A 52,792-nucleotide genomic window follows, 5' to 3' on the forward strand; every position below is an offset into this window, starting at 1 on the left:
GGAAGAGTTACCATCCTTCCCTTTTCCATTATTTTGGATCCTGTATAAATTCGACAAACTAACATCAACTAAAAAATTATTTTCTAATGTCTACAAGCATTCTTACCTTACAGTGATGGAGGACTATCAGGAAGTGTCACTGAAAGAATCACATTAGCTGGAAGAAGTAATCGTTACAGAGGATACGACCGCCTTTTTTAAAGATAATGATTATTACACGACCGTAATCAATCGGATTACAAAGAATAGCCATGTTCCGACAGTAGTTAAAATGGAGGAGACAAAGATAAGTTGGCAAATGAAAAAGGCATTACCATTATCGGTGTCTTTATTATATATGACTATTCCATTAATATCTCAATCTCATCTAGATTATCCTCATACAAATCATCCAGCAGCTGATTTCCAAGCTCCGTATATGCTTCCGGGTTATCCTCAAGTTCCCCAATCATTTCACTGATATATGCCATAACATAATGACTCATTTCCTGCGTCCGCTCAAAATATTTCTCTGGCTCCATGTTGAATTTCTTTGCCTGTGCTTCCGCAAAATCACGCGTTCCATTGGCAATTTCCGTATCACTATCTTCTGCCGGATATACATCCTGCACATGAACAGTAGGCTCTTCTGATATATCTAACTGCATGGCTTTTGCTTCTTGCATTGCCAATTTTCCTTTGATTGTTCCCTCTAAATTATCGAGGATTTGGTCATCAGGATATAAAAAGCGCAACTCGCCAACTGTCAGCTCCTCTCCTCTGATAATCGCCGCTACATCTTTATCATCATATTTAGTAGCTTCCTGGCATCCTGCTAGCAAAATAAAACAACAAAGTAGTGTGAAACTGATTATTCTTCTCATGGTTTAGCTCCCTTTGCTCCATACTTCATTCATTTTGTATATTGTGCGTACAGTTTATTCGACTTATAACCGAAGAATAAATATAAGATGATTGTTATCGGGATGAAGCACCAAGCGAAACCGCGCATGAGTGCAAAGGGTGTTTCAAAAAGAAAAGCAAACCAAAATGCCGTTCCCGTTTTATCCCATAAACCTGGCGTGAAATAGAGCGCTTTCGGGTTAATAAACGCCTCAAAGTCGATAATATCCGTCACATAAAATATGGCTAACAAGGGGAAAAAACTATAAGCTGATTCGAGACTGACCCTCGCATATCTTTTATATCGTACAGCCTTTGATGCTTGATCGGAAAAAATATCATCTTCAGCGGTATCATCCATCTTTTGAAAGTATTGGAATCCAGAGCTCCTGGTACCAGCGAGATGTTTCCAGCCGCTGTCTTCAAACATGGTGCAATAATCAATATAGTCCTCTTTGTTCTTGAATACCCTGTAATCAATCTTAATCGTTGTCTTTTCAGGCTCCCCTCGCCTAAATTGATACCCGAAAGATACACGCTGTAAATGGTATCCATCACTTGCCATTTGCGCTAGCCACTTTTCTTCCTTTTCAAAATCGATGAAAAGCTTAAACCTATACATTTTCCATCCCTCGATTCTCATACTCTCGCAAAGCTAATGATTGTTCCGTAATATGGACAAGATGCTTCATACGTTCGCAATCCAATCGCAATACTTCAATCCCTTTTTCCGTAATGACATATGTTTTTCTTCGTTTGTCTGTACTTTTCACTGATTTAATTAATTCCTGTTTTAACAAATTTTCAATTGCCCCATACATTGTCCCCGCAGCAATTTTTACCGTCTGATTACTCAACTCCTCGACCTTTTGCATCATAATGTATCCATGAGCAGGTTCAAGTAACGATAATAAAATATAATACGTTGTTTCCGTTAAAGGTAAATACTTATTTAAATCCATTTCTTTTATCGCTCCAATATTTCGACTTAAACTATACAGCTTGATTATATAGTTTAAGTTTATACAGTTGGACTGTATAAGTCAATAAAAAGTAAACAATTGGTTTATATTTTTAACCAAACTAAAAGAGAGCTTCTTAATAAGATAAGCTCTCTATTAACCAAAAAACAGTGGGAAAACTCATCAACAGATGATGTTACCCACTGTTTTCCATACGTATTTATTCTCCCTGTTTTTGCAACGCATCTTGCTCCCTCTTCTTCACTAAATAATACGAATTAATCCAGGAAGCAATCGGAATGATCATCGCTATCCCAATACCAGCACTCAAGATAATGAGGAGCTCCGAGTTGAAGATTTTCGAATTGGCAATTTCACCAATCGAGTATTCCATGTCTTTCACCCATAATAACAACGCCAAATATCCACCAAAGAAGGCGAAAAACAATGTATTTGTATTCGATCCTAAAATATCCCTGCCAATCCGTATACCAGAAATGAATAAATCTTTCTTCGTAATGCCTGGATTTTGATCAAATATTTCCTGCATCGGTGAAGTAATGGAAATAGCGACATCCGTAATCGCACCGATTGTACTCACAATAATCATCGCTGCTGCTATCTTCACGAAATCCAGTCCGATATAGAGAGAGAATAACGTACTCAACTCCTCTACCTGCTCTTCACTAAACCCTTGGATCATTAATTTATCCGTCATGATATAAATAAGCAGAACTAGGAAAACAATCGTTATTACCGTAGACAAGAAAGCTGTCTTTGTCTTGCTATTTACTTCATTGATGTAAAACAGATTGATACAACTGATGATTGCACAGGCGATTAAAATCAAGATAATTGGGTTCATCGCAGGATCCAACAGGAAAAATACGGTAAGGATCAGAACCGCAAAGTTTAGAAACAACGAAATAAATGACCGTAACCCTTTTCTCCCGCCAATGAGCACCATTAGGATAAACAAAATGGCGGATAGTACCACTAATACATTCATACGCGTCCCCTCTTCCGGTTAACAAAAAAGATAGAGATATACAGACCGATTGGAATCGCCAAAACGATCCCTATACCGCCTGCGAGTGCCCTAGCTAATTCAAGCGACAGGTTCATTGAAAGGGTAAATCCCCACAAGGAAGCATTTTTCAAAAATAAGAGAAGCATAGGAATGGAGCCACTTATATAGGCGAAAAATAAAATATTGGTCATCGTCCCCATGATATCTCTCCCAATATGCAGACCAGATTTTTTCAATGTCTTATTATCGATCGCATGATTATTCTCATACATTTCAAAAACAGACGACGACATCGTAATCGCAACATCCATAACAGCCCCAAGCGATCCGATTAATAATCCTGCCAAGAAAACTGGCTTGTACGGACGGCTGAGAAAATCAATTTCTTCATACCTCAGACCATTCTCACCTGTCAACCAAAGGACAGCGTACGTAATGAAAAATGAAATAAACGTTCCTAACAGTGTTGCAATAATCGCGGCATACGTCTTTTCATTAAAGCCATTAATCAACAATAAAGACGTAATCGTAAATAAAACAACAGTGACGCCACAAATAATCAGTAAGCCAATATTGGAATTCTCTACATAAATATCCAGTGCGTAAGATAAAATTGCTGCATTAAGTATCAGGCTAATAATGGAGAAGAATCCCTGCCTCTTTCCAATGAGGAGCAAGATAAAGATAAAAATCCAGACAATCGGGAGTATATGCTTATCCCGCTTTACATCTTGAATCGTACCTGTTAGTTCTCCACCTTTTCCAGTATCTGCATCTATCCAGACAAATAATTCGTCGCCTTCTTTATACGCTTGATCAAAGGCTCCGGACGCCGAATATTCATTGATTAAATGGATGGAACGGTTCTTTTCTGCGCCATTTTTCACTTCTGCTTCAATGGATTGTGTAAATAAGCGATCCTCGTTTCCATAAGCATCAACTACGTCGTTAGATTCTTCCAAATGTGCTTCCATTACTTTAGCTATTGGTCTGTCGTAAAAGGAATAATTATTGTTCACAAATAGAAGCGATCCGATTAAAAGAACCGCCAGACTTATATAAAAAATAACTTGTTTATAGGTTATATTTTTCAGATTCAATTTTAAACCCCTCCAGAATAAGACCCAGTATATCAAATTCGGTTTGTGTGTGGCAATTCTCTTTTTTGTAAAGGGTACTTGACGTCAAGCACCCTTTACATTAAACTGATATTGAAAGCAGGTGGTTCTAATTTGAAAAATAAATTAGTTGAATATAGACAAGAGTTCGGGTACTCACAGGAAAAGCTTGCAGAGGCTCTCGAGGTCTCCAGGCAGACCATCATCTCCATTGAGAAAGGGAAATACAATCCCTCCTTGCCACTTGCTTTAAAGATGGCAAAAATATTTAAGACGAATGTGGAAAGTATTTTTAGCTTGGAAGAAGATGACTAATACAGAAAATTTAAAGGAGGAATCAAGATGGAGAATAAAGATTATATGCCAAGGACTTATTTCATACTGGGGGTTTTAAACTTACTCTTATTTGGCTTCACTGCATTCATAGCATTCATGGCAAAAGCCGCTCCGCCTCATATAACGTATTTATTGTTTGCTTTTACGGTTATGTCTTTTTCACTCAGCTATTTGTATAATCATTTAAAAGAGAATGATGAACGTGCTAAAATGATCAGGCAAAAAGGGATGTTTTACAGTTATTTTGCTCTCTTGTTTTATTATTTTATCCTTATATTGATTATAGAGTTCGACATTTTTCCTTTAACTGCTATCGATGTTCTTTATGTCTTGATCATGCTAACAATAAGTACGATATTTATTTCTCAGGTTATTTTAGCAAAAAGAAATTAGATTAATAGTGAGGGGTGAGTATGATTATACAATGGGAGATTATCACAGGATTTCTTGCCATTTGGGGAATATCTTATCTTTTATTTCGTAAGTATTATGATAAGAAAAAAGGATTATCCAAGAAAGGATTTATTCTATTTTTCACTGCTATGTTTGTGTTATTCGTGATTATGGGTATAGTAGGATTTCTAGCTGGCAGGAATAGCTGAGAAATAAATAACCCGCTTAAGAACTGTTTTTCTCATCTTAAGCGGATTTATTCTGTTTTCATTACCTAATTGTTCAATTATAGCCTCTAAGCTTATTAGTTATGGAAGATTAATTTGCCAAGAAACTCCAAACCGGTCATTAACCCAGCCAAATTTCCTGCTGAAGCCATAATTATCAAGTGGCATCAACGCTTGTCCACCTTCCAGTAGCTCTTCATATAGGCTGGTAAGCTCCTCTTCCGTGTCACAATCAACAAAAATGGAGAACGATGGAGTAAAGGTAAACTGATGCTTGATATTGCTGTCAATGCACATGAACGTTTGCCCTTTTAAAGTGAAGGTTGCCTGCATGACCGTTCCTTCATCACCACCAGGTTCATTTGCCCCGTATCGGGTAATACTTGTAATTTCAGAATCCTTGATTAGTGATGTATAGAAATTCATCGCTTCTTCCGCCTTACCATCTTGAAACATGAGAAATGGTGTAACTTTCGTCATTCATAATCAACCCCTTGAAATTTTTCGTTGGCTTGGTCTAATTATTCCAAGAACACGTTCGGATATTCAACGGTTCCCGAAAACCGTTGGAGTGCCTTCTCCTTTAGTTCAATAACCATAAACGCTTCATCTGGAACGTCAAAAGGGGCGTTTATTTCCAATTCAGATGCCTTCCTAAATCCGAATTTCGGATAGTATTTCGGATGACCCAAGACAATAACCGACTGATATTCAAGCTCTTTCGCTCGCTTCAAAGCTTCAAAAATTAATTGTCTTCCTATCCCTCTATTTTGATAATCGGGTAAGACAGAGACCGGCGCGAGAGCAAGGGATTCTATATTTTGTTCGCTATTTTTAATTTTTATTTTGGATAACAAAATATGCCCTACGATTTTTTCATTTGCATCTACGGCAACTAGCGATAACTCAGGAATAAATGCATTGCTTTTTCTAATTCTTGAGACTAGCTTATGTTCCCTTTTATCACTATATTCTGCATCAACAAATGCACGCTGCACAACTTTCTCAGTTAATTCGTAATCCTCGGCATCTTCCTGCCTTATAGTAAAATTCATCATGTAACACTCCAATTTTCCAGCGTCAATTTAATTGAAAGCGATCAAGCAATACCCGCACTTCATCTGTTGTTTCCGTACTCATCAATTCATGCCTTAATTCACTCGAGCCACGGAACTCCCGAACATAAATTTTAAAGAAACGACGGAGCGGTTTGAAGGAACGCGGCTCGATTTCCGAATACTTATCAAAGAGATCGAGATGCAACCTTAGCAGATTGAGCAATTCCTCCGGGCTGTGATCTTTCTTTTCTTTTTCAAAAGCAAACGGATTCTTAAAAATTCCGCGCCCAATCATGACCCCATCCACACCATACCGTTCTACAAGCTCCAAGCCAGTTTGACGATCGGGAATATCACCATTGATGGTAAGCAGTGTATTTGGAGCAACTTCATCACGAAGTTTTTTAATCTCTGGAATCATCTCCCAGTGTGCATCCACCTTACTCATTTCTTTTCTAGTACGTAAGTGAATGGACAAGTTCACGATATCCTGCTCAAAGATATGTGTCAGCCAGTCACGCCACTCTTCAACTCTCGTATAACCAAGCCGTGTCTTCACACTAACGGGAAGGCCCCCTGCTTTCGCTGCTTGTATTACTTCGGCAGCAACTTCCGGATGACGAATCAAGCCCGCTCCCTTTCCATTTGCTGCCACGTTCGGTACCGGACAACCCATGTTGATATCAATTCCGCGGAAGCCTGCTTCAGCCATGCCAATACTCATTTCGCGGAAGTGTTCCGGTTTATTCCCCCATATATGAGCGACAATCGGCTGTTCATCTTCCGTAAATGTCAAACGACCACGAACACTTTGCTTCCCCTCTGGGTGACAATAGCTTTCTGTGTTCGTAAACTCCGTGAAAAACACGTCAGGCCGTGCTGCTTCACTCACCACATGACGGAATACAACATCCGTCACATCTTCCATCGGTGCCAATATAAAAAACGGCTTCGGTAGTTCATGCCAAAAATTATCCATTGTATTAAAGTCCTTTCATCATCGGATTCGAGAAAATAATTCCCTTGTCCGTAAAAAATCAAAAAATATCTTCATTACCTTTACACTTATACCACGTTTAAGCCTCTATTTTCAACTAGAGTAAACCGAGTTGTTTTAGACATTATTTGACTCTTGAATTAAACTATATATTAAGACTAAAATATTTTTGACGATCTGTTCATTGAACTGCAAACTATTTTCGGATCCTAAATGAAAAGGAGGCTGGGACATAACTTCTTAGTATGGTTATAAATCCGAACAAATGATAAGAAAGAGCATCAACAACCGCTCCGGGAATATACTACGCTTTCCGCAGGCGGCTGGTGAGCCTCCTCGGGCTGCCGCCCTGCGGGGTCTCACCAATGCCTTTCCTCCTGCTGGAGTCTCCGTATATTCCCGGAGCTAGTTAGCAGTTTTGTCCGGATTTAATTCATATTAGAATAGTTATGTCCCAGCCTCTTTCATGTCTTAAAAGCTCTCACACTTCCTAATATGATAAAGTGAAACTCATTCAGTGGGGTTTCCTTACCACCCCCACTGAATGTTAGTTGAACAGAATCAGGTATTACGGACTGCATATCCCCCACCTTAACATTTTGGCTCTCCCTCTTGTTTAGAGGTGGGGGTATTACAGACCGTTAATACGTGATAAACTAATAGAAATATATTTAAAATGGATGGAGTCAAAACAATGAATCCAATTCCTCATCAAACTAAACAAAATCGGCTAAGGATCCGGTTTAATTTGAAAGCAAAGATGATTATGCTAATCAGCATTTTGATTATCAGTATCTTTATTGTCTTTGCCTTCTTTCTTCATGACTTTATTTCAAATACGACTGAGGATCAGGTCGGTAAGCGGGCACTCAGTGTTGCGAAGACGGTCGCAACTATTCCCGAACTAAGAGAGGCTTTTCAATCGGATAATCCTGCAGCGGTTATTCAAGAAATTGTGATGCCAATTCAAGACGTTACAGAAGCAGAATTTATTGTTATTGGCAACACAGAAAGCGTCCGCTACTTCCACCCCGATTCCGCGAAGATTGGCAAAAAAATGGTCGGTGAAGATAATGACCGGGCTTTATTACATGGAGAATCATACATATCGGAAGCAGAAGGATCACTAGGCGAATCCATTCGAGGAAAAACCCCTGTCTACTCCGAGGACGGTGAGATTATTGGAATTGTTTCGGTCGGATTTATGATTGATGACATTCGGGAAATTATCAAAAAGCAAAATTACGAGTTATGGCTTACGATTTCAATTATTATTTTACTCGGAGTCATTGGAGCAATTCTGATTGCGACCTATATTAAAAAACTATTATTCAATCTGGAACCGGAAGAAATCTCAAACTTAATGATTGAAAAGGAAGCCATTTTACAATCGACACATGAAGGAATTATTGCTATCGATAATAAGGCTCGCATTACGATGATGAATACTTCCGCACTACATTTATTACAAGAACCGTTTATCGAGGATCATTATATCGGTAAATCTCTTCAAGCCATTCTCCCCGAGTTCAATGTGCCAAGCTTGCTTAGAGACAACAAGTGCATGCACGACATCGAGGTCGTAATGGGTAAAAATGTGTTTCTCGTGAACCAAACACCAATGTATCAAAAAGACGCGAAAATCGGGACAGTACTAACATTCCGTGACAAGACGGAACTCGAAGGAGTTATTCATGAGTTATCAAGGGTGAAGCAATATGCCGATGCGCAACGGGCACAAAACCATGAATTCTCCAATAAATTATATACGATTCTCGGCATGCTGCAGCTGAAGCAGTATGACGAAGCGATTGACTTTATAAAAAGAAATCGGGAGACATGGGATAAATGGGATCAATTTTTAACCGATCACTTCACCGATCCGATTATCCATGCGATTTTACAAGGGAAATGGAATCAGGCGAATGAGCTTGGGGTGAAGTTGAGCGTTCATCCCGATAGTGAGTTATCCTATCGTTTTTCTGAAATAGAAAAGGATGTATTGTTAACCGTACTTGGTAATTTGATAGAGAACGCGATTGAAGCGGTAAAAAATGAGGCCCCAGAGAAGCGAAAGGTATCAGTATTTTTTACAGATATAGGTGAGGACATCTTAATAGAGGTGGAAGATTCTGGTCCAGGTATTAAAGCCTCACATATTCCAAAAGTTTTTGACCAGGGCTTCTCTACAAAAAATGGAACGAATCGCGGGATTGGTCTTGCTTTGTCCAATCAAGCAATCCAGCGGATCAACGGTGAAATCATCCTGGAAGATGGTGACATGGGTGGGGCTTGCTTCGTCATCATGATACCGAAAAGAGAGGGGTGACAAGGTGAAAGAGAACTATCAGGTTTTAATTGTTAAAGATGACTTTCGGATTGCAAATATTCACAAGCAGTTTATCGAAAACACGGAAGGATTTATCGTTCGTGCTTCCGTCAAGACCGGCGAGGAAGCATTAAACTTTCTTAAAGAGAGCAGCAATGTTCCCGATATTGTGCTTCTAGATATCTACATTCCTGACGTAGAAGGTCTTGATTTGTTCTGGGAGATTCGTAGTACATATAGAGATACGGATATTATCATTGTCACCGCAGCTGATGAAGTGAACACGATCCAAGAAACGGTGCGGGGCGGGGTGTTTGACTACATTATAAAACCGGTAGATATGGATAGATTCGAGCGGACATTAAACAGATTTAAAGAAAGAAGAGGTTTTCTTGAATCTAAAGAAGTGCTAGGCCAGGATGAGATTGACACTTATATTTTGCCTAAGTCCCTTCCTAAGCATAATAGCGAGAACTTACCTAAAGGGATTGATGCTATTACGTTAAATGAAATTACAACCTTACTAGAAACAGAACTTACAAGGGGAATTACTGCCGTCGAACTTAGTAAGCAAATCGGCATGAGCCGCTCCACCGCTCGCCGTTACTTAGAATACCTCGTTAGTATCAAGCAAATAGAAATGAGGTTGAAATATGGAACGGTCGGCCGCCCAGAGCGAAAATACTTCCTCCGTGAAACTTATGAACAAAATGAGTAATATATAAATTATTCTTTTTATGCAAGAAATATTTCTTTCCCTCTTTCCGTATGGTAAATTTTTAAAAAGCTAATCTTACGGAAAGCTACATTAATATGCGAGCGCTTACAGCATATAAGGACAGCTTGTATATGGTCAGGGGGAGAAAAATATGAGTTTGAGTATCATTGGATTTTTAACTATTTTGATTATCGTATTATTATTAATTACCAACAAGGTAACACCTGTCGTAGCGATGGTACTTGTCCCATTAATCGCTGCTGTGATTGCAGGATTTGGCTTTGCTGAAATTGGTGACTTTTTCTCTAAGGGAATTCTAACCGTCATGAATGTTGCCATTATGTTTATTTTTGCGATTCTATTCTTTGGTGTGATGCAAGACGCGGGTTTATTCGATCCATTAATCCGTACCTTGATTAAATGGACAAAAGGAAACGTTATTACCGTGAGTGTCGGTACGGTCATTATCGCGGCAATCGCTCATCTCGATGGTGCTGGGGCATCCACATTTCTCATTACAATTCCTGCCCTGCTCCCATTGTATAAACATTTGAAGATGAATCCATATTTACTACTGCTGTTGATTGGCGGTAGCGCGAGTATTATGAACATGGTGCCCTGGGCAGGACCATTAGGACGAACCGCTTCGGTATTAAACGTTGATGTAACTGAATTGTGGCGTCCCTTAATTTTAATTCAGGCAATTGGAATCGTTTTAATGGTTATTCTAGCAGTATTTCTCGGTATAAGGGAACAACGAAGAATCAGTAAAAAGTATGGCTTGGTAAGCGCAGAAGAAGCAGCGGCTGCAGTAGACAAAGTGAATGGGGATTCGGATCAGTCAAAAGTGGAAGGATCACTCGCACGACCAAAGTTAATCTGGGTTAATGCGATTCTTTTTCTATCTGTTATCGGTGTTCTTGTCTGGGGAATTATTCCAGCAGGATTCGCATTCATGATTGGGCTTAGTATTGCACTTCCGCTGAACTATCCAGATGTAAAACAGCAATCAGACCGGATAAAGGAACATGCACCTAGCGCCCTCACTATGGCAACGATTATCCTTGCTGCCGGGTCATTTCTTGGTATTTTAACGGAAACGGGAATGCTTAACTCGATTGCAGCTGATCTTGTAACAATCATTCCGGCATTTATTGCGCCATATTTACATTTAATCATTGGTTTCTTCGGGGTGCCATTCGATTTATTATTAAGTACAGACGCCTATTATTTTGCGTTACTCCCTGTTGTTGACCAAATGGCTGTCGGGTTTGGCATTGATTCATTGTCTACCGCCTACGCCATGATAATTGGAAATATTGTCGGTACATTCGTCAGTCCCTTCTCGCCCGCACTTTGGCTTGCACTTGGACTCGCTGGACTCGAGATGGGGAAACACATCCGTTATTCTTTGTTCTGGATGTGGGGAATTAGTATTGTGTTGTTAATTATTGCTGTGTTGGTTGGAGTTGTTGCTATATAATACAGGTAAAGTTTAAAAACGAAGTCTCGCTTTAGGCAGACTTCGTTTTTTTAATCCGTATCCTTATATATTCTTGTTAATCAGATATGCTGTACTTCATAATCTTTAGTTCGCATACTTCACTAATTTTTTCAGTAACTAAATCACAACAAGCCTGTCATCTTCAGACCATGATAGATACCGTCATCATCAACGGAGTGCGTAACATACTTTGCAGCTAATTTTATCACTTCTTCTGCATTTCCCATTGCAACACTATTTTCAATTGAACTTAACATTTCCAAATCGTTCAATCCATCTCCAAAGGCATATTGTCTTTCGCGCGGAATCTCAAGTTTTTCAACCATTTTTTCAATCCCTATAGCCTTCGATCCGCCCTTTGGAACGACATCCACTGATACAGGATGCCATCTTACAAAATCAAAATCTTTAAATTCCCTTTCATACTGTTTTTCCTCTCCTTCTGCACAAAATAGCAGCGTTTGGTACAGCGCACGATCTTGATAATAATAAGGGTCATGCGTTGGGAATTGATTAATTTTTAAACTGGCAATACTTTCGTTAATATACGGATGTTCCGGGACATTTGCCCGCATATCTTCGTGATCCATATACACAACGGGATGATTATTGTGTAGGGCTTTCTCTGTAAAGTTTAACAGAGAAGACTTATTTAAAGGATTCGTATAGATCACTTCCCCCTCTAAAACGACGTATTGTCCGTTATAGCTCACATAAGAATGAATCCCCAACTCTTCCCGCAAATCAGCATACATAAATGGAGCCCTTCCTGTAGCAATCGCGACTACATGACCTTTTTCTTTTAATTGAAATATTGCTTCTTTTGCTGTGGCTGGCAACTCTTTGTGATGGTCAAGCAATGTCCCATCTATATCAAAGAAAATTACGCTTTGTTCAGTCACTCTCTCGTCCTCCTTTCACCTGTATTTAGAAATAAGAACACTCGTGACTTCAGTCATAAGAGGTTCAAACTGTCCCTCTTTCAATCAACTTCTTCTTAAACGACCACCTGCTAAAGCTGGTGGTCGTTTAAGCGTAAATTCAAAAGGTTTTCTAATCCCTGCTCATGGGATCTGTTCCCCATTCCGTATGGAAAACTCCTGCTTTATCAACACGTTTATACGTATGGGCACCAAAGTAATCCCGTTGTGCCTGAATCAATTCAGCTCCGTTCCTTGGAGAACGATAACCATCATAAAATGATAAAGAAGAACTTAGACACGGAATGGACAAGCCGTTTTCCATCGCTTTCATGACAACCTTTCTTAATGCCCCCTCATAATCATTCGCCTTTTCCTGAAAATAAGGCGCCCGCAATATATTTTTCAATTCCGGATCTGCTTGAAATGCCTGACTTACTGACTCGAGGAATTCAGCCTGGATAATGCAGCCTCCCCTGAAAATGAGTGCGATTTCGTCCAACTGCAAGTCCCATCCATAATGTTCAGCGGCTTGCTTGTATTGCATAAATCCTTGAGCATACGTACAGATTTTCCCCATGAATAATGCTTCTTTGACAAGATTGATCCAATAATCTTTATCCGAAATCTCCAATTCCATTTTCGGTCCTGCTAAATAGTTTGCCGCTTCCACACGTTCATCTTTTAAAGAAGAGAGATATCTCGCAAAAACCGACTCCGTAATAATCGAAGCAGGAACACCAATATCTAACGCATCTTTACTTGTCCACTTCCCAGTGCCTTTCTGTCCAGCCTTATCTAGTATAACATCGATAATTGGCTGAGATGTTTCCGGATCATCATAATTCAATATATCGCTCGTAATTTCTATTAGATAACTCTTCAATTCCCATTCATTCCACTCAGCAAAAATATCTGCTATCTCTTTGACATCAAGACCGATGATTTTCCGCAGAATTTGGTAAGCTTCCGATATTAGCTGCATGTCGGCATATTCGATGCCATTATGGACCATTTTCACGTAATGGCCTGACCCTTCTGTCCCGATATAGGAGCAGCAAGGTTTACCATTGACCTTTGCAGCTATCTTTTCAAGGATCGGCGCCACTTTATCATATACATCTTTTTCACCGCTCGGCATCAGAGCAGGTCCATTCAATGCACCGGTCTCTCCGCCAGATACTCCAACACTCAGGAAATTGATACCTAATTTCTTCAATGAATGGAACCGTCTTGTTGAATCTTGAAAGTTGGCATTCCCACCATCCATAATAATATCTCCCTTATCAAGTAAAGGGACAATCGAGTTGATGACTGAATCTGTAATACTTCCTGCTGTCACCATAAGAAATATTTTCCTTGGTTTCTCTAATGAATCAATAAATTGTTCCAAATCTTCATATGCCGCCGCATTCTGATGAGGGAAATCCTCAATAAATCGCTTCGTCAAATCAGGAGTATAGTTGTAAAGCGCAACACGTTCACCATTATTCAGCATGTTTTTTGCGAGGCTTGATCCCATAACTCCTAGACCAAATATACCGATTGAATGACGCAATATTTACAAGTCCTTTCATTATTTAAGTATTTTACACAAAGATACTTAATAGTAAAATGAAACCTAACCCGACTACCGAAATGATTGTTTCAAGCAAGGTCCAAGTTGAAAATGTCTCTTTCATCGTCAAACCAAAGAACTCCTTAAACATCCAGAATCCCGCATCGTTTACATGGGAAGCGATGACACTACCCGCTCCAGTTGCGAGAACCATCAGCGCAAGGTTGACATCAGACCCTTGCATCAAGGGGATGACCAATCCAGCTGTCGTCAATGCCGCGACTGTAGCTGAACCAAGTGCAATTCTTAAGATGGCTGCAATAAGCCAAGCTAATATGAGCGGAGATAAATTGCTGCCTGCAAAGATATCTGCTACTGCATCACCAACTCCGCCGTCAATCAATACTTGCTTAAATACTCCGCCACCCCCAATGATTAAGAGCATCATTCCAATGGAACGGATCGATTCTTCCGCAGAGGCCATAACCTGCTTCATCGGAATTTGCCGGGCAACCCCCATCGTATAAACTGCAATCAGAACTGAAATCAACAGTGCTGTCGTCGGTTCACCAATCAAGTGGATAATATCGATAAACACGTTGCCTGGTATATTCCAAATGTCCTCTAATAACTGGACAATTGTGGCTAATGCCATTAAAATAACCGGGAATAAAGCTGTCATAACACTTACACCGAAACCTGGAGTATCTTCCAGTTTGAATTCCTTAACCTCACCGACAGCCTTGATGTCGCCTGTTTTTTCAAAAGCTTCCGGGACTAACTTTCTTGCTACTCTAGTGAATAATGGACCTGCTATAATCGCAGTAGGAACCGCAATAATGAACCCATACACCAGCACCATACCAATATTTGCATCATACTGCTGAGCAATCACCGTCGGTCCTGGATGTGGCGGCAAGAACCCGTGAGTAACCGACAAGGCAGTGGCCATCGGTATTCCCAAATAAAGAATGGAAACTCTTAACTGCTTTGCAATCTGATAGACAATAGGAATAAGTAACACAAGACCTACTTCAAAGAATAAAGCAATACCAATGATGAATGATGCAATCACTACAGCCCACTGGATATTCTTTTCGCCAAACCGATTGATCAAAGTCATCGCGATCCGCTGAGCACCCCCGGCATCTGCAACAAGCTTACCAAGAATAGCACCGAATCCAAAGATTAACGCGATGCTGCCAAGTGTTCCGCCCATCCCACTCTCAATCGAATCAACGATATCGCCGAGTGGCATACCTAAAGCAAGAGCCACCAAGAAGGAGACGATAACTAAAGAAATAAATGTGTTCAAGTTCAGTTTCATGATAAGGATCAGTAGGACAATAACTCCCAAAGCAACAACGAGCAACGGATACATATTTCCAGCTAAAGACATGTGATTCACTCCTAATATTTTTTATTTAAATGACCTTCGTCATTTTTTTGTGTATTCTTCTGATACTCCGAAAGATTCTTGTATTCTTGTTCGAGAACTCTCGATATATTGATGAATATCGGAATAAGTTTACGATATACTTCTTCGTTAGCTGCGTTTGGTGTATGTTTATAAGTTGCACCAATCAGATCTTGGACAACATCAAAAGAGTTTATTTTCTTTTCAGCGTAAAGCCCCAATAAACATGCTCCAAGACAGGATGATTCATAACTTTCCGGAATGATTACCTCTTGATCAAATATGTCGGCCATCATCTGCCGCCATACTTTTGAACGGGAAAACCCGCCAGTTGCCTTAATGGAAGTGACCGGTGTATCCATAACTTCCGTCAAAGCTAAAAATACAGTGTATAGATTGAAAATAACTCCTTCCAAAGCAGCACGTATCATGTGTTCTTTCTTATGATTCAATGTCAGGCCAATAAAGGACCCCTTAACATCTGCACTCCATAGTGGCGCTCGTTCACCAGCTAAGAATGGATGGAACAGGAGCCCATTTGCACCTGGTTCAACACCATCAGCAATCCGAGTCAAGACATCGTATGCATCAATCCCCAATCGGTTGGCAGTCTCCACTTCACTTGCGGCAAGCTCATCGCGAATCCAGCGCAACACCATCCCGCCATTGTTGACTGGACCACCGATAACCCAATGATCCTCTGTCAAGGCATAACAGAAAATACGTCCTTTTGCATCTGTTTTCGGTTCTGGAATGACCGTTCTGATTGCTCCACTCGTGCCAATCGTGACAGCAACCTCTCCCTCACCGATAGCATTCACACCAATGTTTGACAGGACACCATCACTTGCACCGATGACAAAGCGAGTTGACTCCGAAATTCCCATCTCTTTCGCTAATACCGGATGACAACCTGTAAAAATCTCTTGAGTCGAAACGAGACGCGATAGCTTGGATTCGTCTATACCAGCAACTGAAAGGGCACGTTCTTCCCATGTCAACGTTTTCAGGTTCATCATTCCCATAGCTGAGGCTATTGAATAGTCAACTACATATTCATCGAAGAATTTATGGAAAATGTATTCTTTGATTCCGATATATTTCTTCGTTTTACGTGCTATCTCTATTTTTTCATGTTCTATCCAGGCAATTTTACTGAGAGGAGACATTGGATGGATCGGTGTCCCTGTTTTCAAATAGATATCATGCCCATCATGTTCTTCCTTTATCTTCTCTGCCCATTCAGAACTTCTATTGTCTGCCCAAGTGATACAAGGTGTCAGCGGTCGATCATTTTCATCCATAGCAATAACGCTGTGCATCGCACTGCTGAACGAAATAAATGATAGTTTTTCCGGGTCTATCTTCGAGCGGCGCATGACATTTGCAATTGACAATACAACGGCTTGGAATATTTCCTCGGGATCTTGTTCTGCCGTTAAAATATCAGGGGTATGCAGTTTGTAACCATTATTTTCCTCAGCAATAATTTCTCCAGTCTCTCGAAATAAAACTGCTTTCGTGCTCGTTGTTCCAATATCAACACCAAGCATAAATCTATTTTCATCCATCATAATCTCTCGCTTTCTTCATCATTTCCGCATTCGTCCACAGTTCTTCCACCCGGTTCTGTACATCACCGAAATTACTGTAAAATGCTTTGTCCATCAGTTTGCTATCTTTCGTGGACAGCGCTTCAATAATAAGTTCATGATTTTCCAGTATCCGGTCGAAATCCTCATAATTAACCTTGCTCCTATACCTCATCGATAATAGGATGAGACATTCCATAACTGGTCTCAATTGATTCCAAACCATTAAAATTTGCTGGTGGTTAATTGATTTTATAATGATTTCATGAAACTCGATATCCTTAAAGGAAAATTCATCAACATCCCCGTATTTGATGGCAATCTTCATCATTTCCAGGACTTTCCTCAATTCATTCAACAACGCGTCATTATGCGACACGAGCAACCGCCCTGTGACAAACGTTTCAATCAAAAGTCTAATATCATATATTTCCTCAATATCTTTTTCAGAGATGCCAATAACAATTGCTCCCATCCTTCCCAAACGAACGAGACCTTCCCTTTCCAATACTTTCAAAGCTTCTCTGACTGGGGAGCGACTTACCTGATATTCCTTTGCTATCTGATTTTCCGATAGAACGCTTTCTTTTGGGATATCTTGGGAAATAATCCGTATTCTCAATTCGGAAACAAGTCTTTCTCCCATCGAATTAGTCGATGATAATAAACGATCAGGATAAAGCCTTTTCATAGACATATATTTATCAGCTCCTTATTGGAAATCAACATACAAAATACATGAATACTTGTATACAAGTATAATCCTATCCTATCATATCATATATTGTTATGCAAAGAAAACGGATTCAACCTTTGTAAATGATGACGTGAACTTGCAAAAAAACGCCGCTATGGATCGTAAAATAGTGCCGGGAGAGAGAATGGTCACAAAAAAAGTTCCAAGCATATTGCTTAGAACCTTCTTACTTACCGCTTTGACTAGTTATGCCCCGGCTTCTTTTTCTTCAAATAATATTCTTTTTTACGAGATAAGCTGCGCCAATAATACCGGCATCATTCCCTAGTTCAGCTATCTTTATTTCACATACTTCGCTAATTCTTGGTAAACTATGTTTTCTGAATGCATTGGTTACAGGCTCAAGCAATTGTTCCCTTGCGTTTGATACTCCTCCACCGATGATAATTTTTGAGGGGTTAATTAGTGTAGCTGCACTCGCTAGCGCGTAACCTAATACGTCTGCCGTTCGGTCTATAATCTGTTTACAGCTCTTATCCCCCGTCTTTGCCATATAAAAAATAGCTTCCGTATCTATGTTTCCATTCCGATTATAATAAGAAGCCAAGTTGCTTTCGGGAAATTCCGCCATTAATTCCATCGCTTGACGAACGATTCCAGTAGCTGATGCAATTGTTTCTAAACAACCGGTACGTCCACAATTATAAAATCTTGTTAAATGAATGAATTTCATCTTTGATATTTTATAGTCACTATGATAAGCTTTTCATCAATATAGAGTTAACTCGAGGTGTAATATAAAGATAAAGAGGAAACGGAAATGACTTATTCGATCAGTGAAGGGGCAACTAAATTGAATCTCACTGTATATAACTACAAAATAACGGAATTATTCGATGTGGCGAATCTCAAATAAAGAATCCCTATATAACTTTGGTAACACATTATGGGAATAATGATTTAAAAAAGTTATAAGTATTGTAAAAGTAAGGGGGGATAGGGTATCGCTGTAAAGAAAGAAGAAAGTGCTTTAACCTATAGCGAGTATCTGCAAATGAATGATGATATTAGGTATGAAGTGATAGATGGTTACATTTTTTACATGTCACCTTTTCCAAGTGTGAAACATCAAAGGATCAGTGTAAAGATCTCAACAGAATTTGATAACTATTTAAGAAAAAAAGATTGTGATGTTATTCCGGAAATCGATGTTTCTCTCGAAGGGGCAGATGATACAACAAAAATGAAAGAGTGGTTCCGGCCTGATATCTCGATTATATGCGACCAGGATAAAATAAAGGAGAACCACATTGCTGGTGCACCCGATTTAATCGTTGAAATTTTATCAAAGTCTACGGCAAAGGCTGACAAAATGATTAAATTTAATCGTTATCAAGCTGCAGGTGTGAAAGAATATTGGATTGTTGATCCAGCTCACGAAACTGTTGATATCTATTTGCTGCAAGATGGCTATTTTGTTCACAACGGGACATATATAAGCGAAGAGACGATTAGGGTCAGTATTTTCGACGATTTTTCTATTGATCTGAAGAATATTTTTGTTTGAAAAAAGCAACTTTGGCTTGAAGTTGCTTTTTTAATATGAGTCCTGTTTAATAATTTACTTTATAACGTAACCAAACGGCATTATCCTCTAATTTTTGCACATCAAGTATTGCGGACGAAAACGGCTGAATCGTTGACAAAGGCTCTGAAGCTGTTCGGATTTATAACCATACCAAGAAGTTATGTCTCAGTATCCCTAACTCTTCATTCACAACAAACCTGTCATCTTCAGACCATGATAGATACCGTCATCATCAACGGAGTGCGTAACATACTTTGCAGCTAACTTTATCACTTCTTCTGCATTTCCCATTGCAACACTGTTCTCAATAGAGGTTAACATTTCCAAATCGTTCAAGCCATCACCAAAGGCATATTGTCTTTCGCGCGGAATCTCAAGTTTTTCAACCATTTTTTCAATCCCTATAGCCTTCGATCCGCCCTTTGGAACGACATCCACTGATACAGGATGCCATCTTACAAAATCAAAATCTTTAAATTCCCTTTCATACTGTTTTTCCTCTCCTTCTGCACAAAATAGCAGCGTTTGGTACAGCGCACGATCTTGATAATAATAAGGGTCATGCGTTGGGAATTGGTTAATTTTTAAACTGGCAATACTTTCGTTAATATACGGATGTTCCGGGACATTTGCCCGCATATCTTCGTGATCCATATACACAACGGGATGATTATTGTGTAGGGCTTTCTCTGTAAAGTTTAGCAGAGAAGACTTATTTAAAGGATTCGTATAGATCACTTCCCCCTCTAAAACGACGTATTGTCCGTTATAGCTCACATAAGAATGAATCCCCAACTCTTCCCGCAAATCAGCATACATAAATGGAGCCCTTCCTGTAGCAATCGCGACTACATGACCTTTTTCTTTTAATTGAAATATTGCTTCTTTTGCTGTGGCTGGCAACTCTTTGTGATGGTCAAGCAATGTCCCATCTATATCAAAGAAAATTACGCTTTGTTCAGTCACTCTCTTCTCTTCCTTTCACCTGGCAGATTTATCAAGAAATAAGTTCAGTTATTATACTGTCCCTCTTTCAATCAACTTCTCCTTAAACTCATGATGGGATACCTTTTCACCTAAGGCTTGACGAAAAAGGTTTTTCCCCATTTCCGTTAATGGAATTTCAATGGTCGTTATATCCATTATCCCAGCAATCGCTTCGTTATTAAAGCCAATAATAGCTAAATCCCCTGGGATGGATAGTTCATTCCGCTGACTACTTATAATCATACCTGCTGCAACTTGGTCACTTGTTACCAACATGGCAGTCGGCGTTTTTTCTATTCTTTGTATTTGATCGATAACTCTTTCCCCATCTTCAACATACAGGCATTGATCAATAATGTATGCTGGATTGTAGGGTAAATGATATTTTTCATGAAAATCCTTATATGCATGCTGCCTCACCGAACTACTCGTTCCCGACCTCCTGCCAATACAATATCCAATTCTACGATGCCCCTTCTCGTATAAATATTCTAGTGCATATTGGAAAACTTTATAATGGCTGATATAGGTTGTCGATAATGACTTGCTCTGAACATCTTCGCATAAAATAATTGGACCATACTGTGTATGCCTTTCTATCATGGACAAATCACTTGCTCTTGAACAAATAATCAATGCATCAATTTGCTTTTGTTTTAACAATTGCAGTGCTTCTATCTCTCTTTCCTTTTTATACCCAGTTTGGAACAATACGATTTTATAATTCTCTCTCATTGCCTGATTTGCTATTCCTTTTAATATTAGAGAGAAATAGGAATGGTCGGTAAAGGGCAGAACCACACCAATCAACATTGTTTTTCCTCTACTTAAATGAACTGCATTTATATTCTTTTGATAGTTCAGTGCTCTAACTGCTTCTTCAACAGCTTTTCTTTTCTCATCGCTCACATAGGGATGATTGTTTAACACCCGGGAAACAGTAGTGACGGACACCCCTGCCATCTCGGCCAAATCTTTAATATTTGCCATTTACTCACCCTACTTCATCAGTACTTACAACGAAAGATTAATTCTAGTATAAGTTATGAAATGCATTTCATGTCAATCTGTTACTACTATTTTGAACCTCTTATGACTGTAATCACGAGTTTTCTTAGTTTAATTAAAAATAACCCTTGCTCTGAAAAGCGTTTCATAAGATAAGGTTTAATCAGAAGGAGATCTTTTAAGCTCCTTTGACAAAAGCTGATAGAATATCGGCGTGACATTCTTTTAGGCGTAACGGTGTATATCAGCTTTTATCCTATATACACATTTGCTGGCTGCCAATAATAATAACTAAAAACCCCAGCATCTATAGCGAAGTCTTTGAAGAGACTTCGCTTTTTATTCTTTCAATATTTATTTACATATGCGCTATAATAGATTATAAGACAACTGTATTAATCTACATAAGGAAGTGCATAAATATGGTTTTAAAAAAATACACCACGCAAGATATCTCTTTCTGGCGGATTACAATCAGCCTCGCACTTGCTTCATTCTTTGTCTTCGCGAGCCTTTATGCGGTTCAGCCGCTCCTGCCTCTATTCGTTAGGGAGTTTAATGTGACGGTATCCGAGGCCACATTAACATTATCTTTGCCTGTTATCGGACTGATTATTGGACTGATTGTAATCGGATTTTTATCTGACAGATTAGGCAGGGTCGCTTTTATCAAGTATTCCTTAATCATAGCTGTCATCCCTTTTTTCTTCATCCCGCTGTTGGATGCCTTTTCACTTATCGTCATCCTACGATTCCTCCAAGGGTTTACGTTAGCCGGACTCCCAGCAGCTGCTTTAGCGTATATTAATGAGGAAATTGACCGGCCCCACATTGGAGTTGCCACAGCGTTATATATAGCAAGTAATGCACTCGGTGGGATGGTTGGAAGAGTGATGGCTGGTTATTTATCCGATCGCTTTTCCTGGGAAGTTGCTTTTTACAGTTTTGCTGGGTTAGGTCTGATTGTCGTGATACTAGTTTTCTTATTCTTACCTAAATCACGCTTTTTTCAACCTAGTGATCTCTCTTTCCGTAGAGATATTGAAGGAATGCTCGTACATTTTAAAAATCCGAAGCTGCTAACCGTTATTGGGATGGGGCTCATTTTGCAGCTTGCTTTCACTTCTGTGTGGACATTTTTACCATTCCACTTGGAAGCTGAGCCTTATTCTTTATCTGTAAAAACGATCTCCTATACATTTTTCGCCTACGGATTTGGTGTCTTCGGGGCACCGTTTGCTGGTTGGTTGGCTGGAATATTTGGTCTGAAGCGTGTACGGATAGCAGGAATATTGGTACTGTCCGCTGGAATATTCATTACGCTCAGTCCCCCACTACCACTCATCATTATCGGGTTATGTGTGATGTGTTTAGGTTTCTTCACCGCGCATTCGTTAACAGCAAGTACGGTTGCAGAACAGGCTACACACCATAAGGGAAGTGCTGCAAGTCTTTATTTAGTTGCTTATTATATTGGAGTCAGCATGGGGAGTACTGTAGTTGGACCGCTTTGGAACCTTGCTGGCTGGAATGCAGTTATCATTTTCGCTGGAATCTTGCCAACTGCATACTTAGGATTGGTTATGATCTATCAGAAGCGGGCTGAAAATAGAAGTATGGAAGGTTGATTGCAAAAAAAGAGATGGATTCGTATCCATCTCTTTTTTATTATTTAAAACTATCCGGGAAAACGGTAATATCAATTCCAAGTGCTGCCGGAAGCACATAATAGCAAGTCAAGGTTATTAAAATAATCGATGCAATATTCAAGAAGAATCCTGCTTTTGCCATATCGACAATCCGCATATAACCCGTTCCAAAGACAACTGCGTTCGGTGGTGTAGCAACCGGCAGCATGAACGCACAAGATGCAGATAGTCCCGCCGCAACCATTAACACGAGGGGATGAACATCAACCGCAAGAGCAAGTGCCGCCATAATTGGATACATCATCGTAGCAGTTGCTGTATTTGATGTAACTTCAGTCAGTGCATTAACAAGGGCTGTTACAGCTAGAATAATTAATATAATATGAACGCCTTGCAAACCGATTAACTGTGATCCAATCCATTCTGATAATCCAGACGTTGTGAAGCCTGCTGCAATCGATAGACCACCACCGAAAAGAAGTAGGACACCCCAAGGTAGTTTCACCGCACTCGACCAATCCATAATATGGCTTGCTTTTGTACTCTTCGTCGGAATGAGGAAAAGGACAATAGCAGCAAGAATTGCAATCACCGTATCATCAATATTCGGATTGATTTTTTCTAAAACAAAAGTACGTGTAATCCAGGAAAGCGCTGTCAGAACAAAAACAATGAAAACAGCTTTCTCCTCATATGACGCTTTTCCAAGCTTTTCTTTTTCTTGATCAAATATTGCTTTCCCACCCGGTAAGTCCTTTAACTCGGTAGGGAATGCCATTTTCGTTAAATAGAACCAAGCGAAAAATAATAAAATCCAAGCAAACGGGACCCCAAACAGCATCCAGCCCGCAAAGGAAATTTCATAACCGAACAGTTCACGGAGCGTACCGGCTAAAATAGCATTAGGCGGTGTTCCAATAAGAGTCGCCATTCCGCCAATTGAGGCAGAATAACCAATCCCAAGCATGATTGCTTTACCAAAGGAGAAATTCCCTTTTGACGTATCGACTTTCGGGTTATCTTTCAAGGCATCTTGTACTTGATATGTAATCGCAAGTCCAATCGGAATCATCATCATCGCTGTTGCCGTATTGGAAATCCACATAGAAAGAAAACCGGTTGCTACCATAAATCCTAGCACAATCCGGTCTGGCCTCGTTCCCATAACGGATATGATATTAATCGCGATCCTTCTGTGTAAATCCCATCTTTCCATCGCTAAAGCCAAGACAAACCCACCAAGAAACAAGAAGATTGTATCATTTCCGTAGGCTGACGTCGTGGCTTTCATATCTAAGCCGCCTGCTAGCGGGAATAAGATAATTGGCAGCAAGGATGTCGCCGGAATCGGAATTGCTTCGGTAACCCACCATGTTGCAATCCAAGCAGTACTTGCAAGAATCGCTTGTCCCTCGCTTGATAATCCGTCAAACGTTAAGATGAACTTAAGAAGAATGAATAATAGCGGTCCGAGAATAAGACCTGTTATCTGGGCATTAGTGTACGGCCGCTTTCCGCCATTTCCTTTACCACCGTAGCCACTCTTTGTTACATCTGGTTTCTTTACTTTATTTTTCTCTATTGCGTCTCCCGGCTTTACGAAAAAGCGAAACATGTCCTTCACTTGATCATGTTTTTCCCAAAGCCAACCCCAAGTTGCTGAAATCATGATGCTCCCCCTTTTATATAAAAATATAAGTCTAGTTTAAATGTATTTTTGATAAAAAGCAAGTTGTTGTATATCAGTCGTGAGTAAGTCCTGTGTACGTATCGACGCTTATTTTTATAGATTCCCCCATGATGTATAACAAGTTGGAAATGCTGAAAAATCTGTGTTTGGTAGTATTCTAATCGATTGAAATACAGAGATTAACATAAGCGCGAGGGAAAGAGATTGGTCATAAATGACCGAAGAGAGCAATCCGCTTCATTCGAGTGATTAGACAGCTTAAGTGAAACTTCATTCAGTGGGTTTTCTTACCTCCCCTCTGAATGTTAGTTGAGCAGAATCAGGGATTTACGAACTGTATATCCCCCACGTTTAAATGTTGGGCTTCCCTCCTGTTTAGAGGTGGGGGTATTACAGACCGTTAATACGTGATAAAACCATAAACGCCATTTCTCTTCACCAATGCAGGCGTAAAAAAAGAGCACGAAACTGCATCCATGCTCTTTTCTCCCAATCTGCTATTCTATTTCAACATCTCAAATACTTGCTCCACGTCTTTATCGCCCCGGCCAGAAAGATTCACGATAATCACATCATCCTGCCCTAGCTCTTTCGCAAGCTGAATCGCATGACTTACTGCATGGGAGCTTTCAAGTGCAGGGATGATTCCTTCCGTTTTCGATAACTCTTGAAAAGCTTCCAATGCTTCTTCGCCAGTCACACTCACATACTCCCCGCGACCGGTGGCATGCAGATGACTATGCTCTGGACCGACACCTTGGTAATCGAGCCCAGCTGCAATCGAGTCGGTTGGTAATGCTTCACCATCCTCATCTAATAACGTTAAGGAACGATAACCATGGAATATTGCCGGCTTCCCTTTCGAAATGGAAGCTGCCTCGGCAGGTTCAACACCAATCAGTCGTACAGAGTCTTCATCAATGTAATGAGCGAAAGCACCGATTGCATTACTTCCGCCACCAACACAAGCGACGACAGCTGCAGGGAGTTTCCCTTCCTTCGCCAGAATCTGACGTTTCGATTCTTCGCTGATGACAGATTGGAAGTATTTTACCATCTCGGGGTATGGATACGGGCCTACTGCCGAACCGATTAAATAAAAGGTCGTTTCGTGATTAGCGACAAGATCAGCAAATGCTTCATCCACCGCTTCCTTCAGACGTCCCCACCCTTTATCGACAGCTACGACTTCAGCCCCGAGGAGTTCCATCCGGAATACATTCAAGCGTTGTCTTTCAGTATCTTTTTTACCCATATAAATCGTGCACGGCAGTCCGACCATCGCACAAGCAGTCGCTGTCGCAACACCATGCTGACCTGCTCCAGTTTCCGCTATAATCCGCTCTGCACCGGTTCTCTTCGCTAAAAGAATCTGTCCGAGCACATTATTAATTTTATGGGCCCCTGTATGATTCAAGTCTTCACGCTTCAAATAAATTTTAGCCCCACCGACTTTTTCAGTCAGATTTTTCGCAAGGGTTAGTGGATTCTCACGTCCAACATACTCTTTCAAATAATACCGATATTCCTCAAGAAATTCGGGATTATCCTTATATTTCTCAAAAGCTGCACCAATTTCGTCTAAAATATCCTTCAAATCTTCCGGGACAAAGCTTCCTCCGAAATCACCAAAGTAACCTTTCTCTGCTACATTCTCTTTACTCAACTCTACTCATCTCCTACATGAAATTTCAAGATTCTCTTCATTATAAATAAAAAATGAAATAATTCAAGATTGTATTATAACTTTACTTTTTTCACTTTTTCCTATTACTGCCACGAAAAACCCTTGCACTGCGGGCATACTCCACATCCGCAACTTGCAGGCGAGAATTAACTACACGGGCTGCTGCAAAGAAATAATCAGATAATCGATTCATATACTTTAACGGAATTGGATCTAAATCTTCTTCCCGCTGATAAAGTTTTACAATCTGTCTTTCCGCTCTTCTTGCCACTGTTCTCGCAACGTGTAAATATGCAGCGGCCTCCGTTCCGCCTGGGAGAATAAATCGTTCAAGCTCTGGTGCCTCGTCTATTAAGACATCCATTCTCTCTTCCAAATACGTAATCATATCTTCAGAAAGCTCGTGAGGACGTTCTTTTTTCGATACATTAGAAAGCTCAGTTCCGCAGTCAAATAATTCATGCTGAATTTTTTCCAAATCAGCAATGAGGTCTTTGAACGGTTCTTTATTCTTATTGAGCCCAGCTACCGCAAGACCTACAAAAGAATTCGTTTCATCAATTGATCCGTAAGCTTCCACCCGAATATCATCCTTCGTCGTCATTCCACCTATTAACGCGGTCTTTCCTTTGTCACCAGCCCTTGTATACAGTCTCAAATGAATCGCTCCTTTTTTTGTTTTTATACTCTCAAGCAAACGTTTGATTTACCCCTGCTCAGCTGTTTTTTTCCTCTTTAACGTTTTGGAAATGGCCCTCTTCATTTCTTGATAAACAGCATTTCCTATTAGAGCACCTAACTCCGTCGCGGTTCCAGCATAATCCAATTCCTTCCCTTGTTGGGTTGCGGCAATTAAAATACTGTCTGTAGGAGTTCCTGTTGCGACCGTACCTGTCTTCCGGTCTTGAATAGCGAGGTCTCTTAACACTTGAGCCTTCGCCTCCGTTGCCGTGATCGTTGCCTGAATAAAGGCTTCTTCCGTTAAACTGCCATTTACAAAAACCCATGTATTAATCGTTCCCGGAGCAACTGGACCAACAAGCGGCTTTGCTCGTGAGCTGTCCACCGCATTTCCAACACTCGCTGTCACAACAACTAAGATTGAAAAACCATTACCCTCATAAATACCAAAACTGTAATCTTCCAAGACAATTGCCGTCATCATTCCAACCGTCTGAGCCGGCGGGAAACCTCGCCCTTTTAAATAAGCTCGCATTTCCTTCCGGTGATCATTACAATAATAATTCTCATCGACATGCCGATTGACAAAGTATTTATACCAGCCAATCCCTGCGCCAACGATACCAGAGGATATCGTTTTCAGCGGGAGATCTGAATGGAGTACGATTTGCTCTGTACTAAAAGAAAGGTTTGTTTCATCAATTGACCACAGTTTTTTTCCCTGCCACGTCTTCTTGCTTGGCATTAAATGCAGCTGTGGCTTGGCTATTTTAGAGTGGGCCTGCTTAATGACCTCTGTATCGAACACCGAGTTAATCAGTTCCTCAGAAAGCACTTCATCTGGATTTTCCAACGCTTTTGCTTCGCCCTCATCCATTAAAAGCAGGCGATCACAATAAAGGCTCGCAAGGTTTAAGTCATGCAAAATCGCCACGACTGTGAGGCCCTTTTCTTTTGCACTTTTTCTGAGCAAATCAAGCAATTCTTTTTGATAGGCTAAATCAAGATGGTTAGTTGGTTCGTCCAAAAGAAGAACTTTCGGTTGCTGCACGAGAGCTTGGGCCAGGAATATTCTCTGCTGTTCTCCTCCAGAATGTTCCATCACCGAGGTGTCCGCAAATTCAAGGATGTTCGTTTGCCGCATGACACGCTGAACGATTTCCTCATCTTCTTTTGTCCATGATCGGAACAAGCCGCTATGGTGCGCATAACGACCAAGTGACACCATTTCTTTTACTGTATAAGGAAAAACTTGGGGAGTGAGTTGGGGTAAGACGGCGATTTTCTTAGCTAATTCTTTCTTAGAGTAATCGGCAATGTTTCTCCCCGCTACTTCAATTTTTCCCTGTTGCAGATCGAGCAGTCCACTAATCATATTGATTAAAGTTGTCTTCCCACTGCCATTTGGTCCTAGAATTCCAAAAAACTCTCCTTCATTTACGGAAAAACTAATGTTTTTTACAATCTCTTCACCATCATAGCCACCCGAGGCATTTTTAATTAAAAGCATGGTTCACCTCTCAACTTCTTCTCCGTTGTTTAATTAATATTATCGCAAATACCGGTGCACCTACTAAAGCTGTAATCACTCCGACAGGCAATACTTGAGGTGAGATAATTGTCCGCGATAATAAATCGGTCAATATAAGAAAGCTCGCTCCAATAATCATCGACAACGGCAACAAATGGACATGATCAGAACCCCATAGCTTTCTAGTTAAATGCGGGATAACTAAACCGACAAAGCCAATTGTCCCGGATACGGCAACCGCTGCACCTGTGAGGATGGAACCAGCAATAAGAATAAGCATTTTCCTTTTGCCAACGTCAACGCCTAAATGCTGGGCCCGTTCTTCGCCAAGCGACATCGCATTCAGTTCTTTTGTATTCATTAATAAAATGAGTGAGCCAAGAATAAAGAAAGGGAGAATGATTCCAACATAGCGCCAGCCTCGCATCGATACACTGCCAAGCAGCCAACCGATAATCTGCTGCAACTCATCCCCTGTTAAAGCGATAATTAATGAAATAACCGACCCTAAGAACGCGCTGAAAATGATTCCCGTAAGAATAATCGTTTCTACGCGCATCGTCCGGTCAATTTTTCGTGCAAAGTAAAGCACAATTATAATGGTCGCTAACGCTGTTACAATGCTTAAAAACGGCAAAGTAAACATCCCGATAACCGGTAGTGATATTCCGAAAAACAATGTTGCAACAGCACCAACGGAGGCCCCAGAAGATACTCCAAGAATATATGGTTCCGCGAGCGGATTCCTTAGCAGTCCTTGGAAGGCCGCTCCCGCAATTGCGAGTGAGGCCCCGACAAGTCCTGCCAACAGTACTCGTGGCAAACGAATCTCGTATACAATACTTACATACATTGGATCGACATCAGCACCAACGGGTAAGCGAAAGGCTTCGCTGCCAATCACTTTAACAATATCAAGAATCGGGACGGATACACTGCCAATCGAGATGGCAAAAAGCATCGCTCCAATAAGAAGCGTAAAAGAAATTCCATATTTTGTTACATTACTCTTCATCAAACAGCTCCGGATAAACCGCTTCAGCTAATTCTTTTGCCCCTTCTGTGAGTCTCGGACCGGAACGAGTAATCAAATCAGCATCAATATCATAAACTCTTTCATTCGTAACTGCTTCAACTACATCAAAACCATTTCGCGAAAGAACCTCTTCTTCTGGATTTTCAATATATGCACCGTAGGAAGTGATGATGACATCCGGATTCAGTTCAATGATTTCCTCTGGATCAAGCGCGAGCCATCCTTCATGCTCACCAGCGGCATTTTCAGCATGAATCATTTCCAACAGCTCATGAATAAACGTATGCTGACCTGCTGTATAAATATCCGGTGCAGGGGAATTTTCAAAGAAAACTGTCCGTATATCTTCCTCAGCTATCTCGGATGTAAGCTCACGAATCTCTTCAAATTCTGCTTCCATTTCCGCAATCAGTTCTTCTGCCTCTTCTTTAGAACCGATAACTTGTCCAATGGTTTCAATCGTCTCGTAAGTGCTCGCAATATCCTGCGCATCTTGAACGACGAATACTGGTATACCTGCAGTTTCAAGTTGTTCGAATGCTTCCTGTGCACTGCTCACCCCTAATTCATGGGCGAGGACAATATCCGGGTCAAGGCTAAGGATCAGTTCCACATTCAATTCCATGCCGCCAATTTTTTCAATTTCCTGTACTTCTTCCGGATAATTATCATGATCCGACACACCGACTACCTTATCCCCTTGTCCTAAAGCAAATGTAATTTCCGTATTGCTCGGGATCAATGAAACAATCCGCTCCGGTTCTTCCTCAAGCGTTATTTCATTATCTATTGCATCTGTGAGTGTCAGTGGATAATGATCACCGTTCGTTGACTCTTCTTCAGTTGTTTCATCTTTACCTGTATTTCCAGTTGCATCTTCATTGTCTGTCGCGCCTTGTCCGCAAGCAACTAGCAGACTAAGTAAGAACGCGAGCAGCAAACCCTGCCATAATCTTTTCATTTCCATTCCTCCAATAATAAATTCATTAAAAAAAGCATCCCACACAGTGTGAAGATGCTTCAGTAAATAGGTATACATCCATATAGACCCATCACCTGACTATCCTCGTAGTGCTGGCGTTACAGAATAGGCAGGTCTCCTGGCTCATGCTCATCACTCCGCTGCACCTTCCCATGCATTTAACGCACAGTGGTATTTACAGCTCGTTCGCACATACAGTGGCGGGACCGCGTTGGACTTACACCAACTTCCCTTTTAAGAATTCAACAATCGAATCCACCTATTTCTATTGCATTTCATTTTATCAAATGAATCTATATCATATCGTACACCTTTTTCATGTGAAAGTCATCTTTTTATTCTTGCCCGGGCAAGAAGGCAAATCAATATCTTATTTAACTTTTTCTATCGAGGATATTGAATGAATGGAAGAAGGATTCTACCATTCCTCAGCAAACTGCATTCTGGGTGTTTTCCCATTCGAAGGAGCGGAATGCGATGTAGGGAAAATAAACTGCGGTTGCTTTCCCTTGTGAGGAGATAGAGAGCTGGATTGGGAAAATAAACGGCGATTACTTTCCCTTGAGAGGAGATGGAGCGCTGGATTGGGAAAATAAACGGCAGTTACTTTCCCTTGGGAGGAGGTGGTGCTCTGGGATGGGAAAATAAACGGCGGTTACTTTCCCTTGGGAGGAGATGGAGCGCTGAAATGGGAAAATAAACGGCGGTTACTTTCCCTTGAGAGGAGATGGAACGCTGGGATGGGAAAATAAACGGCAATTACTTTCCCTTGAGATGAGACGGAGCGCTGGATTGGGAAAATAAACGGCAGTTACTTTCCCTTGGGAGGAGATGGAGCGCTGGATTGGGAAAATAAACGGCGATTATTTTCCCTTTAGATGAGATAGAGCGCTGGATTGGGAAAATAAACGGCGATTACTTTCCCTTGGGAAGAGATGGAACGCTGGAATGAGAAAATAAACTCCGATTAGTTTCCCTTGAGATGAGATGGAGCGCTGGAATGGGAAAATAAACGACGATTACTTTCCCTTGAGAATAGATGGAGCGCTGGAATGGGAAAATAAACTCCGATTAGTTTCCCTTAAGATGAGATGGAGCGCTGAATTGGGAAAGTAAACTGCGATTACTTTCCCTTGAAAAGAGATGGAGCACGGAATAGGGAAATTAACAGCGATTAACATTCCTCATAAGCGCGGATATAGCAATAGTAAAATAAACACAAAAAAACTGCTCCCTTGTCCCTTGACAGAAAGCAGTTTTCAATCAATTACTCTAACCCAAGTAAATTTTCAATCACGGAAACCACACGGTCGGCATATTTATTACATGCTTCTTTCGTTTCCGCTTCGACCATCACACGGACAAGTGGCTCGGTTCCGGATGGACGGACGAGCACACGGCCATTTTCACCGAGTTCTTTTTCCACCGCATCAATTTCTTCCAAAATAAGCGGGTTGGTCAATGCTTCATTCTTATCCGTTACTTTAACGTTTTTCAGAACTTGTGGGAATACTTGCATCTCTCCAGCTAATTCCGATAAAGGTTTCCCTGTATCTTTCATAACATTTACAAGCTGTAATGCAGTTAGCATACCGTCACCTGTCGTAATAAAATCGAGGAAAATGATATGACCGGATTGTTCTCCGCCAAGGTTGAATCCGCCCCTACGCATTTCCTCCATAACATAGCGGTCGCCTACATCGGTTTTATCACTATGCATGCCATTCTCTTCAAGCGCTTTATAAAAACCGATATTACTCATGACAGTTGAGACGATTGTATCTTCACGAAGTACGCCTTTTGACTTCATATATTTTCCACAAATATACATGATTTGGTCACCATCAACGATATTACCTTTCTCATCGACTGCAATTAAACGGTCACCATCTCCGTCAAATGCAAGACCAATATCTGCGCCCTTTTCCAATACAAGCTCTCTTACCGCTTCTGGATGAGTGGAACCTACACCGTCGTTAATATTCAAGCCATTCGGTGATGTGCCAATCGTGTAAATGTCTGCCTCGAGGTCCGCAAACAGATGAGTTGCAAGACTGGATGTTGCACCGTGTGCACAGTCGATAGCAATTGCAAGGCCGTCAAAGTCGTTATCAATCGTATCTTTTAAGAAAGAAATATACTTTTGTCCGCCTTCAAAATAAGCATTCACTGTACCGATGTTTGCTCCGACCGGTCGCGGAAGTTCGTCATCCTCATCGATAAGCTTTTCAATCTCTGCCTCCTGCTCATCCGTCAACTTAAAACCATCCGGACCGAAGAATTTAATTCCGTTATCTTCCACCGGATTGTGCGAAGCGGAAATCATAATACCTGCATCAGCACTCATTGATTTCGTTAAATAAGCCACTCCTGGAGTAGAGATGACGCCGAGACGCATGACTTCTGCACCGATAGAAAGTAAGCCTGCGAGCAAAGCTCCTTCAAGCATATGACCTGAGATACGTGTATCTCTTCCGATGATCACTTTCGGATTTTCCCTTTCCTTCGTTAGTACATATCCGCCGATTCGACCTAATTTATAGGCAAGTTCCGGTGTTAAATCTTTATTCGCCACACCTCGGACACCATCGGTCCCAAAATACTTCTTCATTCATACCTCTCCTTTTAATAAACCATCTAAAAGTCACTTACTTAAGTCTATTCGATTTCAACTGTGATTTCCTCAAACTCGGGAGTAACTGTCACATCTTCTACCTCATCCCATTCCACTTCAACTGGCACAAGATGTTCACCCGGTTCAAGCCCTGCCAAATTAACAAAGACGCGGAAATCATCAGGACTCAGCTCTCGAAGGAATGTTTCATTTCCTGTTACGGTAATATCCATTTCGGCTTTACTTGGCTCGACATACGTTACAGCTAGTCCGTCCTCAAGTTCTTCCTCTTCAATCGCCATGGCTTCTAGAACCCGTGCTTCTTCCACTTCAACCGTTACTTCAATTGTTTCCAATTTTCCTGTATATACACCATCCGGGAGATCGAAACCAACATCAATCGTTCCAGATTCCGTAATTTCCGAGAGATCGATTTCTTCCGTTGAGATGGAATCAATTTGTTCAAGAATGTCACTGACTGCAAAAATCTCAACCTCATCCAGATTAGCAGAAATGGACAACAAGGAAAAGTCCTCTGGTAATTCACCGGTTGTTTCAATATCAATTGGAACAACTTTGCTTGGACTCACGAAATCAACAGATATAACAACCGTCTCCCGGTCCAAGCGAACTTGCAGTTCATTTCCTTGCGTATCATACACATTCACCGGTACTTCTCGGTTCGAAATCGAAGTCTCCTGTCCGGCCACATCGACATAAATTTTAACGACACCGATTTGTTCCATAATTCTTCTGGATGTTGTAATTTGGACACTGGACTGATCTAATTCATAGCCCCCGACCTCTACTCCCGGCGGCAATTGATCGGTATTTAAAAATTCCACCGTTATCGGGTATTCCTGACTTGCCCTTTCCTCGATGGATACCTCGATTGTTTTCGGCTCTATATAAACGCTAATATCATCAGAAACCGTATGCTGCAATTCTACCGTATGATTTCCCTCTCCAAGTCCCTGTAGGTCTACGTAGACGGTAAAATTACGATTGAAAATAGCAGGCATAATCGTTGCGGGAGAACCTTCTAATGTCACAGTTGCATATTCCGGAACCCCACTTACGACATAATCATCCGAATTAATATCGATTTCCACTGGAACATCATCAAGTGTTTGGGTTTGTAAATTCCTTCCCGGAATAGAAGATTCAGAGCTGGATGAATTGGATTCTACATTCACGAAAATAAATAAAGTAATGGCAAAGCCAAGCGCTAATACACGAATAAACCATTTACTTTGAAACCAATTATCCATTTTCATTCCCCCTCCGTTTTTTCGTCTTCTCAGAGGTCATTGGAAGCAAGGATAAATGTTCTTTTAATAATTCTGTTAAAGCTTCTTCCGTTAAATCACGATGCAGCTTGCCATTTATCGTGCAAGATATCGCACCTGTTTCCTCTGAAACGACAATAGTAAGGGCATCTGTTACTTCACTGATCCCCATTGCAGCTCTGTGTCTCGTTCCCAGTTCCTTAGAAATGAATGGACTCTCTGACAGCGGTAAATAACAAGCAGCTGCAATAATTTTATCTCTTTTAATAATAACAGCCCCATCATGGAGCGGTGTGTTCGGTGTGAAAATATTTGTCAACAGCTGGTGGGTCAATTCTCCGTCAATCGGAATCCCCGTCTCCGCATATTCGCCAATTCCAGTCTCCTTTTCAATAGAGATGAGCGCGCCAATTCGCCGCTTCGCCATATAAGTTGTGGACTGGACGATTGCCTCAATTTGTATTTCCATATCTTCTCTCGATTTATTACTCCTCGTAAGGAAGCTTCCTCTTCCAAGCTGCTCCAAGGCTCTTCTCAGCTCAGGCTGGAATAAAATAATTATAACTATAATCCCCCATTGGATAAACTGGTTCGAGAAATAACGAACCGTCTGGAGGTTAAATGCAATACTGAGTAGCCAAATTGCCAAGATGACGGCAATTCCTTTAAGTAATTGCACAGCTTTCGTGCCGCGGACTAGCATCATCAGTTTATATAGCACATACCAGATGAGAGCTATGTCTACGGTTATTCTAAGTATCGTTAGCAGGTCGAATCCCCCATCGAGCATGGTCACACGTCCTTTAGTTATGAATTAACAATTGTATAATTAATTTTCAAAAAATACATCTACAATGAATTACATGTTCCTTATTATATCATAAATACCGGGATTCATGTGAACATAATAGCGAAGCAACCACCTTAAGATTTAGAGCCTTTAACAAAGGAGGAAGCGCCCTTGCAGGTTAAAAATACGATTCGTTCCGCAACACCTGGGACTGCGATTACTCGTCCCACCGAAGAGCGTTTGCACTAGCACATCCAGTAGTCGCAGCAACGTATAAACTGTGCCTCCCAGGACGAGAGGTAGTTCGATGTTGCCCCATACGTGAGCGTACTTAATCGAACTTCCCTTTTACCGTAATGAGATAAAGGAAACATGCCTCTTTAGGGGTAGACGTGAGTTGGGCTTTAGCCCGAATTTAAACGGTCCTCCTTTCGTTTTGAGTTGATGCCCGCTTTCACCACAAGGGCATAAGGACGACTAAGCCTCACAAAGACCGCCCGGCAAATCTTCTTTATCGATTGGAGGAGTGTGAAGTTTGGGACTGCGCACTGCTCGTCCCACCAAAAGTTCTGTTAGTTGCTGGGCGCAGATCGGACGTGGCTAGCCCTGGATATCTATGTTATCCATAGCATTTATATTTTATAGCTTCTTATGCAATAAAGAAAAAAGACTGAGGCATAACCCTCCATTTATGGCGTAAATCCATATTAGAATAGTTATTTCTCAGTCTTAATTCACAAATTATGCTATTCAAATGAAAACACTTTTTTAGCAAATCCTTTAAGTTTGTACAATATCCAGTCGAATGTTTGGTCGACGGATTCGAATTCTCCATTTATTTCACCGACCGAGGCCATTAAACCTCTGTTGTCTAGTGGATCATCATCAATCAGCTTCCCGTTCACCAATGTGACATTCCCATCAACCGTACCATTAATAATTAAATTTCCATTTTTAACGAGTAAGTCACCTTCGACTACTTCTCCTTCAGGAACAATTACTGTATCCCCTTCAATAATTAAATTTTCCTGTTTCGAGACGACGAGTTGATTGTCTTGTTCCCATGTAAAAAAGACGCCGGTAAACATAAGAATAAAGAAAACAGCTGCAGCCGTAAGCATTGGATGCATCTTAAACCAGCGTAAATATTTAACCTGTCTTTTCTCAGTCGGGAGGTTTTTCATAACATTTGCTGTGAAGTTCGCCGGCGCTTCGAAACGTTCGGCACTTTGGATAAGTGTAAGTGTCCGCTTTAACTCGCGGAAATGCTCCTGACAAGCTTCACAGTCTTCCAGATGATATTTTAGTTGTTGCTCTTCTTCCGTCGTTATATCTCCATCCAAATATTTATGCATCAGCCCAATGGTTTCTGCATTACATTTCAATGGGACCACACTCCTTTACACATGACGAAGCCTCTTCCGTAAAGCTTCCCTACCCCGGTGAATCCTTGTTTTCACCGTTCCGATTGGGATATCCAATATTTCACTTATTTCTTTTAAGGAAAACTCTTCTAAATACCTCAGAATAATAATACTGCGGTATTTCGGTGGAAGTTCGGAAATCTTTGTGTGGATATATCTCTGTAGTTCATTATTCTCCACTTCTTCCACTAGAGAAGCACCTTCACTTTGAAGCTGGGAATACATATCCAACCCGTCCGTTCCTTTAACCTCTGCGTCCAAAAAATAATCTGGTTTCCGTTTGCGGAGTCTGTCGATTGATAAATTCGTGGCGATTCGATACAGCCAACTTGAGAATTTTCGTTTCTCGTCAAAGGAATGAATGTTTACGTATGCCCGTATGAAAGCTTCTTGCGCAATATCCTCTGCCTCATGTGCATTACCAAGCATCCGGTAGCAATGCTGGTATATTTTATTTTGGTAAAATGAGACCAAATCTTCGTAGGCAGACTGATCCCCTTTTTTTACTAATATTATTTTCTCCCTAATTATTTGTTCCATACTTTACCTCCGCCTATAATGCGGTATTATGATTACGAACGAGCAACTCAAAAGGTTTCATTTTTTTCCGCTTTTTTATTTTTTATCTGCACAAACTATAGCTTATCAATTTATCTTATATTTTCATAGGTTTTTCCTTGCTATTACTTGGGTATTTTCTTATTATAGTATACTAGATAGGAGGAAGCTTTTGTGAGTAAATCAATGTTGTTGGAAAAAATTGAAGCATGCCGGCAGGAATTAATTGTCCTTAGTTACCATCACGAACTTACTTCACAGGCTGTTATAGAATCTAGTATGAAATTGGACACACTCATTAATAAATATCAAAACTATGATAATTACTATGAATTAGCCTCCAGATAAACAATCAAATAAATTCGAGTGTTGACGGTCAACTCCGCAACCACATTAAATATTATCGGTATTTGATTTTTAAAAGAAAGAGTATACGAATTTCAACTAGTAAGACCAACTAAGTAAGAAAAAGACATAAATCTCACCACACAAGAGATTTATGTCTTTTTTATATTTTTTTTAGACTCAATCACTGTTGCCCCTTCAGGGTGTGAGGTGATGGAAAGCGGCTTAATCCCAGCCTTTTCCCAGGACGAGAATAATTGTTCAGCCTGACGCTTACTCGGCATAAAAGCAATGCCGCAATCTCCACCGCCAGCTCCGGAAGGTTTACCTGCTCCACCTAACCCATCCGCTAGGTCGCATAACGTTCCGAGCAACGCTGTTTCAATCGATACATCCGCATTGTTTCCAACAGTAGCGAGGGCCTTCCTATTTGCTTTTACCCCGCTAAAAAGAAGTTCCTGATTCTCTTCTTCCATTCCTGTAAGCAAAGTATGTACTGCTCGTTCGCTTTTCGCTAAGAATTCTTTAAAAGCTTGCGGATTGTCATCCTGCAGCTTCAATATTCGCCCGACAAGTTTAGTCGTTGATGCCGGATTCCCTGTCCAGCCAACACAAAAAGAAACAGATGTCGGCAAAGTTAAACGCTTGATCGATAGATAAATCCAATCCGCTTCCAGTAATTCATGGATGGAAGCAGCACTTTTAGAAGCATCGAGCAGCCATTCCGCTTGGAAAGAGGAATACTGTAAAATCCCACCATAAACAGAGGCAGCTACATCTGCACCCGAACCACTGCCTTGAATGTTAACATGGGCTAAGGCAGCTAATTTAAAAATGACATCCTTATCCAGCTCTTCTTTTGTAAAACGGGCCATAATTGCTGTAACAACCGCTGTAACAACCGCTGCACTGGACCCGAGACCATATTTCACCCCTGATGCATCATCAAGCTCACTGCGAACAGCCAAGTTGAAATGATCCATCTCTACACCCGCTTCTGCAAGATACGTACAAGTCACTTCCATCGCTTCTTTTACGAAAGAAAGACGATTGTCCGCAGATTGAATGGTAACTTTTCCATTCTTATAACCCCACGATAAATCTTCCAACTGATAATCTTCCAACGTAAGTGTTCTCTGTTCGGCATCCTCTATCGTTGCATAAACAAATCGATCTACAGCCGTGACCGCAAGATGGTGATGGGGAATTAGAACCGCAAATTCACCGGCAACCATCAATTTACCTGGTACTTTTATCGTCAATTTATTCGTCGACAACTTATTCCACTCCTAAAGATAGCTTACTCCTGGACCTGGTTTACTGAGAATGACATCAGTTACACCAGAGACTTCCCGAAGCATCCGTTCAACCTCTGCCTCATGTTCTGGTAAATAAAGCACCTTCACATTTGGACCGGCATCGATTGTAAAATATGCTGGCATTCCTTGTTCCCGCATTTCCTGTACTTGTCGCATCACGCGAATTGTAGAATCCAGCCAATATGTAAATGGTGGTTTCGCACCTAATGAAGTAGCATGCATCTTCAAGCAGTTCGCTTCCGCAATTTCTCCTACTTGGATGAAATTTTTTTCCTGAATTGCCTCTTTAATTCCTGTGAGGTCTTCCGGTATGCTCTTCAACCAGCCTTCATAGAATGGCGAAGTTTCAACCGTCCGGCGCATTCCTGCTCGGCTTGAAATCTTTTTCATTTCCGAAGTTAGTACGACACCGGCCATCCGGATATCCCAATGATTCTCATCTGCAATAGGAACAGCATAAGAATCAGAACCATCTTCCTTCTCCCCCATTTGCCACTCCGCAAAACCACCGTAGATTGAACGGCTGGAAGAACCTGAACCACGCCTTGTTAAGCGTGACAATTCTTTATCATCTAAATCTAGCCCGATTGCCTTGGAGGCGGCTGCAGCAAGCGCCGCAAAGCCTGACGCAGATGACGCAAATCCAGCTGCAGTAGGTACCTGATTGTCTGATGCAACATGTGCGTAAACTTCCTTGCCCGCCATTTTCCGAACTAAATCAAGAAAAGCGGTTACCCGTTTATATGCTTCACCTTGTTCAGGTATCCCATTCAACTCGAAACTATCTGCTTTGAGATCTTCTTGAAAGTCTACAGTAGTCGTTGTGTAAAACCCGTCCAATGTTAGGGAAAGACTGTTGTTTGTGGGTAAAATCAGTTCTTCATTCCGCTTTCCCCAATACTTAATTAAGGCAATATTTGTATGTGCTTTAGCTGTAGCTTTCATAATAATCCCCTTTACCTAAATAATTTCATATACAAATGAAAGTAACCAAATAGCAGCACGTAAGGCTTGATATCTGGTTACTTTCTAAAAGGTTAACCATTTTTCTTCAGTACAAATGGCCAAACGGAATGCGCGCCGAACTGTTTTAATTTCTCAGCTAATTGCTTACAATGTACTTCATTTTGAGCTAAGGCAATAATACAGCCGCCATTTCCGCCACCCGTAAGCTTGGCCCCGAGCGCTCCTTCTTGTCTGGCAAAACGAATTAAACGGTTCAATACTGCATCACTTACACCTAAATATTCAAGTTCTTTCTGCGCTTCATTCAACATAGTCCCGAGGAAGTGCTTACTCGCTTTCTCAAGTGCATCCTTCGCTTCATGGGTCAACTGGCCAATACGGTCCAATTTACGCTGAATTGTACGCGGGGCTTTCTTTAGCAAATCCGTTACCGATTGAACGGATGATTTCGTATCCGCATCTTGTCCCGAATCAGCAACAAGGAAATGCAAATCTTCTTTCACGGCAATCCTTTCAATCGGATGATTTTTCTCAAACCAAATTGGTGTATTTGCCGTAATCGTTAATGTATCAATGCCACTTGGCGAACCATGTGCATAAGTCTCTGCGATATCCGCAAGCTTCAGTAATTCTTCATGCGTACATTCGCGCTCTGCATAATTGAACAGCGAACGAATAACAGAAACGGCCACCGAGGCACTAGATCCCAAACCTTTTCCAGGTGGGACGGATGAATTGATACGGATAACAAGATTCTCACATGGAATTTCTAGGTATTCCAACGTATCCGTGATACAGTCGGCAATACCCCGTAATGATTTTGGAGTCATATGGATTGGTCCATAGTAGAAACTGCTGTCGAGTATTGCCGGTCCAGGCACATACTCAATCATCGATTCGACACCAATCAGTGGAAATGGAATAGCGATTGCAGGTTGTCCGTGTACAACTGCATGTTCGCCGATTAAGATGAATTTACTATGAGCTATACCAATAGCTGTTTTTGCTGAAGTTGAAACTTTTTCTGCACTCATCGTTTATATTTTTCCACCAATTCTTTCGCTTTTCCAACACGGATATCGTTATTTTTAATTAATTCTTGAGCTATAATATCAACCATCTCCCCTGCAGCACCTGCTGCCATCGCAACAGAGCGAGAATGTAAGGTCATATGCCCTTTCTGAATACCGTCTGTCGCAAGTGCCTTTAGCGCACCCAGATTCTGGGCGAGACCAACCGCTACAATTACCTCAGCCAATTCTTTAGCACTATTAACTTCCAATAATTTAAGAGCAAGTTTCGCCATTGGATGTACACGGGTTGCCCCGCCGACAATTCCAATTGACATTGGGAGCTCGAGCTCACCAACTAGGTTTCCTTGTTCATCCTTATACCAGGTTGTCATGGAAGTATATTGTCCATCCTTAACTGCATACGCGTGAGCGCCGGCTTCTACTGCTCGCCAATCATTTCCAGTAGCAATTACAATAGGATCAATTCCGTTCATAATCCCTTTATTATGTGTAACCGCCCGGTAAGGGTCAGATGCAGCAAATTCATACGCATGAATGACACCATCCCGCACTGCCTCCCCTGAGAAATCTCCCGTTCCCAGTAAATGAGGAGGAATGATACAACGAGCCCTTGCCAAACTCCGATCCGCTAAGTTAGATAAAATCCGTAAGTAAACTTTACCTTGCGTAATTTCCTCTACTAATGGTGCAATTGATTCTGCCATTGTATTAACTAAATTTGCGCCCATTGCATCAACCGTGTTGACATAGAGGTGGACAATCAGCATTTTCCCAAACTTGGAATCCGCTGCTTCATTTAAAATACGGACGTCTAAATCTTCCGCACCACCGCCGCGGGTTACAATGCTCGGAAAAGCATCATTGGCAGCATCAATCAATATTTGTTTATTTTCTAGAACAGCTTCTTTTGCTTCTGTATAATCAGAGCAACCAACTACCTGAATCTGTCCAATCATTACGCGTTCTGTAGATTCCGTAACAAACCCGCCCGCATCACGAACAATTTTCGCAATGTGACTGGCAGATGCTACAACAGAGGCTTCTTCAATTGCCATCGGTATGGTATATTCTTTTCCATTTATTAAAAAGTTCAACCCTAGGCCTAGAGGCAGCTGAAAAGTCCCCACAACATTTTCAATCATATTATCTGCCGTATCTTCGGCTAATGGAGCAACTGATTCAAATACAGCAAGGTCTTCTTCTGTAAATGGATGCATTTCCGTGATCAATGCTTTTCTCTCTTCTATTGTTTTTTTATAGAAACCAGGAATTCTGGACGATTTCATACCTGATCATCCTTTAATATTATAATAATGAATGGTTTTTATTAGTTAAAAACATTAATTCTTCCTAACGATTATAACATGATAGCATGTCTTTTTTGTAGGAACAGCTACTTATTTTTACAAAAAACCTTCACCTTGCTAATTTCTCTATCTATTATGTTGAAAAAAGGCTTATATTGCAAATAAAACAAGGCTCCCAAAACGTGAGCCTTGTTTTATTTGCAGAGGTTGATTCATTTAATTACATACGTGAGATTGATGAGCCATACAGGATTCGAACCTGTGACCCTCTGATTAAAAGTCAGATGCTCTACCGACTGAGCTAATGGCTCGTGTTGTAAGTTTGGTACTGGTTTTATTATATGAGCTTGAAGTTTGAAAGCTCGTCGTGTTGCAAGATTATTCGGCGATGCGTACACTCCTCGCAGGCCGCCTCAGAGAAGTACATTCATGGATGTTATTCGCGGCGTGCTCTACCGACTGAGCTAATGGCTCGTGTTGTAAGTTTGGTGCTGGTTTTATTATGTAAGCTAGATGCTTGACTAGCGATATTAAAAATAAAAATGGCTGGGCTACTAGGATTCGAACCTAGGAATGACGGGACCAAAACCCGTTGCCTTACCGCTTGGCTATAGCCCAACAATTAATGGTGGAGGGGGGCAGATTCGAACTGCCGAACCCTGAGGGAGCGGATTTACAGTCCGCCGCGTTTAGCCACTTCGCTACCCCTCCATATTATTCTTCATATTTTTTGTCTTATACCATATGATTTAAATAAATGGTGCCGGCCAGAGGACTTGAACCCCCAACCTACTGATTACAAGTCAGTTGCTCTACCAATTGAGCTAGGCCGGCTTGATATGATTTAGTACTGGTTTTATTGTATGAGCTAGATGTTTGAAAGCTCGTCGTGTTGCAAGTTTATTCGGTGATGTGTACACTCCTCGCAGGCCGCCTCGAGGAAGATCATTCAAGGATGTTATTCGCGGCGTGCTCTACCAATTGAGCTAGACCGGCATAATATTATGGTGTACTGGTTTTATTGTATGAGCTAGATGTTTGAAAGCTCGTCGTGTTGAATGATTATTCGGTGATGTGTACACTCCTCGCAGGCCGCCTCGAGGAAGATCATTCAAGGATGTTATTCGCGGCGTGCTCTACGAATGAGCTAGGCCGGTAAAAAAGAAAAAAGCTTTACGAATGTAAGCTGTTTTTAAGATGTAAATGGTGACCCGTACGGGATTCGAACCCGTGTTACCGCCGTGAAAGGGCGGTGTCTTAACCGCTTGACCAACGGGCCAATAAGATTTGGCAAAGATCAGATTTTCAAACTGACGAATTTTATTATAGCTAGTATTCCTCCTTTTGTAAAGGGGGAAAATAAAGTTTTTCTCTTTCAAATAGTCTAAACCCTTTCCGGCAGTTATTTATCCAGACTTTTTAGCATGCTTCTCTATCTCCTTTATCTCTTTTATTATTCATGTGTATGATAACCAATGAACCTTTCCAGTGACCACAACCAGCATGATCTATACTCAAGCTGCAAAGATACTCTTAATTAGGACCAGCTATTAAGATATAAACTACAATTTCAGTTTCTCTAACACAAAACATAAGGTATAATAGAAAAAACAGATTTTTGGAGGTATACCATGGCAGGCTTATTAAAGGATAAAAATATTGTTGTAATGGGAGTTGCAAATGAGAGAAGTATTGCTTGGGGAATTACTAAGTCCCTTCACCGCGAAGGAGCAAACTTAATTTTCACAAACAGACAGGAGCGTTCCAAGAAAAAGTTAGAGAAGCTATTAGAGGAACATGACATTCCTTCCAAACTAATGGTTTCACTTGATGTCTCGAGTGATGAAAGTATTCAAGAAGCTTTTCAAGAAATCAAAGATAACGTCGGAGTCATTCATGGACTTGTTCACTCGGTTGCATTTGCTAAGCGGGAGGAATTGAAAGGCGAATACGCGGATACATCACGTGACGGGTATTTGCTCGCCCACGAGATTAGTGCATATTCCTTAGTAGCTGTTACAAAAGCGGCGAAAGAATTAATGACAGAGGGAGGAAGTATCATTACCCAAACGTATCTCGGCGCCGAGCGAGTCATCCCGAATTATAATATTATGGGAGTCGCTAAAGCATCCCTTGAAGCAAGCGTACGTTACTTAGCAGAAGATATGGGTAAATATGATATTCGGGTGAATGCTATTTCTGCAGGTCCAATTCGTACCCTATCAGCCAAGGGTGTATCCGGGTTTAACGAGAAGGCGAATGTCATTGTTGAAAAAGCACCACTTCGACGTAACGTCGATCAAGATCAGGTAGGAGATGCTACCTTATTCTTCCTAAGTGATCTTGCTAGAGGTGTAACTGGAGAAGTATTACACGTAGATTCCGGCTTCCATATTATTGGAGGTTAAATAAAGATAACAACCGAGACGCTTTTATGCAATCTAAGCAAAAGCGTCTTTCTTCTATCATTATCCTTGAAAAGGAGAAGGTGCAATGGCGGAATGGTTTTTAACGGTTGGAGGAGAGAAATTCATCCCTTTTGGACCGAGTCATTTATTCATGCTGTTTCTATATGCAAGCGGTGCATTCTTGCTATTATTTTATCATCATCATATCCGCTCGAAAAAGCGGCTGTTCGAAACAATTCGTTGGACATTATTCACACTCTTGCTCGGTTGCGAGATTACATATCAAATCTGGACAGCCATTCATGGAATCTGGGTGCATAATCTTCCTTTTCATCTCTGCGGGATTGCTGGTTTAGTTGGTGCAGCTGCTTTATTCACGTTAAATAAGAAGCTCATGGTTATTACATTCTACATTGGGCTTATCCCGGCATTTTTAGCGCTCCTTACTCCAGAACTTCCCTATGACTTTCCTAACTTCCGGTATGTAAAATTTTTCATTCATCATATTGCGATCTCCTTAACAGCAATTTTTGTAGCAATTATTGCCGCTAAGTCTGGAGCAATCACACTTAAAAGTATGATTGAAACGTATCTGTTCTTAGTCATGTACGCATTGCTTGTCGGCCTAGTCATCAATACTTTATTGAATGCCAATTACCTTTATCTATCCCATCCGCCAACTACGCCTTCCCCACTTGACTGGTTCGGCAGCGGAGTTTGGTATCGTTTGAACTTAGGATTTGTTTGCTTTATCGTGTTCTTCCTGCAATTCCTCAGTTATCGCCCATTGCAACAAAAATGAAAAAATTCCCAATGCGCCTTTCTATGGCAATTGGGAACTTTTCACAAATAAAACCAACGTTCTTTTAATGCTAATAGGACTGCATTCGTTCGATCTTTTACGCCGAGCTTACTTAATATAGATGTGATATGATTTTTTACCGTCTTATCCGAAATATCTAAGTTTGCCGCGATCTCTCCATTTTGAAAACCTTGTACGAGCTCCCCTAATATTTCCCATTCTCTGCGAGTTAATAAACCAATCGGTCGGTGGATTTCCCCTTGAGTAATCTGCCTATACTTCTCAAACAAGACTACTGCAACAATAGGATGAATATAGGTCTTACCTTTACGGATATATTCAATTCCCTGCACAAATTCTTGCACACTCATATTAACACTGAAGAGACCGGCTAGATCATATTGAATATAATCGTTAATCACATTCACCTGTTCATCAGATAAAATAACCGCAATTTTCGTATTGCTAAAGCGGTAATGTCTTGTAACTTCGCGTATCGAAATACATGCTTCCATATCAAGGATGACAAGATCACTTTCTATCGACGCCTCAAATAAATCATCGATAAATGCAGATTTATATACATATATTTCATCATTTTGCAGACGTTCTTTCACCATTTCCAAAATAGTTTCCTTATGAACTCCTGTTCCCATCACAAATGATATAACATTCATCTTTTGCCAACTCCCAGTTTTTTGCTTGCTGTATTCTCCTACAAGCTTTTTAGTAAACATAACGAAACTAAACATTAATTCCTATAATAAAATTGCCATCCTTCTATACCATTGATTTTTACCTAGTTCTATCTTATCACAAATAGAAAAAATTTATAACATTATTCATATTTGTCCATAAAAAAACCCTTTTAAGCAGAGTTATACTCAACTTAAAAGGAGTTTTTATGTAAGACTTAGATAATTATGCTACCTTCCAATCGGAAACATCCACTTCTAGTGGGATATTATTTGCTCTTGCTTTTCTCGCCGCTCTAAAGAAGAGTACAACGATGAGTGCCGCCCCAATAAATCCGCCAATCCAGGAGAGATTCATTGGTAAGTTAAAACCTATTGGTTGGGACAGAATATACGTAATAATCATCACTAGCATAAATGTTCCCGGAACAAGTGCCACCCAGAAGTTTTTCCTTGCGATATATAGATACATTGCCGCTACAAACAACGCTATAACCGCTGTAGACTGATTCGCCCAATTAAAGTAGCGCCATAGAATATTAAAGTCAATTTGCGTTAATATAGCTGAAACAATAAATAACGGACCTGCAATCCAAAAACGTTTCGAGAGCTTTCTCTGTGCAATTTTTAGATAATCCGCAATGATCATTCTCGCACTACGGAATGCAGTGTCTCCTGAAGTGATCGGCAAAACAACAACTCCTAGGACCCCAATCGTTCCACCAATTGCTCCAAGTAATGTAAAGGATGCCTCACTCACAATTGCCCCCGGGCCGCCTGCAGCAAGAATCACGTTCAAACCATTGTAGCCATCAAACATGCTCATCGCTGCTGCTGCCCAAATCATCGCAATAATACCTTCCGCAATCATCATGCCATAGAATATTTTACGCCCTTCTCTTTCATTCTTCGTTGTTCTAGAAATGATTGGTGTTTGTGTTGCATGAAAGCCTGATAAAGCCCCACATGAAATGGTAAAGAATAATAATGGGAAAATTGCTGCTCCCTCAGGGTGGAAGTTTTCTAATGTAAGTTCTGGAATTGGAGCACCTGTTACGACCAAACCAATTCCGACTCCAATTGCGCTTATTAGAAGCAGGGCACCAAAATAAGGGTATAGTCTTCCAATAATTTTATCGACTGGAAGAACTGTAGCTATAATATAATACGCAAAGATGAAAAGGACAAAGATCCATGCAGCTACTTTTCCGTCTGTCAGCAAACTCATTAACTCTGCTGGGGTCGTAACAAATACAGTTCCGACAAGGAGCAGGAGTAAGACTGCGAAACCGTTCACAATATGTTTCATCGCTTTACCTAGGAATTTACTTGCAAGTTCCGGTAAATGAGCGCCACGGTTTCGGATCGAAATCATACCTGTTAAGTAGTCATGCACTGCCCCTGCAAAAATACACCCTACCACAATCCATATAAATGCTGCCGGTCCGTATAAAGCCCCCATAATAGGACCGAAAACAGGACCCGTACCAGCGATGTTCAGTAGTTGAATTAAAGAGTTTTTCGATGTACTCATCGGTATGTAGTCCACACCATCACTATTTACATAAGCTGGTGTTGGTCGCTCATTTTTGACGCCAAACATTTTCTCGATAAACTTTCCATACGTGAAATAACCGATTATAAGTAGTGCTACTCCTCCTAGAAACGTGTACAAGGAAAGTCCCTCCTCTTGTTTTTATTTGTTTTCTAATTATAGGACAAATTCAGTAAAAGGAGATGCTTTTTCAAGTAAGAAGTAAAATAAACGAATTAAGATGCAGATTTGTACATATAAGATGCAAATCGATTGCAGCTAGATTTCCAGTTCCTTCCGTAAATCTTTCACATAATTCCTGCTGACAGAGAGCCTTTCTTCTGTGTCCCTCAGCTCCAAATGATAAGCTCCATTAAACCATGGAGTGAGCCGCTGTACATAATGTAAATTAACAAGGGTACTTTTATGAATACGGAAGAAACCAAATTCAGCTAACTTATTCCCCAAGTCCTTCAGTGGCAGATTCGAATCAAACTCACCATGTTTCGTGACGACATTAGAATACTTTTCGCTTTTAGCAATATATAATATATCCTCCGGTTCAATATACGATATTTCCCCGTCCGATTGCACAGCCAGCTTTCCATTTAACCGGTTCGCGGGTAATTCCCGTACAGGGCCAATTTTCCCTATAATCCTGTCAATCGTCTCCCTTAACAGTTCCTCATCATACGGCTTCAATAAATAGTCCACCGCATCGTAACGAAAAGCTTCTACTGCAAATTGAGGATAAGCCGTAGCAAAAACAATGAGCGGAGGATTTTTCAATTCGCGCATACTTTTAGCCACTTCCATCCCGCTCATCTTTGGCATCTCAATATCGAGAAACACAACATCCGGCTTCAATTGGATGACTTTCATCACCGCTTCCTCACCAGATGCTGCTTCCCCAACAACTTCCACTTGCGGATAACTCCCTAGTAAGTGTTTCAGATCTTCGCGGTTATATAATTCATCATCAACGACAATTGTGCGTATTACCCTGTCCATTTTTCTATAACCTCCTCTATTGGTATGGAAAAATGTATCTTCGTCCCTTTTCCTGGCTCACTATCTATATGAAGTTTCGTCTCCTCACCAAACATCATGACAAGTCGTCGATTCACATTGTAAAGCGCGAGACCGCTCCCCTCCTCTGAATGAACAGGGGCTTGCGTGAATTGTTCTACGATATCTCCAGGCATGCCTTTTCCATTATCTATAACTTGGATAACAACAGATTCTTCTTGTTTGTCGATATGAATTTCCAACAAACAATCCTTCTCTCTATCTTTAAATCCATGGATAATCGCATTTTCAACAATTGGCTGTAATGTTAAAGGTGGAATCCGCTGAGAAAGTGCGGACTGATCAATCTCATAATGAATCGTTAGGCGATTTGAAAAACGAAATTCTTTAATTGCTAAGTATGCTTCGACATGTTGCATTTCCTCTTCTAATGTAATTTGCGTTTCCGTCGTATTCGCTAAATTTCTTCTTAAAAAATGGGATAAAGAAACTAACAGCTTTCTCGCTCCTAATGGATTGATTCGAATGAGTGATGTAATCGTACTTAATGTATTAAATAGAAAATGAGGACTAATCTGTGCTTGAAGCGCCTTTACCTCAGCTTCTTTCGCCAACTGGAACACCTTGTCAGCTGCTGCGATTTCCAGCTGGTGACTAATCATTTTACTTAGACCAGTTATTAACTCGACATCCACACTGGAGATAACGCTTTCAGAATTAAAATAAAATTTCAATGTCCCAATCACTTCATTTTGCTGAATAAGTGGAGCGATAATTGCCGCGCCGAGCGGACAGTTCTCAACCTGGCAATGGATTGAGTCACAGTTAGCAATCATGAGCTCTCCTCGTTCAATTGTCGTGTGCGTGATTTTTGTTTTAATTGGTGATTCTGCCTCATGGTGATCATCACCAAGTCCAACATGGGCTAATATATCTGTTTTGTTTGTCATGGAGACGGCACTTGCCCGGATTTCCCCATAAATAATCTTACAAACCTCAAGTGCAGAAACCGTATGTAACCCGCTGCGCATATGTGCAAGCGTCTTATCGGCAATCCGTAGTGTTTTTTGCGCTTGTACCGCACCCGCTTTATCTTCTTCGGAAACGACAGACTTAATAATTAACAATACGAGCGCTGTTCCTAAGCCATTGGCAACAATCATTGGGATACCAATTATATTTACAAGTGCGAGTGCCTGGTCAAAAGGTTTCGCTACGATTAAGATAATAATCATTTGCAATGCTTCCGCAAGGGCACCAATGAAGAAAGCTGTACGCAGCTTTACTAGCTTTTTCCTTCTATAGAGGAGGCAGGTCAATATCCCGGCAATGATTGTTGCACTTCCACATGCTATTGCAGTAAAACCACCCAACGTGAACCGGTGAATCCCGGCAATTAATCCGGCCCCAATCCCGACAGCTGGACCTCCAAGCAGACTCGCAATCACGACACCGATTACCCGCGAATTCGCAATTGCTTCATCAATCGTCAGCTCCGTCATCCACCGGTTGATTTGTACATTTTCCGGATTCACACTTAAGCCAGTATACGTTCCAATGATTCCGAAAAACCCAAAGAACAAGATAGCAGTCCACTGCTGTTTACGATCAAGTTTTTCCTGATTCAGCATATTTCTTAAAAAGCGAAAACGGGTTAATAGAAATGCCAATGTTACAATAATTCCAATCCGCTCAATCATTGTAATCAACAGCTCAAGCATAACTTCTGCCTCCCGATAATAAAAAAGGATCGTACCAGTATTATATCACTTGCACATGAACTTGAAAATTGTATTATAACAGGAGTTTTAAAAATTGGGACACGGGGTCAGAGCATTTGTCCCACCTTGACAGGGACAAATGCTCTGACCCCGTGTCCCCTTTTTTCATATCTTAATTTAAGAGGAGGGGTTATTATGCGTGATAAAAATAGACGCGGAAAATGTATATTTCCTGGGTATCATTGGTGTGGTCCCAGCTGCAGTGGTCCGGGATATCCGACCAATCCAGTGGATGCATGCTGCATGCAACATGACCTTTGCTTGCAGCGTGGCGTGGACCGGAGATATTGTGATCAGAAGTTCTTAGAATGTCTACAACCCCATTTGCACGGGCGACTTCCGCATAATCATCATGCGAGGATCATGTACCACGCAATTCGTGTTAAAAATAAATTTGGATTTTAACCTTTATAATCTATAGGTTAGACTTCACAATTTCTTTTCCATCACAGTCGAGACCTCATGGAATCCTAATTCTTCGTATAAACGTTTAGCCTGATTACCAGAATAAACATTCAACTGTACATGTTTAATTCCTTTTTCTTTCATGCTTTTTAACGCATATTCCAGTAGACGCGTAGCAATACCCTGCTGCCGAAATTCTGGAAAAACATACAACTCCACTACCATTCCCTGTATTTCTTCGGAATCTAAATTATAAAAGTCACAAACACCAAGCCACCCTTTATTTATTCTATCTTCCACAAAGACTAGATAATATCCATTGTTCGCTAACGTTTGTGACATCAGCTCGGACGCCGTAATTATATTTCCTTTCCTGTACCCCATTGTCGCCTCCTGCATGACAGTAGGGGAGTGCTCTAAAATATATTTCAATTCAACCACCGTGGCTTTTCGAATACACATATTTATCCCACCTGAATGTAATAATTAATAATATGATATGGAGGCTTCAAAAATGGGTGTCGTTCAAACTGATAAATGGTTAATTGATTTATGGAATAAACCAATTGCTATGTGTGAGTTATTAGTTAATTATTTTTCGGATGTTTCTGCAGCAGAAATCTATCAATATTTAACGATGTATGGTATGTATCAACCACCTTTCCAAGACGTGGAGAAACAAATTCGTATTTTATTGGATAAGAATAGTTGGAAATTTATAGATGAAGAAACACAAGCGTTGAGACAACTATGGGATGGACCGAACATCCCCGTCTTTATCTTTCCGTCTGATCGGAATAGTACGGAATTAAGAGAAACATTCAATGGAAAAGCCGGTCTATCCTTTCATGATAAGCTATTTTTATTTATTTCCGGGGATAATTCAAAAACTGAAATTAAAGCGCTGCTGACGCATGAATACCATCATGTTTGCCGGCTCGCCAAATATGATAGGAAAGTAGAGGACTACAACTTATTGGATTCAATTATCCTAGAAGGACTAGCGGAACATGCGGTCATGGAACGATTCGGGAAAAAGTATTGTGCAGATTGGACGGAATATTATTCAGACGAAGAGTTAGAGAAAATCTGGAAAAATTTTATCCTTCCTTCTATCCATCTTCCAAAGGCATACCGTAAGCATGATGCTATTTTATATGGTCAACATCGTTACCCAAAAATGGCTGGTTATTGTGTCGGTTATTATTTAGTTAAAAAATATATGGAAAAGAATAATTCCTCATCAAAAGAATTACTAAGCATTCCTTCTTTAGCCATCGCACAAATAAACCAGACGGATTAATCCGTCTGGTTCCCTTTGAAATGCATTACTACTCGAGTCGAGAACAAGATTACCTACTCCATTCTTAGAAAGGTTTCTCTTGTGCTAATTTAGAGAGCGAATTATTACCACTTCTTGAGGAGGCAGATGACTTTATAGTCAACGTTAGTACCCCTATTTATTTATAAACAAAAAACGCTCCATCCTCCCATATAGATAAAGGACAAGCGTTTCATCAAGAGCTTCCAACAGGATTTGAACCTGCGACCTCTTCCTTACCATGGAAGCGCTCTACCTACTGAGCTATGGAAGCAAGTTTTAAATATAGACATAAAAATGGCTCCACAGGTAGGATTCGAACCTACGACCGATCGGTTAACAGCCGATTGCTCTACCACTGAGCTACTGTGGAATAATATTATGTAAATTGGTATCTGCCTGGCAACGTCCTACTCTCGCAGAGACAAAGTCTCAACTACCATCGGCGCTGGAAAGCTTAACTGCTGTGTTCGGTATGGGAACAGGTGTGACCTCTCCGCCCTCATTACCAGGCCTGCAAGATACAGATCGTTCGATGTTCTTCACAGGACGTGAACGATTTTAACCGAACTTCCTTAATACATTATAACAAAT

The 52,792-nt window shown here is 40.8% G+C and carries 48 protein-coding genes, 7 tRNA genes, 1 rRNA gene and 1 riboswitch; of the genes, 12 read left to right on the plus strand and 44 right to left on the minus strand.

Annotated elements, in window-relative coordinates; genetic code table 11:
- Positions 1-341: 341 nt before the first annotated feature.
- The 5 genes from WKU33_RS13100 to WKU33_RS13120 form a co-directional block, all read right to left on the minus strand.
- Positions 342-863, minus strand: coding sequence for a hypothetical protein (locus WKU33_RS13100; protein ID WP_340455030.1), 522 nt, complete (start codon positions 861-863; stop codon positions 342-344).
- Positions 864-892: 29 nt separating this feature from the next.
- Positions 893-1,504, minus strand: coding sequence for a DUF2812 domain-containing protein (locus WKU33_RS13105; protein WP_340455031.1), 612 nt, complete (start codon positions 1,502-1,504; stop codon positions 893-895).
- The gene (locus WKU33_RS13110) at positions 1,497-1,844 is read right to left on the minus strand and encodes a PadR family transcriptional regulator (protein ID WP_340455033.1); all 348 of its coding nucleotides are present in this window, start codon (positions 1,842-1,844) and stop codon (positions 1,497-1,499) included. Before WKU33_RS13110 ends, WKU33_RS13105 begins: the two co-directional genes overlap by 8 nt.
- A gap of 220 nt (positions 1,845-2,064) precedes the next feature.
- Positions 2,065-2,853 (minus strand): YibE/F family protein, encoded by a 789-nt coding sequence (locus WKU33_RS13115; RefSeq protein ID WP_340455036.1) that lies wholly within the window; start codon positions 2,851-2,853, stop codon positions 2,065-2,067.
- Positions 2,850-3,968, minus strand: coding sequence for a YibE/F family protein (locus WKU33_RS13120; RefSeq protein ID WP_340455081.1), 1,119 nt, complete (start codon positions 3,966-3,968; stop codon positions 2,850-2,852). Before WKU33_RS13120 ends, WKU33_RS13115 begins: the two co-directional genes overlap by 4 nt.
- A 138-nt stretch (positions 3,969-4,106) precedes the next feature.
- On the opposite strand from WKU33_RS13120, the gene WKU33_RS13125 reads away from it, so the two are divergent.
- The 3 genes from WKU33_RS13125 to WKU33_RS13135 are packed head-to-tail and all read left to right on the plus strand — an operon-like array spanning position 4,107 to position 4,930.
- On the plus strand, positions 4,107-4,307 hold the full coding sequence (locus WKU33_RS13125; protein ID WP_188857892.1) for a helix-turn-helix transcriptional regulator: 201 nt from the start codon (positions 4,107-4,109) through the stop codon (positions 4,305-4,307).
- 27 nt (positions 4,308-4,334) lie between these two features.
- Positions 4,335-4,721 (plus strand): permease, encoded by a 387-nt coding sequence (locus WKU33_RS13130; protein WP_340455037.1) that lies wholly within the window; start codon positions 4,335-4,337, stop codon positions 4,719-4,721.
- Positions 4,722-4,741: 20 nt separating this feature from the next.
- Complete coding sequence (locus tag WKU33_RS13135; RefSeq protein ID WP_340455039.1) at positions 4,742-4,930, plus strand: hypothetical protein; 189 nt, start codon at positions 4,742-4,744, stop codon at positions 4,928-4,930.
- Positions 4,931-5,029: 99 nt separating this feature from the next.
- Here the strand turns inward: WKU33_RS13135 and WKU33_RS13140 are convergent, their stop codons facing one another.
- Genes WKU33_RS13140 through WKU33_RS13150 form a run of 3 tightly spaced genes read right to left on the minus strand, consistent with a single transcriptional unit; the run spans position 5,030 to position 6,985 of the window.
- Positions 5,030-5,428, minus strand: a complete 399-nt coding sequence (locus WKU33_RS13140; RefSeq protein ID WP_340455040.1) for a VOC family protein — start codon at positions 5,426-5,428, stop codon at positions 5,030-5,032.
- A 41-nt stretch (positions 5,429-5,469) separates the two neighbouring features.
- Positions 5,470-6,003 carry a GNAT family N-acetyltransferase gene (locus tag WKU33_RS13145; protein ID WP_340455042.1) on the minus strand — a complete coding sequence of 178 codons (534 nt, stop codon included), beginning with the start codon at positions 6,001-6,003 and terminating at the stop codon, positions 5,470-5,472.
- 25 nt (positions 6,004-6,028) lie between these two features.
- Positions 6,029-6,985, minus strand: coding sequence for a tRNA dihydrouridine synthase (locus WKU33_RS13150; RefSeq protein ID WP_340455044.1), 957 nt, complete (start codon positions 6,983-6,985; stop codon positions 6,029-6,031).
- Positions 6,986-7,751: 766 nt separating this feature from the next.
- On the opposite strand from WKU33_RS13150, the gene WKU33_RS13155 reads away from it, so the two are divergent.
- The 3 genes from WKU33_RS13155 to WKU33_RS13165 all read left to right on the plus strand — a co-directional run bounded on the left by WKU33_RS13155 (position 7,752) and on the right by WKU33_RS13165 (position 11,533).
- Positions 7,752-9,332 (plus strand): sensor histidine kinase, encoded by a 1,581-nt coding sequence (locus tag WKU33_RS13155; protein ID WP_340455046.1) that lies wholly within the window; start codon positions 7,752-7,754, stop codon positions 9,330-9,332.
- 4 nt (positions 9,333-9,336) lie between these two features.
- Positions 9,337-10,050 carry a response regulator gene (locus WKU33_RS13160; protein WP_340455048.1) on the plus strand — a complete coding sequence of 238 codons (714 nt, stop codon included), beginning with the start codon at positions 9,337-9,339 and terminating at the stop codon, positions 10,048-10,050.
- 151 nt (positions 10,051-10,201) lie between these two features.
- A complete protein-coding gene (locus WKU33_RS13165) occupies positions 10,202-11,533 on the plus strand; it encodes a CitMHS family transporter (RefSeq protein WP_340455050.1) in 1,332 nt (443 codons plus the stop codon).
- Positions 11,534-11,676: 143 nt separating this feature from the next.
- Here WKU33_RS13165 and WKU33_RS13170 read toward each other — a convergent pair whose 3' ends face one another.
- From WKU33_RS13170 to WKU33_RS13195, 6 genes are all read right to left on the minus strand, one after another.
- Positions 11,677-12,456, minus strand: coding sequence for a Cof-type HAD-IIB family hydrolase (locus WKU33_RS13170; protein WP_340455052.1), 780 nt, complete (start codon positions 12,454-12,456; stop codon positions 11,677-11,679).
- Between the two features lie 151 nt (positions 12,457-12,607).
- Positions 12,608-14,032: a decarboxylating NADP(+)-dependent phosphogluconate dehydrogenase gene (gene gnd, locus WKU33_RS13175; protein WP_340455053.1), complete on the minus strand. Its 1,425-nt coding sequence runs from the start codon at positions 14,030-14,032 to the stop codon at positions 12,608-12,610.
- A gap of 31 nt (positions 14,033-14,063) precedes the next feature.
- Positions 14,064-15,413, minus strand: a complete 1,350-nt coding sequence (locus tag WKU33_RS13180) for a GntP family permease (protein WP_340455083.1) — start codon at positions 15,411-15,413, stop codon at positions 14,064-14,066.
- A 29-nt stretch (positions 15,414-15,442) separates the two neighbouring features.
- Complete coding sequence (gene gntK / locus WKU33_RS13185) at positions 15,443-17,020, minus strand: gluconokinase (protein WP_156856587.1); 1,578 nt, start codon at positions 17,018-17,020, stop codon at positions 15,443-15,445.
- On the minus strand, positions 17,013-17,732 hold the full coding sequence (locus WKU33_RS13190; protein WP_188857955.1) for an FCD domain-containing protein: 720 nt from the start codon (positions 17,730-17,732) through the stop codon (positions 17,013-17,015). The genes gntK and WKU33_RS13190 overlap by 8 nt, the downstream gene beginning before the upstream one ends.
- A gap of 274 nt (positions 17,733-18,006) precedes the next feature.
- Positions 18,007-18,471: an ROK family protein gene (locus WKU33_RS13195; protein ID WP_340455055.1), complete on the minus strand. Its 465-nt coding sequence runs from the start codon at positions 18,469-18,471 to the stop codon at positions 18,007-18,009.
- 270 nt (positions 18,472-18,741) lie between these two features.
- On the opposite strand from WKU33_RS13195, the gene WKU33_RS13200 reads away from it, so the two are divergent.
- The gene (locus tag WKU33_RS13200) at positions 18,742-19,305 is read left to right on the plus strand and encodes a Uma2 family endonuclease (protein WP_340455085.1); all 564 of its coding nucleotides are present in this window, start codon (positions 18,742-18,744) and stop codon (positions 19,303-19,305) included.
- A gap of 207 nt (positions 19,306-19,512) precedes the next feature.
- On the opposite strand, the gene WKU33_RS13205 is transcribed toward WKU33_RS13200, so the two are convergent.
- Together WKU33_RS13205 and WKU33_RS13210 are read right to left on the minus strand one after the other, a co-directional pair.
- A complete protein-coding gene (locus WKU33_RS13205; RefSeq protein ID WP_340455057.1) occupies positions 19,513-20,292 on the minus strand; it encodes a Cof-type HAD-IIB family hydrolase in 780 nt (259 codons plus the stop codon).
- 51 nt (positions 20,293-20,343) lie between these two features.
- On the minus strand, positions 20,344-21,303 hold the full coding sequence (locus WKU33_RS13210; protein ID WP_340455059.1) for a LacI family DNA-binding transcriptional regulator: 960 nt from the start codon (positions 21,301-21,303) through the stop codon (positions 20,344-20,346).
- A 359-nt stretch (positions 21,304-21,662) separates the two neighbouring features.
- Between WKU33_RS13210 and WKU33_RS13215 the strand changes: the two genes are divergently transcribed.
- Complete coding sequence (locus WKU33_RS13215) at positions 21,663-22,949, plus strand: MFS transporter (RefSeq protein ID WP_340455087.1); 1,287 nt, start codon at positions 21,663-21,665, stop codon at positions 22,947-22,949.
- A 40-nt stretch (positions 22,950-22,989) separates the two neighbouring features.
- Here the strand turns inward: WKU33_RS13215 and WKU33_RS13220 are convergent, their stop codons facing one another.
- The 11 genes from WKU33_RS13220 to sigW all read right to left on the minus strand — a co-directional run bounded on the left by WKU33_RS13220 (position 22,990) and on the right by sigW (position 37,234).
- A complete protein-coding gene (locus tag WKU33_RS13220) occupies positions 22,990-24,639 on the minus strand; it encodes an SLC13 family permease (RefSeq protein ID WP_336253165.1) in 1,650 nt (549 codons plus the stop codon).
- Between the two features lie 523 nt (positions 24,640-25,162).
- Positions 25,163-26,326, minus strand: a complete 1,164-nt coding sequence (gene trpB, locus WKU33_RS13225) for a tryptophan synthase subunit beta (RefSeq protein WP_336253166.1) — start codon at positions 26,324-26,326, stop codon at positions 25,163-25,165.
- 91 nt (positions 26,327-26,417) lie between these two features.
- Positions 26,418-27,005, minus strand: a complete 588-nt coding sequence (locus WKU33_RS13230; protein ID WP_336253167.1) for a cob(I)yrinic acid a,c-diamide adenosyltransferase — start codon at positions 27,003-27,005, stop codon at positions 26,418-26,420.
- 48 nt (positions 27,006-27,053) lie between these two features.
- On the minus strand, positions 27,054-28,538 hold the full coding sequence (locus WKU33_RS13235; protein ID WP_336253168.1) for an adenosylcobinamide amidohydrolase: 1,485 nt from the start codon (positions 28,536-28,538) through the stop codon (positions 27,054-27,056).
- Positions 28,539-28,548: 10 nt separating this feature from the next.
- Positions 28,549-29,574, minus strand: coding sequence for a FecCD family ABC transporter permease (locus WKU33_RS13240; protein WP_156856563.1), 1,026 nt, complete (start codon positions 29,572-29,574; stop codon positions 28,549-28,551).
- Positions 29,564-30,556, minus strand: a complete 993-nt coding sequence (locus WKU33_RS13245; protein WP_336253169.1) for an ABC transporter substrate-binding protein — start codon at positions 30,554-30,556, stop codon at positions 29,564-29,566. Before WKU33_RS13245 ends, WKU33_RS13240 begins: the two co-directional genes overlap by 11 nt.
- 112 nt (positions 30,557-30,668) lie before the next feature.
- Positions 30,669-30,855: riboswitch (cobalamin riboswitch) on the minus strand.
- A 989-nt stretch (positions 30,856-31,844) separates the two neighbouring features.
- Positions 31,845-33,188 (minus strand): phosphoglucosamine mutase, encoded by a 1,344-nt coding sequence (glmM, locus tag WKU33_RS13250; RefSeq protein WP_156856566.1) that lies wholly within the window; start codon positions 33,186-33,188, stop codon positions 31,845-31,847.
- Positions 33,189-33,235: 47 nt separating this feature from the next.
- Positions 33,236-34,462 carry a CdaR family protein gene (locus WKU33_RS13255; RefSeq protein ID WP_336253170.1) on the minus strand — a complete coding sequence of 409 codons (1,227 nt, stop codon included), beginning with the start codon at positions 34,460-34,462 and terminating at the stop codon, positions 33,236-33,238.
- Entirely contained in the window at positions 34,455-35,270 is an 816-nt protein-coding gene (gene cdaA / locus WKU33_RS13260) for a diadenylate cyclase CdaA (RefSeq protein WP_336253171.1), read from the minus strand. The genes WKU33_RS13255 and cdaA overlap by 8 nt, the downstream gene beginning before the upstream one ends.
- 746 nt (positions 35,271-36,016) lie before the next feature.
- The gene (gene rsiW / locus WKU33_RS13265; RefSeq protein ID WP_156856569.1) at positions 36,017-36,655 is read right to left on the minus strand and encodes an anti-sigma-W factor RsiW; all 639 of its coding nucleotides are present in this window, start codon (positions 36,653-36,655) and stop codon (positions 36,017-36,019) included.
- 15 nt (positions 36,656-36,670) lie between these two features.
- Positions 36,671-37,234, minus strand: a complete 564-nt coding sequence (gene sigW / locus WKU33_RS13270; protein ID WP_156856570.1) for an RNA polymerase sigma factor SigW — start codon at positions 37,232-37,234, stop codon at positions 36,671-36,673.
- Between the two features lie 192 nt (positions 37,235-37,426).
- Between sigW and WKU33_RS13275 the strand changes: the two genes are divergently transcribed.
- A complete protein-coding gene (locus tag WKU33_RS13275; RefSeq protein ID WP_232334402.1) occupies positions 37,427-37,600 on the plus strand; it encodes an aspartyl-phosphate phosphatase Spo0E family protein in 174 nt (57 codons plus the stop codon).
- Positions 37,601-37,749: 149 nt separating this feature from the next.
- Here the strand turns inward: WKU33_RS13275 and WKU33_RS13280 are convergent, their stop codons facing one another.
- From WKU33_RS13280 to WKU33_RS13320, 9 genes are all read right to left on the minus strand, one after another.
- The gene (locus tag WKU33_RS13280) at positions 37,750-38,874 is read right to left on the minus strand and encodes a phosphomevalonate kinase (protein ID WP_340455066.1); all 1,125 of its coding nucleotides are present in this window, start codon (positions 38,872-38,874) and stop codon (positions 37,750-37,752) included.
- A 12-nt stretch (positions 38,875-38,886) separates the two neighbouring features.
- The gene (mvaD, locus tag WKU33_RS13285; RefSeq protein ID WP_340455068.1) at positions 38,887-39,861 is read right to left on the minus strand and encodes a diphosphomevalonate decarboxylase; all 975 of its coding nucleotides are present in this window, start codon (positions 39,859-39,861) and stop codon (positions 38,887-38,889) included.
- A gap of 92 nt (positions 39,862-39,953) precedes the next feature.
- Positions 39,954-40,916 (minus strand): mevalonate kinase, encoded by a 963-nt coding sequence (gene mvk / locus WKU33_RS13290; protein ID WP_340455070.1) that lies wholly within the window; start codon positions 40,914-40,916, stop codon positions 39,954-39,956.
- Positions 40,913-42,202: a hydroxymethylglutaryl-CoA reductase, degradative gene (locus tag WKU33_RS13295; RefSeq protein ID WP_340455071.1), complete on the minus strand. Its 1,290-nt coding sequence runs from the start codon at positions 42,200-42,202 to the stop codon at positions 40,913-40,915. The genes mvk and WKU33_RS13295 overlap by 4 nt, the downstream gene beginning before the upstream one ends.
- A gap of 259 nt (positions 42,203-42,461) precedes the next feature.
- Positions 42,462-42,534: transfer RNA gene (locus WKU33_RS13300), tRNA-Lys, on the minus strand.
- Positions 42,535-42,766: 232 nt separating this feature from the next.
- A tRNA-Gln gene (locus WKU33_RS13305) sits at positions 42,767-42,841 on the minus strand.
- 8 nt (positions 42,842-42,849) lie between these two features.
- Positions 42,850-42,934, minus strand: a tRNA-Tyr gene (locus tag WKU33_RS13310).
- Between the two features lie 47 nt (positions 42,935-42,981).
- Positions 42,982-43,057 (minus strand) — tRNA-Thr (locus tag WKU33_RS13315).
- 370 nt (positions 43,058-43,427) lie between these two features.
- Positions 43,428-43,502, minus strand: a tRNA-Glu gene (locus tag WKU33_RS13320).
- Positions 43,503-43,854: 352 nt separating this feature from the next.
- Here WKU33_RS13320 and fabI point away from each other — a divergent pair.
- Both fabI and WKU33_RS13330 read left to right on the plus strand, forming a co-directional pair.
- Positions 43,855-44,631: an enoyl-ACP reductase FabI gene (gene fabI, locus WKU33_RS13325; RefSeq protein WP_156856575.1), complete on the plus strand. Its 777-nt coding sequence runs from the start codon at positions 43,855-43,857 to the stop codon at positions 44,629-44,631.
- Positions 44,632-44,716: 85 nt separating this feature from the next.
- Entirely contained in the window at positions 44,717-45,433 is a 717-nt protein-coding gene (locus WKU33_RS13330) for a YwaF family protein (protein ID WP_336253174.1), read from the plus strand.
- A 41-nt stretch (positions 45,434-45,474) separates the two neighbouring features.
- On the opposite strand, the gene WKU33_RS13335 is transcribed toward WKU33_RS13330, so the two are convergent.
- The 5 genes from WKU33_RS13335 to WKU33_RS13355 all read right to left on the minus strand — a co-directional run bounded on the left by WKU33_RS13335 (position 45,475) and on the right by WKU33_RS13355 (position 51,339).
- Positions 45,475-46,110, minus strand: coding sequence for a response regulator transcription factor (locus WKU33_RS13335; protein ID WP_340455074.1), 636 nt, complete (start codon positions 46,108-46,110; stop codon positions 45,475-45,477).
- 244 nt (positions 46,111-46,354) lie between these two features.
- Complete coding sequence (locus WKU33_RS13340) at positions 46,355-47,803, minus strand: carbon starvation CstA family protein (RefSeq protein WP_340455076.1); 1,449 nt, start codon at positions 47,801-47,803, stop codon at positions 46,355-46,357.
- Positions 47,804-47,941: 138 nt separating this feature from the next.
- Positions 47,942-48,673 carry a LytR/AlgR family response regulator transcription factor gene (locus WKU33_RS13345; RefSeq protein ID WP_336253177.1) on the minus strand — a complete coding sequence of 244 codons (732 nt, stop codon included), beginning with the start codon at positions 48,671-48,673 and terminating at the stop codon, positions 47,942-47,944.
- The gene (locus tag WKU33_RS13350) at positions 48,661-50,412 is read right to left on the minus strand and encodes a sensor histidine kinase (RefSeq protein WP_340455078.1); all 1,752 of its coding nucleotides are present in this window, start codon (positions 50,410-50,412) and stop codon (positions 48,661-48,663) included. The genes WKU33_RS13345 and WKU33_RS13350 overlap by 13 nt, the downstream gene beginning before the upstream one ends.
- 489 nt (positions 50,413-50,901) lie before the next feature.
- Positions 50,902-51,339 carry a GNAT family N-acetyltransferase gene (locus WKU33_RS13355; RefSeq protein ID WP_336253538.1) on the minus strand — a complete coding sequence of 146 codons (438 nt, stop codon included), beginning with the start codon at positions 51,337-51,339 and terminating at the stop codon, positions 50,902-50,904.
- A gap of 52 nt (positions 51,340-51,391) precedes the next feature.
- On the opposite strand from WKU33_RS13355, the gene WKU33_RS13360 reads away from it, so the two are divergent.
- Complete coding sequence (locus WKU33_RS13360; RefSeq protein ID WP_156856581.1) at positions 51,392-52,180, plus strand: DUF2268 domain-containing protein; 789 nt, start codon at positions 51,392-51,394, stop codon at positions 52,178-52,180.
- Between the two features lie 219 nt (positions 52,181-52,399).
- On the opposite strand, the gene WKU33_RS13365 is transcribed toward WKU33_RS13360, so the two are convergent.
- The 3 genes from WKU33_RS13365 to rrf form a co-directional block, all read right to left on the minus strand.
- Positions 52,400-52,472, minus strand: a tRNA-Thr gene (locus tag WKU33_RS13365).
- A 24-nt stretch (positions 52,473-52,496) separates the two neighbouring features.
- A tRNA-Asn gene (locus tag WKU33_RS13370) sits at positions 52,497-52,571 on the minus strand.
- Positions 52,572-52,595: 24 nt separating this feature from the next.
- A 5S ribosomal RNA gene (rrf, locus tag WKU33_RS13375) occupies positions 52,596-52,711 on the minus strand.
- Positions 52,712-52,792: the final 81 nt, after the last annotated feature.

The sequence above is a fragment of the Oceanobacillus sp. HCA-5259 genome, assembly GCF_037892815.1.
Taxonomy (GTDB): domain Bacteria; phylum Bacillota; class Bacilli; order Bacillales; family Amphibacillaceae; genus Oceanobacillus; species Oceanobacillus indicireducens.

Coding starts and splice junctions, on each gene's coding strand:
- WKU33_RS13100 (WP_340455030.1), bottom strand. CDS start 863: ATGAGAAGAATAATCAGTTTCACACTACTTTGTTGTTTTATTTTGCTA.
- WKU33_RS13105 (WP_340455031.1), bottom strand. CDS start 1,504: ATGTATAGGTTTAAGCTTTTCATCGATTTTGAAAAGGAAGAAAAGTGG.
- WKU33_RS13110 (WP_340455033.1), bottom strand. CDS start 1,844: ATGGATTTAAATAAGTATTTACCTTTAACGGAAACAACGTATTATATT.
- WKU33_RS13115 (WP_340455036.1), bottom strand. CDS start 2,853: ATGAATGTATTAGTGGTACTATCCGCCATTTTGTTTATCCTAATGGTG.
- WKU33_RS13130 (WP_340455037.1), top strand. CDS start 4,335: ATGGAGAATAAAGATTATATGCCAAGGACTTATTTCATACTGGGGGTT.
- WKU33_RS13135 (WP_340455039.1), top strand. CDS start 4,742: ATGATTATACAATGGGAGATTATCACAGGATTTCTTGCCATTTGGGGA.
- WKU33_RS13140 (WP_340455040.1), bottom strand. CDS start 5,428: ATGACGAAAGTTACACCATTTCTCATGTTTCAAGATGGTAAGGCGGAA.
- WKU33_RS13145 (WP_340455042.1), bottom strand. CDS start 6,003: ATGAATTTTACTATAAGGCAGGAAGATGCCGAGGATTACGAATTAACT.
- WKU33_RS13150 (WP_340455044.1), bottom strand. CDS start 6,985: ATGGATAATTTTTGGCATGAACTACCGAAGCCGTTTTTTATATTGGCA.
- WKU33_RS13165 (WP_340455050.1), top strand. CDS start 10,202: ATGAGTTTGAGTATCATTGGATTTTTAACTATTTTGATTATCGTATTA.
- WKU33_RS13180 (WP_340455083.1), bottom strand. CDS start 15,413: ATGTATCCGTTGCTCGTTGTTGCTTTGGGAGTTATTGTCCTACTGATC.
- gntK (WP_156856587.1), bottom strand. CDS start 17,020: ATGGATGAAAATAGATTTATGCTTGGTGTTGATATTGGAACAACGAGC.
- WKU33_RS13190 (WP_188857955.1), bottom strand. CDS start 17,732: ATGAAAAGGCTTTATCCTGATCGTTTATTATCATCGACTAATTCGATG.
- WKU33_RS13195 (WP_340455055.1), bottom strand. CDS start 18,471: ATGAAATTCATTCATTTAACAAGATTTTATAATTGTGGACGTACCGGT.
- WKU33_RS13210 (WP_340455059.1), bottom strand. CDS start 21,303: ATGGCAAATATTAAAGATTTGGCCGAGATGGCAGGGGTGTCCGTCACT.
- WKU33_RS13220 (WP_336253165.1), bottom strand. CDS start 24,639: ATGATTTCAGCAACTTGGGGTTGGCTTTGGGAAAAACATGATCAAGTG.
- WKU33_RS13235 (WP_336253168.1), bottom strand. CDS start 28,538: ATGCTTTTAATTAAAAATGCCTCGGGTGGCTATGATGGTGAAGAGATT.
- WKU33_RS13240 (WP_156856563.1), bottom strand. CDS start 29,574: ATGAAGAGTAATGTAACAAAATATGGAATTTCTTTTACGCTTCTTATT.
- WKU33_RS13245 (WP_336253169.1), bottom strand. CDS start 30,556: ATGAAAAGATTATGGCAGGGTTTGCTGCTCGCGTTCTTACTTAGTCTG.
- glmM (WP_156856566.1), bottom strand. CDS start 33,188: ATGAAGAAGTATTTTGGGACCGATGGTGTCCGAGGTGTGGCGAATAAA.
- WKU33_RS13255 (WP_336253170.1), bottom strand. CDS start 34,462: ATGGATAATTGGTTTCAAAGTAAATGGTTTATTCGTGTATTAGCGCTT.
- cdaA (WP_336253171.1), bottom strand. CDS start 35,270: ATGCTCGATGGGGGATTCGACCTGCTAACGATACTTAGAATAACCGTA.
- sigW (WP_156856570.1), bottom strand. CDS start 37,234: ATGGAACAAATAATTAGGGAGAAAATAATATTAGTAAAAAAAGGGGAT.
- mvaD (WP_340455068.1), bottom strand. CDS start 39,861: ATGAAAGCTACAGCTAAAGCACATACAAATATTGCCTTAATTAAGTAT.
- mvk (WP_340455070.1), bottom strand. CDS start 40,916: ATGAGTGCAGAAAAAGTTTCAACTTCAGCAAAAACAGCTATTGGTATA.
- WKU33_RS13295 (WP_340455071.1), bottom strand. CDS start 42,202: ATGAAATCGTCCAGAATTCCTGGTTTCTATAAAAAAACAATAGAAGAG.
- fabI (WP_156856575.1), top strand. CDS start 43,855: ATGGCAGGCTTATTAAAGGATAAAAATATTGTTGTAATGGGAGTTGCA.
- WKU33_RS13330 (WP_336253174.1), top strand. CDS start 44,717: ATGGCGGAATGGTTTTTAACGGTTGGAGGAGAGAAATTCATCCCTTTT.
- WKU33_RS13335 (WP_340455074.1), bottom strand. CDS start 46,110: ATGAATGTTATATCATTTGTGATGGGAACAGGAGTTCATAAGGAAACT.
- WKU33_RS13345 (WP_336253177.1), bottom strand. CDS start 48,673: ATGGACAGGGTAATACGCACAATTGTCGTTGATGATGAATTATATAAC.
- WKU33_RS13350 (WP_340455078.1), bottom strand. CDS start 50,412: ATGCTTGAGCTGTTGATTACAATGATTGAGCGGATTGGAATTATTGTA.
- WKU33_RS13355 (WP_336253538.1), bottom strand. CDS start 51,339: ATGTGTATTCGAAAAGCCACGGTGGTTGAATTGAAATATATTTTAGAG.
- WKU33_RS13360 (WP_156856581.1), top strand. CDS start 51,392: ATGGGTGTCGTTCAAACTGATAAATGGTTAATTGATTTATGGAATAAA.